At 72.1% G+C, this 56,261-nt stretch carries 52 protein-coding genes and 1 pseudogene (1 of these 53 running past the window's edge); 18 read left to right on the top strand and 35 right to left on the bottom strand.

Annotation, left to right across the window (positions count from 1 at the left end; all coding sequences use genetic code 11):
• Positions 1–162 precede the first annotated feature (162 nt).
• The 12 genes from ACWD6P_RS11455 to ACWD6P_RS11510 form a co-directional block, all read right to left on the bottom strand.
• On the bottom strand, positions 163–795 hold the full coding sequence (locus ACWD6P_RS11455) for an OmpA family protein (RefSeq protein ID WP_451443825.1): 633 nt from the start codon (positions 793–795) through the stop codon (positions 163–165).
• 13 nt (positions 796–808) lie between these two features.
• Positions 809–1,396 (bottom strand): hypothetical protein, encoded by a 588-nt coding sequence (locus tag ACWD6P_RS11460; RefSeq protein ID WP_451443826.1) that lies wholly within the window; start codon positions 1,394–1,396, stop codon positions 809–811.
• Between the two features lie 43 nt (positions 1,397–1,439).
• Entirely contained in the window at positions 1,440–2,099 is a 660-nt protein-coding gene (locus tag ACWD6P_RS11465) for a pilus assembly protein TadG-related protein (protein ID WP_451443827.1), read from the bottom strand.
• Positions 2,100–2,116: 17 nt separating this feature from the next.
• Positions 2,117–2,281, bottom strand: a complete 165-nt coding sequence (locus ACWD6P_RS11470; protein WP_018089307.1) for a membrane protein — start codon at positions 2,279–2,281, stop codon at positions 2,117–2,119.
• A gap of 434 nt (positions 2,282–2,715) precedes the next feature.
• On the bottom strand, positions 2,716–3,609 hold the full coding sequence (locus ACWD6P_RS11475) for a DUF5936 domain-containing protein (RefSeq protein ID WP_451443828.1): 894 nt from the start codon (positions 3,607–3,609) through the stop codon (positions 2,716–2,718).
• 17 nt (positions 3,610–3,626) lie between these two features.
• A complete protein-coding gene (locus ACWD6P_RS11480; protein ID WP_451443829.1) occupies positions 3,627–4,574 on the bottom strand; it encodes a type II secretion system F family protein in 948 nt (315 codons plus the stop codon).
• Positions 4,571–5,911, bottom strand: a complete 1,341-nt coding sequence (locus ACWD6P_RS11485; RefSeq protein WP_451443830.1) for a CpaF family protein — start codon at positions 5,909–5,911, stop codon at positions 4,571–4,573. Before ACWD6P_RS11485 ends, ACWD6P_RS11480 begins: the two co-directional genes overlap by 4 nt.
• Positions 5,908–6,399, bottom strand: a complete 492-nt coding sequence (locus ACWD6P_RS11490; protein ID WP_451443831.1) for a TadE family protein — start codon at positions 6,397–6,399, stop codon at positions 5,908–5,910. The genes ACWD6P_RS11485 and ACWD6P_RS11490 overlap by 4 nt, the downstream gene beginning before the upstream one ends.
• Positions 6,396–6,779 carry a TadE/TadG family type IV pilus assembly protein gene (locus ACWD6P_RS11495; RefSeq protein WP_451443832.1) on the bottom strand — a complete coding sequence of 128 codons (384 nt, stop codon included), beginning with the start codon at positions 6,777–6,779 and terminating at the stop codon, positions 6,396–6,398. The genes ACWD6P_RS11490 and ACWD6P_RS11495 overlap by 4 nt, the downstream gene beginning before the upstream one ends.
• 3 nt (positions 6,780–6,782) lie before the next feature.
• Positions 6,783–8,246, bottom strand: coding sequence for an AAA family ATPase (locus tag ACWD6P_RS11500; protein ID WP_451443833.1), 1,464 nt, complete (start codon positions 8,244–8,246; stop codon positions 6,783–6,785).
• A gap of 11 nt (positions 8,247–8,257) precedes the next feature.
• Positions 8,258–8,974, bottom strand: a complete 717-nt coding sequence (cpaB, locus tag ACWD6P_RS11505; RefSeq protein ID WP_451443834.1) for a Flp pilus assembly protein CpaB — start codon at positions 8,972–8,974, stop codon at positions 8,258–8,260.
• Between the two features lie 59 nt (positions 8,975–9,033).
• Positions 9,034–10,410: a hypothetical protein gene (locus ACWD6P_RS11510; protein ID WP_451443835.1), complete on the bottom strand. Its 1,377-nt coding sequence runs from the start codon at positions 10,408–10,410 to the stop codon at positions 9,034–9,036.
• A gap of 312 nt (positions 10,411–10,722) precedes the next feature.
• Here ACWD6P_RS11510 and ACWD6P_RS11515 point away from each other — a divergent pair, with 312 nt between their 5' ends.
• Complete coding sequence (locus ACWD6P_RS11515) at positions 10,723–11,751, top strand: chitinase (protein ID WP_451443836.1); 1,029 nt, start codon at positions 10,723–10,725, stop codon at positions 11,749–11,751.
• 92 nt (positions 11,752–11,843) lie between these two features.
• On the opposite strand, the gene ACWD6P_RS11520 is transcribed toward ACWD6P_RS11515, so the two are convergent.
• Positions 11,844–12,719 (bottom strand): trypsin-like peptidase domain-containing protein, encoded by an 876-nt coding sequence (locus tag ACWD6P_RS11520; RefSeq protein WP_451443837.1) that lies wholly within the window; start codon positions 12,717–12,719, stop codon positions 11,844–11,846.
• Between the two features lie 251 nt (positions 12,720–12,970).
• Here ACWD6P_RS11520 and ACWD6P_RS11525 point away from each other — a divergent pair, with 251 nt between their 5' ends.
• Positions 12,971–14,320 (top strand): M14 family metallopeptidase, encoded by a 1,350-nt coding sequence (locus ACWD6P_RS11525; protein WP_451443838.1) that lies wholly within the window; start codon positions 12,971–12,973, stop codon positions 14,318–14,320.
• 77 nt (positions 14,321–14,397) lie between these two features.
• Here the strand turns inward: ACWD6P_RS11525 and ACWD6P_RS11530 are convergent, their stop codons facing one another.
• From ACWD6P_RS11530 to ACWD6P_RS11550, 5 genes are all read right to left on the bottom strand, one after another.
• Positions 14,398–14,871, bottom strand: a complete 474-nt coding sequence (locus ACWD6P_RS11530) for a cupin domain-containing protein (protein ID WP_451443839.1) — start codon at positions 14,869–14,871, stop codon at positions 14,398–14,400.
• Positions 14,872–15,004: 133 nt separating this feature from the next.
• Positions 15,005–16,501, bottom strand: coding sequence for a GntP family permease (locus ACWD6P_RS11535; protein ID WP_451443840.1), 1,497 nt, complete (start codon positions 16,499–16,501; stop codon positions 15,005–15,007).
• Between the two features lie 137 nt (positions 16,502–16,638).
• Positions 16,639–17,049, bottom strand: a complete 411-nt coding sequence (locus ACWD6P_RS11540) for a RidA family protein (RefSeq protein WP_451443841.1) — start codon at positions 17,047–17,049, stop codon at positions 16,639–16,641.
• A complete protein-coding gene (locus tag ACWD6P_RS11545) occupies positions 17,046–17,807 on the bottom strand; it encodes an IclR family transcriptional regulator (RefSeq protein ID WP_451443842.1) in 762 nt (253 codons plus the stop codon). The genes ACWD6P_RS11540 and ACWD6P_RS11545 overlap by 4 nt, the downstream gene beginning before the upstream one ends.
• 22 nt (positions 17,808–17,829) lie before the next feature.
• The gene (locus ACWD6P_RS11550; RefSeq protein ID WP_451443843.1) at positions 17,830–18,921 is read right to left on the bottom strand and encodes a sugar kinase; all 1,092 of its coding nucleotides are present in this window, start codon (positions 18,919–18,921) and stop codon (positions 17,830–17,832) included.
• Positions 18,922–19,133: 212 nt separating this feature from the next.
• Between ACWD6P_RS11550 and ACWD6P_RS11555 the strand changes: the two genes are divergently transcribed.
• Complete coding sequence (locus ACWD6P_RS11555; protein WP_451443844.1) at positions 19,134–20,423, top strand: amino acid deaminase; 1,290 nt, start codon at positions 19,134–19,136, stop codon at positions 20,421–20,423.
• Between the two features lie 10 nt (positions 20,424–20,433).
• A complete protein-coding gene (locus tag ACWD6P_RS11560; RefSeq protein WP_451443845.1) occupies positions 20,434–22,065 on the top strand; it encodes an N-acyl-D-amino-acid deacylase family protein in 1,632 nt (543 codons plus the stop codon).
• A 3-nt stretch (positions 22,066–22,068) separates the two neighbouring features.
• Here ACWD6P_RS11560 and ACWD6P_RS11565 read toward each other — a convergent pair whose 3' ends face one another.
• Positions 22,069–24,192, bottom strand: a complete 2,124-nt coding sequence (locus ACWD6P_RS11565) for a P-loop NTPase fold protein (protein ID WP_451443846.1) — start codon at positions 24,190–24,192, stop codon at positions 22,069–22,071.
• 203 nt (positions 24,193–24,395) lie between these two features.
• On the opposite strand from ACWD6P_RS11565, the gene ACWD6P_RS11570 reads away from it, so the two are divergent.
• A complete protein-coding gene (locus ACWD6P_RS11570) occupies positions 24,396–25,607 on the top strand; it encodes a pyridoxal phosphate-dependent aminotransferase (RefSeq protein ID WP_451443847.1) in 1,212 nt (403 codons plus the stop codon).
• Positions 25,608–25,691: 84 nt separating this feature from the next.
• The gene (locus tag ACWD6P_RS11575; RefSeq protein ID WP_451443848.1) at positions 25,692–26,135 is read left to right on the top strand and encodes an SCO4983 family protein; all 444 of its coding nucleotides are present in this window, start codon (positions 25,692–25,694) and stop codon (positions 26,133–26,135) included.
• Positions 26,136–26,228: 93 nt separating this feature from the next.
• Here the strand turns inward: ACWD6P_RS11575 and ACWD6P_RS11580 are convergent, their stop codons facing one another.
• Positions 26,229–28,061, bottom strand: coding sequence for a phosphoenolpyruvate carboxykinase (GTP) (locus ACWD6P_RS11580; protein ID WP_451443849.1), 1,833 nt, complete (start codon positions 28,059–28,061; stop codon positions 26,229–26,231).
• 239 nt (positions 28,062–28,300) lie between these two features.
• Between ACWD6P_RS11580 and trhA the strand changes: the two genes are divergently transcribed.
• Together trhA and ACWD6P_RS11590 are read left to right on the top strand one after the other, a co-directional pair.
• Positions 28,301–29,017 carry a PAQR family membrane homeostasis protein TrhA gene (gene trhA, locus ACWD6P_RS11585; protein WP_451443850.1) on the top strand — a complete coding sequence of 239 codons (717 nt, stop codon included), beginning with the start codon at positions 28,301–28,303 and terminating at the stop codon, positions 29,015–29,017.
• A gap of 338 nt (positions 29,018–29,355) precedes the next feature.
• Complete coding sequence (locus ACWD6P_RS11590; protein WP_451443851.1) at positions 29,356–30,009, top strand: TetR/AcrR family transcriptional regulator; 654 nt, start codon at positions 29,356–29,358, stop codon at positions 30,007–30,009.
• Here the strand turns inward: ACWD6P_RS11590 and ACWD6P_RS11595 are convergent.
• From ACWD6P_RS11595 to ACWD6P_RS11615, 5 genes and pseudogenes are all read right to left on the bottom strand, one after another.
• A complete protein-coding gene (locus ACWD6P_RS11595) occupies positions 29,984–31,366 on the bottom strand; it encodes an amidase (protein ID WP_451443852.1) in 1,383 nt (460 codons plus the stop codon). The genes ACWD6P_RS11590 and ACWD6P_RS11595 overlap by 26 nt on opposite strands.
• Before the next feature lie 72 nt (positions 31,367–31,438).
• Positions 31,439–33,481, bottom strand: a complete 2,043-nt coding sequence (locus tag ACWD6P_RS11600; protein ID WP_451443853.1) for a thioredoxin domain-containing protein — start codon at positions 33,479–33,481, stop codon at positions 31,439–31,441.
• A 437-nt stretch (positions 33,482–33,918) separates the two neighbouring features.
• The gene (locus ACWD6P_RS11605) at positions 33,919–34,185 is read right to left on the bottom strand and encodes a hypothetical protein (protein ID WP_451443854.1); all 267 of its coding nucleotides are present in this window, start codon (positions 34,183–34,185) and stop codon (positions 33,919–33,921) included.
• A gap of 20 nt (positions 34,186–34,205) precedes the next feature.
• A complete protein-coding gene (locus ACWD6P_RS11610; RefSeq protein WP_451443947.1) occupies positions 34,206–34,808 on the bottom strand; it encodes a hypothetical protein in 603 nt (200 codons plus the stop codon).
• 135 nt (positions 34,809–34,943) lie between these two features.
• Positions 34,944–35,054: pseudogene (locus ACWD6P_RS11615) on the bottom strand (DUF255 domain-containing protein); the annotation flags it as partial.
• A gap of 166 nt (positions 35,055–35,220) precedes the next feature.
• Between ACWD6P_RS11615 and ACWD6P_RS11620 the strand changes: the two are divergent.
• A complete protein-coding gene (locus ACWD6P_RS11620) occupies positions 35,221–38,505 on the top strand; it encodes a tetratricopeptide repeat protein (RefSeq protein WP_451443855.1) in 3,285 nt (1,094 codons plus the stop codon).
• A 337-nt stretch (positions 38,506–38,842) separates the two neighbouring features.
• On the opposite strand, the gene ACWD6P_RS11625 is transcribed toward ACWD6P_RS11620, so the two are convergent.
• Positions 38,843–39,094, bottom strand: a complete 252-nt coding sequence (locus ACWD6P_RS11625; protein ID WP_451443856.1) for a hypothetical protein — start codon at positions 39,092–39,094, stop codon at positions 38,843–38,845.
• A 4-nt stretch (positions 39,095–39,098) separates the two neighbouring features.
• Positions 39,099–39,971, bottom strand: a complete 873-nt coding sequence (mca, locus tag ACWD6P_RS11630; protein WP_384432507.1) for a mycothiol conjugate amidase Mca — start codon at positions 39,969–39,971, stop codon at positions 39,099–39,101.
• A 131-nt stretch (positions 39,972–40,102) separates the two neighbouring features.
• On the opposite strand from mca, the gene ACWD6P_RS11635 reads away from it, so the two are divergent.
• Both ACWD6P_RS11635 and greA read left to right on the top strand, forming a co-directional pair.
• Complete coding sequence (locus tag ACWD6P_RS11635) at positions 40,103–40,513, top strand: DUF4307 domain-containing protein (protein WP_451443857.1); 411 nt, start codon at positions 40,103–40,105, stop codon at positions 40,511–40,513.
• Positions 40,514–40,804: 291 nt separating this feature from the next.
• On the top strand, positions 40,805–41,302 hold the full coding sequence (greA, locus tag ACWD6P_RS11640) for a transcription elongation factor GreA (RefSeq protein ID WP_451443858.1): 498 nt from the start codon (positions 40,805–40,807) through the stop codon (positions 41,300–41,302).
• A gap of 107 nt (positions 41,303–41,409) precedes the next feature.
• Here greA and ACWD6P_RS11645 read toward each other — a convergent pair whose 3' ends face one another.
• The 3 genes from ACWD6P_RS11645 to ilvA all read right to left on the bottom strand — a co-directional run bounded on the left by ACWD6P_RS11645 (position 41,410) and on the right by ilvA (position 44,916).
• Positions 41,410–42,288: an ABC transporter permease gene (locus ACWD6P_RS11645; protein ID WP_451443859.1), complete on the bottom strand. Its 879-nt coding sequence runs from the start codon at positions 42,286–42,288 to the stop codon at positions 41,410–41,412.
• Complete coding sequence (locus tag ACWD6P_RS11650; protein WP_451443860.1) at positions 42,285–43,310, bottom strand: ATP-binding cassette domain-containing protein; 1,026 nt, start codon at positions 43,308–43,310, stop codon at positions 42,285–42,287. Before ACWD6P_RS11650 ends, ACWD6P_RS11645 begins: the two co-directional genes overlap by 4 nt.
• 328 nt (positions 43,311–43,638) lie before the next feature.
• Positions 43,639–44,916: a threonine ammonia-lyase gene (gene ilvA / locus ACWD6P_RS11655; protein ID WP_451443861.1), complete on the bottom strand. Its 1,278-nt coding sequence runs from the start codon at positions 44,914–44,916 to the stop codon at positions 43,639–43,641.
• A 163-nt stretch (positions 44,917–45,079) separates the two neighbouring features.
• On the opposite strand from ilvA, the gene ACWD6P_RS11660 reads away from it, so the two are divergent.
• Positions 45,080–45,586 carry a MarR family winged helix-turn-helix transcriptional regulator gene (locus ACWD6P_RS11660; protein ID WP_451443862.1) on the top strand — a complete coding sequence of 169 codons (507 nt, stop codon included), beginning with the start codon at positions 45,080–45,082 and terminating at the stop codon, positions 45,584–45,586.
• Positions 45,587–45,963: 377 nt separating this feature from the next.
• On the opposite strand, the gene ACWD6P_RS11665 is transcribed toward ACWD6P_RS11660, so the two are convergent.
• A complete protein-coding gene (locus ACWD6P_RS11665) occupies positions 45,964–47,124 on the bottom strand; it encodes a cystathionine gamma-synthase (RefSeq protein WP_451443863.1) in 1,161 nt (386 codons plus the stop codon).
• Positions 47,125–47,276: 152 nt separating this feature from the next.
• Here ACWD6P_RS11665 and ACWD6P_RS11670 point away from each other — a divergent pair, with 152 nt between their 5' ends.
• The 4 genes from ACWD6P_RS11670 (at position 47,277) to ACWD6P_RS11685 (ending at position 51,731) form a co-directional block, all read left to right on the top strand.
• A complete protein-coding gene (locus tag ACWD6P_RS11670; protein WP_451443864.1) occupies positions 47,277–48,431 on the top strand; it encodes a hypothetical protein in 1,155 nt (384 codons plus the stop codon).
• A gap of 274 nt (positions 48,432–48,705) precedes the next feature.
• A complete protein-coding gene (msrA, locus tag ACWD6P_RS11675) occupies positions 48,706–49,371 on the top strand; it encodes a peptide-methionine (S)-S-oxide reductase MsrA (RefSeq protein WP_451443865.1) in 666 nt (221 codons plus the stop codon).
• 120 nt (positions 49,372–49,491) lie between these two features.
• A complete protein-coding gene (locus tag ACWD6P_RS11680) occupies positions 49,492–49,884 on the top strand; it encodes a hypothetical protein (protein WP_451443866.1) in 393 nt (130 codons plus the stop codon).
• Complete coding sequence (locus ACWD6P_RS11685) at positions 49,881–51,731, top strand: caspase, EACC1-associated type (RefSeq protein ID WP_451443867.1); 1,851 nt, start codon at positions 49,881–49,883, stop codon at positions 51,729–51,731. The genes ACWD6P_RS11680 and ACWD6P_RS11685 overlap by 4 nt, the downstream gene beginning before the upstream one ends.
• 127 nt (positions 51,732–51,858) lie before the next feature.
• Here ACWD6P_RS11685 and ACWD6P_RS11690 read toward each other — a convergent pair whose 3' ends face one another.
• Positions 51,859–52,437: a class I SAM-dependent methyltransferase gene (locus ACWD6P_RS11690; protein WP_451443868.1), complete on the bottom strand. Its 579-nt coding sequence runs from the start codon at positions 52,435–52,437 to the stop codon at positions 51,859–51,861.
• Positions 52,438–52,487: 50 nt separating this feature from the next.
• Here ACWD6P_RS11690 and ACWD6P_RS11695 point away from each other — a divergent pair, with 50 nt between their 5' ends.
• Positions 52,488–53,303: an AraC family transcriptional regulator gene (locus ACWD6P_RS11695; protein ID WP_451443869.1), complete on the top strand. Its 816-nt coding sequence runs from the start codon at positions 52,488–52,490 to the stop codon at positions 53,301–53,303.
• 274 nt (positions 53,304–53,577) lie between these two features.
• Here the strand turns inward: ACWD6P_RS11695 and ACWD6P_RS11700 are convergent, their stop codons facing one another.
• Positions 53,578–54,864 carry a DUF2786 domain-containing protein gene (locus ACWD6P_RS11700; RefSeq protein ID WP_451443870.1) on the bottom strand — a complete coding sequence of 429 codons (1,287 nt, stop codon included), beginning with the start codon at positions 54,862–54,864 and terminating at the stop codon, positions 53,578–53,580.
• A gap of 4 nt (positions 54,865–54,868) precedes the next feature.
• Complete coding sequence (locus ACWD6P_RS11705) at positions 54,869–55,303, bottom strand: winged helix-turn-helix transcriptional regulator (RefSeq protein WP_451443871.1); 435 nt, start codon at positions 55,301–55,303, stop codon at positions 54,869–54,871.
• Positions 55,304–55,434: 131 nt separating this feature from the next.
• Between ACWD6P_RS11705 and ACWD6P_RS11710 the strand changes: the two genes are divergently transcribed.
• Entirely contained in the window at positions 55,435–55,884 is a 450-nt protein-coding gene (locus ACWD6P_RS11710) for a YybH family protein (RefSeq protein ID WP_451443872.1), read from the top strand.
• 63 nt (positions 55,885–55,947) lie between these two features.
• Here the strand turns inward: ACWD6P_RS11710 and ACWD6P_RS11715 are convergent, their stop codons facing one another.
• On the bottom strand, positions 55,948–56,261 hold the 3' portion of the coding sequence (locus tag ACWD6P_RS11715) for a L,D-transpeptidase (RefSeq protein ID WP_451443873.1). The gene runs 949 nt beyond the window's last position; only the last 314 of its 1,263 coding nucleotides appear in the window; its start codon lies off the right edge, out of view; the stop codon is at positions 55,948–55,950.

A 56,261-nucleotide genomic window follows, 5' to 3' on the forward strand; every position in this document is an offset into this window, starting at 1 on the left:
GGGGGGTGCGGTTGGGGCTGGTTTTCCGTATGTAACTCCAAGCAGTCCGGACACCCTGCCCCGGAGGACCGCCACCGCACCCCGAACAGCCCCGCGCAGCGGCAACAGCCCGCCGCAGGCGAAACAAGCGCAACCCCCACGGCGGGCCAGCCGAAAACGGGCTCACGCCCCGCGAGGGAAACTCACCTCGACCCGCCGGTTCTTCTTCCGGCCCTCCTCCGTGCTGTTGTCGGCGATCGGGTACTGCTCGCCGTATCCGCGGATCTGGAAGCCGACGGACGAGCCGAGGTCCTTGGCCAGTTCCTGCTGGACGGCGTTGGCGCGCTTCCGGGACAGCACCAGGCCGTGGCCCGCCGAGCCGAGGTTGTCGGTGAAGCCGAAGACCCGCAGGCTGGTGGCCTTCTGCCGCTTGATCTCGGTGGCGATGGTGGCGATCCGCGACAGCGCGTCCGGCGTCAGCTCGGCGCTGTCCTTGCCGAAGAGGACCTCGGCCTGGAGCGCGAAGGTCACATTGTCGTTGGTGTCCTGGCGGCGCTCCGAGCCGTCGTCGGTCTCGACGATCGACTTGATGTTGAGGACCTTGGACGGGGCGAGCTCGGCGCCCTGCACCATCCGCAGATCGGGGTCGGAGGGGTCGATGCGGACCGGGGGGCTGGAGTCCTCGGTCATGCCCGGCGGGTCGGCATGGGCCGCCGGGGCGGTCAGCGCCGCGGTCAGCAGCAGGGCGACGGCGGCGGTGACGGCCGTACGGGCGCGGGGTGTGCGCCGGGCTCGGGGCATCGGGGTCACGGTCATCGGGGCGGCCCGCTCAGTCCGTGATCTGCACGCTGGCCGGCGGCATGGTCGGCAGCTGGAAGTCGACCTCGGTCACCTTGGCCGGCGGCGCCGGGAACTGCGCGAATATCGGACGGCTGGCTCCCGGCAGCAGACCGCTGAGACCGGTCGTGCACAGGCACTCGCCGTTGGTGTCGCGCAGTACCAAGTACCGCTTCTTGCCCGCCTTGTCGACGAGGGTGGCGCCGGAGAGGGAGGAACGGGAGCGCAGCTCGGTTTCGTTGGAGCGCCAGTCGATGGCGTTGAAGGCGCGGGTGCCGCGGTTGGTCACCGTGCCGTTGACGGTGACGAAGCCGCCGGAGTCCCGGACGACGGAGTGCAGGGTGATCACCACCCCGTCGGGGCCCTTCATCTCGCCGATCACCTTGTCGGAGTCGGCCGCGGGGGCGCCGGGGCCCTGGTCCTTGGGGGCGGTGCTGCGCGCCGGCGGCTTCTTGTCGTCCCTCGCCTGTGCACCGCCGTCACCACCGCCGCCACAGCCGGCCACGACGAGAGCCAGGCCGGCAGCGCTCGCCATGGCGACCGCTCCCCTGGCGGCTTTCGTGGTGCGCCGAATGCTCATGGATGCGATTCCTTCGATCGTCGTGTGGTCGGGCGGGCCCGGCTCAACGGGCCAGGCGTACGGAGAAGAGGTCAAAGGCTTCGGGGAGATCGTGGAGGTTGCCGGGGTCGAGCGTCCAGCCCTCGCCGTCGCAGGTGATCTTGATCGCGGCGGGCTCGGGGGAGTCTTTGCCGTCCTTGCCGCCCCTGCCGTCGTCGTCCCCGGCCGGGTCGAGGGTGCAGCGCGGGCCGACGACGGACTTCGCCCCGGCCGACGCGTGCTTGCTCTCGGTGCCGGGGATGACCGAACGGCCCACGGTGTCACGGGTCCTGACCGTGACGGCGAACGAGGTGGGCCAGGAGTCCGGGGTGCAGGAGGCGACCTCGGCGTCATTGCGCCCGGCGAACCAGGCCGCGCTCCGGCAGGCGGCCTCGGACGGGGCGCCGCGCCCGTTCAGCAGGTCCTCCCAGGCGGCCCGGTCGCTCTCGTAACTCCCGTCGCGGATGCCGTCGAGCACTCCCTTGGTCAGCAGATCGCGGTACTTCTGGCCGGCGGCGAGCGCGGCCGCGTCGGCGGCGGTCTGCGCGCCGTTGCGGGTGGCCGCCGCCTGCCCGACGGCGAAGAACGCGAGCGCGAGAAAGAGCAGGCCCCCGACCGCAACGATGTAGAGCGGAAAGGCCTGCCCGGCGTCGCGCCGGCTGCGGCGCGTGGTCGTGGCCGTCACGGCGGTGGCGGCGGGGCCTAGATACCGACGACGTCGGAGATCTTGTTGGCGATGGCGTTGGCGATCTGGCTGCCGAAGTCCGTGGTCGACAGGACCAGGACGATCGCCACGACCACCGCGATGATGCCGAGGTACTCGATCGAGGTCTGTCCCCGGTCGTTCCCCAAAATCCGCTTCGCCATCGAATTCCCCTCCATGGGCGGCCGTACCGCTCTGGTCCGGCAGATCTGCCCCCGTGATGCCGGCGCGCTCGTGCGCGCTGCCGACACGAGAAAAGTACGCCGGAACGGCGTTCCCGGAACAGGGATTCCGTACCCAATCCTCTGCGGGAGACACGGGCGGAAGACACAACGGCGCGATTCGGCCACTCAGTCGCACTCCGTCCACCCCCGCTCCCCCTCCGGGACCCCGTCCCGTTCCGATGCCCATGCGGACCGGCGGGCCGCTGCGCACCGCAGTGCGCACCCGCTCGCCGGCCCACCCACTGTGGCACAACTCGTTGCTCCTGCGAAGGCGTTGACGAGAAGCGAACGGTGAACCGTACGCATCCGGCCGGGCACGGGGCGCGCCCGCCGGGGCCGTACACCGCGCACTCGCCGCAGGGGGTACGGCACGGTCAGTCGCCCATCAGCGAGCCGAAGTCGGTGCCCGAGCCGAGGAAGAAACCGGCGATGAGCAGGATCATCGTGGCCGGGACCATAAACGTGGTGACGATCATGGTGGCCTTGGGGACCGCGCGGGCGGCCCGCCGCCGGGCGTTCTGGGCATCGGTGCGCCGCATGTCGTTCGCGATCTGGATCAGGGTCTCCACGATGGGGGAGCCCAGCTCCTCGCCCTGCTGCAGGGCGGTGACGAACTGGGCGACCTGCTCCGAGTCGTTGCGTTTGCGCAGTTCGTCGAAGGCGGCGCGGCGGCTGACGCCCATGTCCATCTGCCGGAGCGTAATGCGGAGTTCATCGGCCCAGGGGCCCTCGTACTTCTCCGCGACGCGGTCCAGTGCCTGGCGGAAGCTCAGTCCGGCGCTGACGACGACGGCGAGCACGTCCAGGAAGTCCGGAAGAATGCGTTCGATGGTGTCCTTGCGCTGGCGGATCGCGGCCCAGATGCCGACCTCGGTCCAGAAGAGGCCGAAGAGCACCATCAGGACACCCAGAACCGGCTGGCCGCGCAGGAACATCACCAGTGCGCCGAAGAACCCGAGTCCGCCGTAGACGGCGCGGCGGGCGGCGTAGCGGTCGACGGTCAGTCCGCCCGGGTTGCCGGCCAGGTCGATGCGGCGGCGGATACGGGCGGTGCGCTTGTCGCCCATCAGACGCAGGACGAACGGCGCGTAGCGCATGCCGGCGCGGTCCACGGCCGAGCCGACGGCCGTCGTACGTGTCGAGCCGACCTCCAGCGACAGCGCCAGGTCGGGTGGCAGCCGGGCCTCGCGGCGGTAGAGGGCGATACCGCAGGAGATGCCGACGACCGACAGCGCCAGGGCCGCGGCCAGCACGATTCCGATTCCCATAGCGGCTTCCGTTCCCGTTAGACGTCGATCTTGGACAGCCGGCGGATGAAGAAGAAGCCGAGCCCGTACAGGACGAAGGCCACCACGACGGCCAGCTGGCCGAGGAAGGACGAGGTCATCCGGTCGATGGCCCCGGGGGCGATCCGGTTCATCAGCAGCAGGGTGCCGATGCCGAGCAGCGGGACGACATAGGCGGTGACGACGACCTGGGAGAGCTGGGTGCGGACCTCGCGGCGGGTCTCCTTGCGCTCCTCCAGGGTCCTGGTGAGGTTGCGCAGCGAGCCGACGACGGTGCCGCCGGCGCGGTTGGCGAGCACCAGGGTGGTGACCAGGACGACGAGTTCACGGGAGGGGAGCCGCTCGGCCAGCTCACCGAGCGCCTCGTCGACGGAGTGGCCGACGGAGAGCTTGTCGGAGACCTTGGCCAGCTCCTCGCCGGCCGGCGCCTCCAGCTCCTCGGCCGCCATGCCCAGCGCCGTACGCAGCGCCAGCCCGGCCTGGGTGGCGTTGGCGAGGATCCGGGAGAGCTCGGGCAGCTGGTTGATGAACTTCTCGATGCGTTTCTGGCGCTGCCAGTTGAGGAACGCGAAGGCCGCCCAGACGGCGACCAGCGCGGCGATCGGGCCGAAGAAGGGGGCGAGGGTGGCCTGGGCGATCAGCGACAGGGCGAGGACCGTGACCACCATGGAGACGAAGAACTCGCCGGGCGTGACGTCCAGGCCGGTGGCCGCCAGCCGCAGTTCGAGGCGGCGGCCGAAGCGGGTGCCGCGCAGGGTGCGGTCCACGGAGGGGAAGCGGCGGCGCCGTCCGGCCACCGGCAGCCCGCGCTCGTCGTCGAGCCGGTCGACGACGGCCTGCCGCTGGGCGCGCCCGGCCGCGTAGGTGCGGACGCCGGCGATCGCGAGCACCCCGCACAGCAGGGTGGCCCCGACGGTGAGCTGGGTGAGGTGCGTCCCGTCGGTCATGAGGTGGCCTTCCGGGTGGCGAGTTGGTCGTCGGTGGCCGCGACGCCGAAGGCGGGCGGGGCGGGCTCGCTCGCCATGAAGAGGCGTTCGGCGACCCGGCGGGGCAGCGGGAAGTAGCGGAAGCGGCCGTGCACGATGCGGTCGGCGCCCATCGGTTCGGCCTCGAAGCGGCAGACCGTCGCGAGCCGGTAGTCCTCGTGGCCGCGTGAGTCGAGGATGGCGATCTCGCTGATCCGGCGGGAGCCGTCGGCGTGCCGGGTGAGCTGGACGAGGCAGTCGACGGCGCTGTTGATCTGGTCCCGCAGCGCCTCGAAGGGGATCTTGACGTCCGACATGGAGGCCAGTGTCTGCAGCCGCATCAGGGCGTCCTCGGCGCTGTTGGCGTGGACGGTGGCGAGCGAGCCGTCGTGGCCGGTGGACATGGCCTGGAGCATGTCGAGGGTCTCGCCGCCGCGCACCTCGCCGACGATGATGCGGTCGGGGCGCATGCGCAGGGAGTTGCGGACCAGGTCGCGGATGGTGATCCGGCCCTTGCCCTCCACGTTGGGCGGCCGGGACTCCAGCCGGATGACATGGGACTGCTGGAGCTGGAGTTCGGCGGCGTCCTCGACGGTGATGATCCGCTCCCCGTCGGGGATCAGTCCGGAGAGCGCGTTGAGGAGGGTGGTCTTGCCGGCGCCGGTCGCGCCGGAGACCACCACGTTGAACTTCGCGCGGACGAGCCCGGCCAGCAGCATCAGCATCTGCTCGTCGAGCGTGCCCATGGAGATGAGTTCGGCCAGGGTGTAGGCGCGCGGGAAGCGGCGGATGGTGAGGGTGGCCCCGTTCAGGGCGAGCGGCGGAATGATGACGTTGACCCGCTCGCCGGACGGCAGCCGGGCGTCGACCATCGGATTGGACTCGTCCACGCGGCGGTTGACGGTGGAGACGATCCGCTCGATGGTCTGCATCAGCTGCTCGTGCGAGGCGAAGCGCACGGGGACCAGCTCGACCCGCCCGTAGCGCTCGACGTACACCTGGTCCGGGCCGTTGACCATGATCTCGGTGATCGAGGCGTCTTCCAGGAGCGGCTCCAGGACGCCGAGGCCGAGCGCCTCGTCGACCACCCGGCGGATGAGCTGGGCGCGTTCGGCCGTGGACAGCACCGGGCCCTCGCGGCTGATGATGTGGCCCAGTACCCGCTCCAGCCGTGAGCGGCGCTCGGCCGCGGCCAGCGAGGACATCTCGGCGAGGTCGATCTCCTCCAGCAGCTTGGCGCGGTAGACGGCGACCAGATGGCTGTCCTGGCGCGCCTCGCCGGCCGGCTCGGGGGCGACGATCCGGGCTTTCAGGCTCACCGCGGTGATGCTCCTTCGTGCAGGCCCGCTGCGCTGGGTGTCTCGGGGCGGGGCATGGTGGCGCTGCGGCTGGCGGTGCCGAAGTCGACGCCGGGGATGAGGGAGGGGATGCGGACGGTCGCGGTCGCCCGGACCGCGTCTCCCGCGCCGCCCACGGAGATCGTCGCGTCGTCGGCGACCCAGCCGCTCATCGCGGCCCGGCCGGCGGTCTGCGGGTCGCTCTCCTGCTCGGCCCGGTCCATCGAGGCGGTGCGGGCGGCGGCGCGCGCTCCGGTGCCGGCCTGCTGGACGGTGTAGGCCGCCAGGCCCAGCTGGATCACGGCCAGCGCGACCAGCAGCAGGATCGGCAGAAAGCCGAGGAACTCGATGGACACCTGGCCCCGGTCGCGGCCGGGGCCGCGCAGTCGGGCGGGGGTGCGCAGCCGGGCGGGGACGCGCAGGAAGGCCGGGGTGCGCGGGCGGCGGGCGGGGGTGCGTACGGCGCTCATCCTCGGTCCTCCTTCGCGACGCCGGCGGTGCCGGTGACCGTCCACGGGAAGTCGCCCGCGCCGGGGAAGAGCACCGGGACCTTGAGCCGGACCGTGGCCTTCCACAGGCCGCCGCCGGTGCCGCAGGAAGTCGTGGCGCCGGACCGCCAGGCGGACGGCAGCTGATCCTCGGCGGCGGTGCGGCAGGCGCCGGCGCCGCCGCCCTGGGTGGCGGTGGCGGCCCGCGCACCCCGGTCGGCGGAGTGCGCGGCGAGCGAGTAGGTGTAGCCGACCAGCACGAACTGCCAGAGCAGTACGAGCACCAGCAGGATCAGCGGAAGCAGTCCCAGGAACTCCACGGAGACCTGCCCGCGGTCGTTGCCGCCCAGGGGGCGCCGCACCGCTCAGCCCTCCTCGTACGGACCGGCCGGATCGAACGGCCCGGGACCGCCGGCCGCCGTGGCCGGACCGCGCCGCGCGCCGAACCGGGTACCGGATCCCGCCCCCGCCCCGGACGAGGACCCCGGCGCCGGACCCGGACCGGTCCCGGATCCGGGAGCCGCCCCCGAGGTGAGGGCCTTGCGCTTGCGCCCCGTCAGCGACGGACGCGCCCGGTGGTTGCCCCGCCCCTGCCGCGCGGCCGGTGACTCGACCAGCCCGAGCTCGCCCGCCAGCGCCCACAGCGCCTGCCTGACCGTCGACCGGGCATCCAGGTCCTGCATCCGGCCCGCGTCGACACAGGGCTGCAACTCCTTGAAGGCGGCCGGGACATGGGTGCGGGCCACGTGGGTGCCGGTGGCCTTGGCGACCAACGGCGGCTGGATCTCGGTGCTGCGGGTGAGGCGGTTGACCACCGTCGTGGTGTCCTCCGCCTTACGGATCTGCAGCCGGTCCCACAGCCGCACCTGCCGCTTGGCGGCGCGTACGGCCACCACGTCCGGGGTGGTCACCAGCAGGGCCGCATCGGCGAGTTCGACGGCCGCGGCGTTCGCGGACTGCATCTGGGAGCCGCAGTCGACGAGCACCACCTCGTAGCGGGAGCGCAGTGCGCCGATGATCTGGCGGGCCGCACGGTCGTCGACCTCCTCGCCGCGCTCGCCCTCCTCCGGGGCCAGCAGCAGCCCCAGCCCCGTGTGGTGGTCGTGCACCGCGTCCTGGAGAACCCGTACGGAGATGTCCTGGATGCCGGCCAGGTCGACGACCGAGCGGCGGAACTGCACGTCCAGATAGGAGGCGACGTCACCGGACTGCAGGTCGAGGTCGACCAGCGCGACGCTGCGGCCCGCGGCCCGCGCGGCCAGCGCCAGCTGCACCGCGGTGACCGTGGTGCCGACCCCGCCCTTGGCGCCGGTCACGGTCACCAGCGTGCCGGCCGGCCCGGGCGCCGCCTCCGGGCCTCCCCCCAGGTGGACCCGTACGCCCGCCGACCACTGGGCGGCGGCCTGCACCCGGGCGGCCAGCTCGTCGTAGCCGAGCGGGAATCCGACGACGCCCCGGGCGCCGGCGTCCATCGCCGCGGAGAACAGTGCGGGCCCGGCGTCGGTGGTGATCAGTACGACGCCGACCGCGGGAAAGCGCAGCGCCACCTCGCGGATCAGCTCCAGCGCCGGCGTCGGGCCGATCCGCTCGTGGACCAGCACGACCTCGGGGAGCGCCCCGACGGACGGGGGCGGTGCGGCGCCGGGCGGGGCCTGGTCGGCGGGCGGGGCGCCGGCGCCCTGGGCGGCGGCACCGGCCAGGGCGTCGAGCAGCGCCGCGGAGTCGGTGACGACGGCTCCGGGTTCGGCGTCCGGCAGCTGGTGGAGCAGCGAGGACACGGCCCGTGCGGCGTCCGGGTCGCCGATCGCCGGGAGGATACGGATGGTCACCTGGGCCTCCGTCACTTGTCGCCGTCGAGGGTGTAGGTGCGCTGGCCGGGCGGGACGGCGGCGTCGTCCCCGGGGGCGAGCAGGGCGAGCCGTACGTGGGAGGCGAAGGACTCGGCGTACGCGACCCGCTGGGCGTCCTGGGTGCCCAGCGCGAAGGTGATCGGGACGGCCTCGCCGGCCTGCCGGCCGGGTGTGGTGTCGCCGGGGTCCTTGGCCTCCAGGGGCGTCAGCCTGCCGACGTCGATGACCTGGGCGCCGGAGACGATGACCTTGGAGACCGGCTTGTCCTCGGGGCGCTTGCCCTCGAAGGTGGCGTAGATGTTCACCCGGGCACCGGGGTTGATCTTGCCGGCCACGCCGGTGGCGGCGTCGATCATGATGGCGATCTCCTGCTGCCCGGCCTTCAGCGCGGGCCGCTCGACGATCATGTCGCTCTGGAGCAGCGAACCCTTCTTGAGCGGGGTCACCGCGATCTTGCCGCTGACCTTGTCCAGGTCGGTCACGGCGGTGGGCGGCAGCCATCGCTGCGGCATCTTCACCTTCTCGAACTGCCCGGGATCCAGCGCCTTGTAGGCCGCGACGTCCGTCCGCAGCCGGTACGCGGTCTTCTCCGGGCCGACCTTGGACTCGACGTTCTTGATCACCGAAAGTACGCCGACGAACGCGCCGACCGCGCAGAGGACCGACAGGAGCAGCAGGATCACTCCGCGGCGCTGGCGTGAGTTCATGGGGGAGGGACCTCGATCGGGACGGGGGACGGGGCGGGCGGTCGGGGGCGCGGCGGGGGTCAGTGCGCGCGGGCCACCGTCCGCGGGGCGCCGGGGACTTCCGGGCGGGCGGTCGGGTCCGGGGGGCCGGGCAGGTCGGGACGGCGGGCGGCGTCGGGGTGGCCGGGCAGGTCCCAGTGGCCCGGGGCGGCGGGGCCGTCGGACGCGTAGGGGTTCCCCGGCACGGGGCGGCCGGACCCGTACGGGTTTCCGGACCCGGGGTGGCCGGACCCGTAGGGGATCCCCGGAACTCCGCGGGCCGGGGCGCCCGTTGCCAGGTTCGGCCCGCGGACGTCCAGCTGCCCGGGTCCGGCGCCGTAGCCGGGAGCGCCGCCGCGTACCTCCGTGGTGCCGGGCACACCGGACGGCGCCACCGGCGACAGACCGCGCTCCTGCCAGGGCGAGGGCGGCGGCCCGCACTCCGGAGCCGGCCCCGGGGCGGGAGCCGGGCCGGGGGGCGGGGCCTGGTCGGAGGCCGCGGCCGGAGCCGGCGCGGTGCGCGCACCCGGTCCCGGCCCCGCTATGGCCGCGGGGTGCCGCCCGGACGAGCCGCCGCCCCGCGCGCAGCGGTCCCGCGCCAGCGGCGCCGCGCAGAACGCACAGCGGTCGCCGAGGACTTCCAGGCCGCACCAGCCGCACTCCTCGCGCCGTACCGACGCCACCAGCTGGTAGAGCACGGACGGGTCCGGGATGGCCGCGGCGAACTCGACCAGCTTCTGGGTGCCCCACCACCGGGCCGACTCCGCGGGCAGCCGCTCCTCGTAGGTCCCCTGTACCTGCCAGGCCGGCGCCAGCGATCTTGTCACCCAGTCCGTGGCGAGCTGGCCGCGGGCGAGTGCGAGCCGGGTGGCGAAGCCCGGTGCGGGCAGCCCGGCCTCGGCGGTGTGCCGGTCCAGGTGCAGCAGCTGCGGCTCGGGGTTGGCCAGCACCGCGAAGTGCGCGCCGGGCAGCAGCGACTTGAGGTGGGAGCGCAGATCGACCTCGATCCGGTCCAGGCCGGTGACGCTGCCCAGCAGGGCACCCGCGTGGATGTAGTGGGTCAGCAGCCGCGCCGAACTGGCCAGCACACCGGGGCTGAAGTCGCACAGCGACAGCTGCCGCAGCTGCTGGGCGAGCAGTGCCGTGCCCAGCGGCGGCAGGGACGTCGGCACGATGGCGATCCGGTCGCTCTCCAGGACGGCGCGCAGGGTGTGCAGCCGGCGGACGTGTTCCGGCGGGCACGCGGAGGAGTACAGCGCGATGAGATGCCCGTGGTGCTCCAGTACGGCGCCGAGCTCCGTCAGGGCCTCGTCCAGCGGCTGGAGATGGGGCGCCCGCAGGACGACGGCGGCCGGAGTCCGCCGGTCGGCCGCGGGCAGCGCGAGGTCAGGGCTGGTGACTGCAATCGCGGTCGGCACGTCGCTCCCCCACTTCCTCCGGCCTCCGGGGGTCCCGGGACCGCGGATCGGCACAGCTCTGCGCCATAGGCGCCATACGCTCAGCACTGTATCCAGAGAGATACGCCCGGGAGAACACGTTCTGGGCTACTCGTCATGACCGGCTTCCCGCCGGGAAATTGCGCATACCGCCCGAGCGACGACCAGGCGAACACCCTCCTGCGGCAGGACCCTTGACAGGATCAATGGTCTGGACCACCTTGTACGGCAAGCGCAGGGGCCCCTGAGCGCGCATCCGCACCCCCCTCAACTCCCCCCCACACGGAGGCAGTCGTGGTTCGCGCACGATCAGGAAGAGTCACCAGGCGGCTGCTGGCCCCGCTGGCCGCCGCGGCACTGGTCCCGGCCGGCGCCCTCGCGGCCGGCACCGCCGACGCGGCCGAGGGCCACCCCGTCCCGGCCTCCGCCGCCGCATCCGCCGCGGTCCCCCGGCACGCCCTCACCGGCTACTGGCAGAACTTCGACAACGGCGCCACGGTGCAGAAGCTGAAGGACGTCGACGACGCCTACGACATCATCGCGGTCGCCTTCGCCGACACGACCGGGGAGCCCGGCGCCGTCACCTTCCGCCTCGACCCGGCCGTCGGCTACGGCTCGGTCGACGACTTCAAGGCGGACATCAGGGCGAAGCAGGCGGCCGGCACGTCGGTGGTCATCTCCGTCGGCGGCGAGAAGGGCGCCGTCTCCGTCAACGACGAGGCCTCGGCCCGGAACTTCGCCGACTCGATCGACAAGCTCATGGACGAGTACGGCTTCGACGGCGTCGACATCGACCTGGAGAACGGCCTCAACTCGACCTATATGACCCAGGCGCTCAAGGCCGTGCACGCCGCGCACGGCGATGTCGTGGTGACCATGGCCCCGCAGACCATCGACATGCAGTCGCCGCAGAACGAGTACTTCAAGACGGCGCTCGCCATCAAGGACTTCCTGACCGTCGTCAACATGCAGTACTACAACAGCGGTTCGATGAACGGCTGCGACGGCAAGGTCTACGCCCAGGGCTCGGTCGACTTCCTGACCTCGCTCGCCTGCATCCAGCTGGAGGGCGGGCTCGACCCGTCCCAGGTCGGCATCGGCGTACCGGCGTCCCCGAAGGCGGCGGGCAGCGGGCATGTGTCCCCGAGCGTGGTGAACGCCGCGCTGGACTGCCTCACCCGGGGCAGCGGCTGCGGCTCCTTCAAGCCCGCCAGGACCTACCCGGGTCTGCGCGGGGCGATGACCTGGTCCACCAACTGGGACGCCGCGAACGGCGGTGAGTTCGCCGGTCAGGTGGGCGCCCACGTCCACGGGCTTCCGTAAGCGCCACCCCCCGAAGGCCAGGTCCCGCGCATCCCGTGCCCGGGACCTGGCTCCTTTTCCGGCTCCCCTTAGGTCATCTCACCCGGGGGAGCTCACCTACGGGTGGCCGCCGGCTTCGGCAGCGCGCACCCCTCCGCGCTCAGATCCAGCTTGTTGCCGACGCCGAAGCACTTGGGGATCCCGTACGTCTGCTGTGCGTAGTTGATGCCCTTGCGCACGGTGACCTTGCCGTTCTCGTCCACCTCGCACGGGTTGTTGACGGTGCACTCCTCACCGTCCTCGTTGCCCGTGTTGTTGATCGCCGTGACCTTGCCGGTGGCGGTGTCGATCACCGGCGAGCCGGAGGTCCCGCCGATGGTCTTGCACTCCGGCGTGTAGCGGACCGAGTCCTTCCAGGTCCAGTCGCCCTCCTTGAGGGTGGGCACGAACCCGTCGATGTTGCAGGAGTAGATCTTCTTCCAGTAGCCGGAGACCACACTGATCGCGGCGCCCTGGGACGGGTGCTCGGTGGCCAGCTCCAGCGGCTTGATCCCGTACTTCTGCTCGATCTCGGCGTAGGTCGAACCGGTCTCGTAGAGCGAGACGTCGGTGTCGGTCATCGTGGCGTACGCGACCTTGGTGGCCTTGATCGTGCCCAGGTCACCGGCCGACTTGTCGAGCAGGGTGAAGCTGCGGCCGGACGGCTGGTCGACGATGACCTCGCCCGCGCCGGGCATACCGCCTTCCAGGCAGTGGCCGTTGGACATCACCAGGGCCGGGTCGTTCTCCTGCGAGGTGGGCATCTTGACCACCGAGCCGGAGCAGTTGCTCAGCGCGACGGTGCCGGCGAAGTCCACCGCCCTGGGCTTGTGGTGCGCCGGGCGGTGCGGAGCCCGGTCGGGTGCCGCGTGGGCCGTTCCGACGGAGCCCACCAGGGCCGCGGCGCTCAGCACGGCCGCGGCCAGGGTGCCGACGAGAGGTCGATTCATGTGGGGGTCCTCTCAGCTTCTGTCACCGAACGCCCTTGAGGGCCTTCGGATTTGTCGTGCGCATTGTGAACGCCACGACCCCGCGAGGCAATCAAATTCCGTAAAACGGCGGTGAGTTGACGCAACGGGGCCCGTTCCGGCCCGGCCGCCAGGACTCCCCCACATCTGGCCAGCCCACACCTTGACCCAGCCATGCCAATACCCGAACACTGACGCCGTCGCTTGGACTCACACCCCCCACAGGAGAACGCATGCGACCACGAACCCGCGGCGGACGCACCACCGTCCTCGCCGCACTCCTCTCCCTGGCGCTCGCCGCCCCGATAGCCGCCGCCCAGGCGCAGGCGTCCCCGGCCGGCGAGCCCGCCGCCGGCGCCTCGCAGGCCGCCGAACTCCCCCACCAGTACGAGGTGACCGGCCCCGCCACGCGCGCCGCGCGTACCGCGCTCTCGGCGACCGGCGCCTCCATCGACGAGGTGCACGCGGGCACCGTCGTCATCACCGCCGACCGCTCACAGGCCGCCGCGGTGCGCCGACTCGGCCACCGGCTACGGCAGTTGCCCGACCCGCCGGGCACCGGCAAGGGCACGCCGTCGTCCCGCGCCAAGGACTTCCCCGAGGGCTACACCGGCTACCACACCTACGACGAGGCGACGAAGGAGATCGACGGCCTCGTCGCCAAGTACCCGGACATCCTCAGCAAGCAGGTCATCGGCAAGTCCCACGAAGGCCGCGACGTCCTCGCCCTCAAGCTCAGCAAGAACGTCACCAAGGACGAGAAGGAACCCGAGGTCCTCTTCACCCACCACCAGCACGCCCGGGAACACCTCACGGTCGAGATGGCCCTCTACCTCCTGGGCGAGTTCACCTCGAAGTACGGCAGCGACGACCGCGTCACCAAGATGCTGGACTCCCGCGAGATCTGGATCCTCCCGGACCTGAACCCGGACGGCGGGGAGTACGACATCTCCTCCGGGGACTTCGCCATGTGGCGCAAGAACCGCCAGCCCAACGCCGGATCCAACGAGGTCGGCACCGACCTCAACCGCAACTGGGACTTCAAGTGGGGCTGCTGCGGCGGCTCCTCCGACGACCCCGGCGACGAGACCTACCGCGGCGCGTCCGCGGCCTCGGCCCCCGAGGTGAAGCTCGTCTCGGACTTCGTCCGCAGCCGCAACGTGGGCGGCAAGCAGCAGATCACCGCCGCCGTCGACTTCCACACCTACAGCGAACTCGTGCTGTGGCCCTTCGGCTACACCGACGCCGACACCGGCGAGGGCATGACCCAGGACGACCACGACACCTTCGCCACCATCGGCAAGAGCATGGCCGACAGCAACGGCTACACCCCCGAGCAGTCCAGCGACCTGTACGTCACGGACGGCTCCATCGACGACTGGCTGTGGGGCGACCAGAAGATCTTCGCCTACACCTTCGAGATGTTCCCGTCGTCGGCCGGTGACGGCGGCTTCTACCCGCGGGACTCGGTCATCCCGAAGGAGACCTCGCGCAACCGGGAAGCGGTCCTGCACCTGCTGGAGCTCTCCGACTGCCCCTATCGCGCGATCGGCAAGGAGAACCAGTACTGCAAGGCGGGCTGAGCGGCACAGCCGACGAAGCGGTGCCCGGTCCGTCGCGGACGGGCCGGGCACCACTTCGTCCGCCCCCCGGACAGGCCCTAGGCCAGATGCAGGGGCCTCATGTCGATGTCGTACCGCCGGCCGATCTCCACCAGGCGCTCGACGTCCGGGGCCGTGGCCGACGGCGGTGGCAGCTCGCGTCGCTGGGCCGGTTCGCCGGCCTCGGCGAAGAACTTGTCGATTCCGCCCGGCGTGTAGGTGATCACCATACGGACCGTGCTCGTGGGCTCGAATCGTTCCAGCGTCCCCGCGGGGATGTGGAAGAACGATCCGGGGCCGCCTTCGAACGTCTCGTTGCCGATGTGGTAGCGCAGCGTCCCCTCGACGACGTAGACACTCTCGGTTCCGGGGTGGGTGTGCGGCGGTGGGCCCCCTCCCTCCGGAATGGTCATCTCCATGACCGTCATCTCGCCATTGGTTTCCTCACCGGACGCCTTGACCTCGTAGAGGCCGTTCAGCAGCCAGAATGCGTCGCCGTCGCCCTTCTGGCGTACCACGGAGTTCTTCGCCATGTGCTCGCTCCCTGCCTTCGTCGCTTGCCGCACGTGTTCCCGCGGGTGACCCGGCGAAAGGCCGCCGTCCGGGTAGATAGATCCGCGGCCGCACCTCGGCCGGCCGCGCCACCGGCCTGCCCGGTCGGCACGCCTAGACGACCAGGCTCACCAGCGCCGCCACCGCGAAGCCCGCGACCGAGAGCACCGACTCCAGCACGGTCCAGGACCTGAGGGTGTCGCGTTCGGTGATCCCGAAGTACTTGCTGACGATCCAGAAGCCCCCGTCGTTCACGTGCGAGGCGAAGATCGAGCCGGCCGAGATCGCCATGATGACCAGGGCCAGGTGGGCCTGGGACAGGCCCTGCCCCTCGACCAGGGGGAGGACGATGCCGGCCGTGGTGACGATGGCGACCGTGGCCGAGCCCTGGGCGACGCGCAGGACGAGGGAGAGCAGATAGGCCAGCACGATGACGGGGAGGCCGACGTGCTGGAAGGTCTCGGAGAGGGCGGTGGCCACGCCGCTGCCCTTGAGGACGGCACCGAAGACGCCGCCGGCGCCGACCACCAGCAGGATGTTGCCGACCGGCTTCAGCGACGCGGTGGAGACGGTCTCCAGGGACGTGCGGGACCAGCCGCGGCGGATGCCCAGCAGGTAGTACGCCATCAGCAGGGCGAGGGTCAGGGCGACGAAGGGGTGTCCGAAGAACTCGATGACCGAGCGGCCCGTGGAGGGCGGCAGGGCGATCGAGGAGAAGGTCGCCAGCAGGATGAGGAGGAGGGGGGTGCCGATGATGGCGAGGACCACGCCCAGGCTTGCGGGCTTCTCCCGGGCGCCGGGGCCGGCCGCGGCCTGTTCGGCGGCGACCGCGGCCCTGGCCTCCTCGGCGGCTTCGACCAGGTCCTGCGGTACGCCGACGAAGAGGCGCTTGCCGATCCAGGCCGCGTAGCCCCAGGCGGCGAGCACGGCCGGGATGCCGCAGACCACGCCCATGAGGATGATCCAGCCCAGGTCGACCTCGAAGAGGCCGGCCGCGGCGACCGGTCCGGGGTGCGGCGGCAGGAAGGCGTGGGTCATGGACAGTCCGGCGAGCAGCGGCATGCAGTAGAGCAGGATGGATCTGCCGCTGCGCTTCGCGGCCGCGTAGACGATCGGTGCGAGGACGAAGATCCCGACGTCGAAGAAGACGGGGATGCCGAAGACCAGGCCGGTCACCCCCATGGCCAGGGGGGCGCGCCGCTCGCCGAAGAGGCGGAGCAGCCGGCCGCTCAACACCTCGGCGCCGCCGGAGACTTCGAGGATCGCGCCGAGCATGGTGCCCAGGCCGATGATGATGGCGACGTGTCCGAGGATGCCGCCCATGCCGGTCTCGACGAGCGAGACGGCGGCGGACTTCTGGACCGTGCCGAAGAGTTCGGTGACGGAGAGTCCGGCGGCCAGGCCGACGGCGAGGGAGACGCCGAGCAGGGCGACGAAGGGCTGGAGGCGGACCCTGATGATGAGGACGAGGAGGAGGGCGATGCCGAGGGCGGCGACCGTCAGCAGGCCCGCGGTGCCGGGTATCAGGGCGAGCAGGCCGCCGGTGTGGGGCGGTGCGGGTGGCGTGGCGGCGGGCGCGGCCGCGGTGAGCGGCGACGGGAGGGGTGCCATGCGCGAGGACCTCGTAATTCCATGGGTCTTTCAGGGCAGGTGGGATCGCGGCACGGCACCGGGCGCGGGAGGCCGGGTGCCGTGCCGTGATGACGTACGGCTTGCGGGGGTTTCAGCGGCGGTGGTGTGAGCGGGCGTCAGCCCAGCACCGCGAGGGCGTCGATCTCGATGAGGAGGCCCTGGGGAAGCCCGACGTAGACGGTCGTGCGGGCGGCGGGGGCCTGGGTGAGGCCCTGCTCCTCGAAGTAGGCGTTGTAGATCTCGTTCATCTCGGCGAAGTGGTTCACGTCGGTGAGGTAGACGCGGATCATCATCGCGTCGTCCCAGCTCGCGCCGCCCTCCTCCAGGATGGCCCGGACGTTTTCGAGGGTCTGGAGGGTCTGTTCGCGCAGGGTGGGGCCGGCCGGGGTCGGTGCCTGGCCCGCGACGGCGGGGAGGAAGCCGACCTGGCCGGCGACCTGGAGGATGTTGCCCTTCTTGACGCCGTGGGAGAACTTGGCGGGCGGGGTGGTGTGCGTCTTCGGGGTGAGCGCGGTCTTGTCCGTCATGCGGTGTCCTTTGCTGGGGTGGTGCCGGAGTACTCCCGGCTGATCGCCTCGGCGGTGCGGCGTACCAGCGGGAGGAGCCTGAGGAGTTCATCGGCGCTGACGACGACGCTGGGCGCGGAGACCGACATCGCGGCGACCGTGCGGCCGTCCGCGCCGCGGATGGGGGCGCCGACGCAGTTGATGGACTCCTCGTGGCCACCGAGGTCGGTGGCCCAGCCCTGTTCGCGGACCTTGGCCAGTTCGGCGAGGAACGCCGTGGCGTCGGGGGTCGAACGGGCCGTGTAGCGGGGGTAGTCGAGCTTCTCGGCGAGGGCGCGGCGCTCGGGTTCGGGGAGGTCGGCGAGGAGGAGTTTGGCGACCGCGGCGACGGTGATCGCGACGGGCTTGCCGATCCGGGAGTACATCCGGACCGGGTAGCGGCTCTCGACCTTGTCGATGTAGAGGACCTCGTTCTCCTCGTGGACCGCGAGGTGGACGGTGTGTCCGCACTTCTCGTTGAGTTCGACCAGGTGGGGGTGGGCGATATCGCGCACGTCGAGGTTCTCGACGGCCTGCTGGGCGAGCGCGAAGAGCCGGGCGCCGAGGCGGTAGCGCTGGTCGGGCTGGCGGTGGACGAGTCCGTGCTCGTGGAGGGTGCGCAGCAGCCGCAGTGCGGTGGACTTGTGGACGCCCAGGCGGTCGGCGACCTGCCCCAGGTCGGCGGGTCCCTCGGCGAGCAGCGGCAGGATGCTCAGCGCGCGGTCGACGGTCTGACTCATGCGGGTGCCTCGCTTCGCTCGTTCACTGCGTTCCTACCTCCTCGGCGGCCGCCCGCTCGTCGGCCGTGGTGGCTTTCGTCCAGCCGGGGCCGAGGTGCAGTGTCCCCCAGGCGGCGGCGCCGAGGGCGGCGAGCCGGTCGGCCTGGGGGCGGGAGGGGGGTGTGGTCAGGTCTCCCGGGACGGTGAGGACCGCGGCGGCCCACAGGTGTCCGTACCGGATCCGGGCGGGGACGGGCAGGCCGCGCAGGGCGGCGGAGAGGAACCCGGCGGCGAAGGCGTCGCCCGCGCCGACGGCGGAGACGACGTCGACGCGCGGGGCGGGTTCGCTGTACCGGCCGCCGTGGCTGTCGTAGGCGACCGCGCCGGCGGCCCCGCGCTTGACGACCAGGGTGCCGGGCTCGGGCAGTGCCGCGCGGACGGCGTCCGGGCCGCCGGTGACGCCCCAGGCGTCCGCGGCCTCGTCCTCGCCGACGAAGACCAGGTCGGCGCCGCGGGCGAGGTCGAGCAGGACACCGGCGTCGGCGCTGTCCCGCCACAGTCCGGGCCGGTGGTTGACGTCGAAGGAGAGCAGCGGGCGCCGGCCGGCCGGGCACGGCGCGGTCAGCTCGCGCAGCAGGCCGAGGCAGTCGGCGGAGAGCGCGGCGGTGATGCCCGACAGGTGCAGCACCCGGCCGGCGCGGATCGCGGCCAGGTCCATGGTGGTGACGGACATGGCGGAGGCGGCGGAGCCGGCCCGGTAGTAGGCGACCTCGTGGGCGTCGGTGGCGCGGTCGCCCGCCGTGCGGAAGTAGATGCCGGTGGGGCGCCGCGGGTCGCGCTGGACGGCGGAGACTTCGACGCCGCAGTCGGCGATGGCGGCGAGGAGGTGGTCGCCGAAGCCGTCGGCGCCGACCCGGGAGATCCAGCGGGCGGTGTGGCCGGCGCGGGCGAGGGTACAGGCGACGTTGGATTCGGCGCCGCCGATGGCGCGGTCGAAGGACGGTACGTCGGCGAGCCGCCCGGGACGGCTGGGCAGGAAGGTGACCATGGACTCGCCGAGGCAGACGACATCGGGCTCCGGGACGGGGGCACCGTCCGGGGCGGGGGCGTCGCCGGCGTTCGAGGACCTGGTCACGATCGGTTGCGCTCCTTCGCTGGACGGCTCGTCCGGGCCGTGTGCCGCGCGGTGTGCGGGGTGGTTTCCCGTTGCCCGGCTCGCCGTGTTCCCGCCGGTTTCCCGCTGCGTTTCCCATGATTGACCGGGCGATGGCTCGGATGTTAGACAGCTGTAAGCGATATGCGCAATGAGTGTTGCAGAGACTGCAACAAGATCTTCGAGGAGGCCTCATGGCCGGTGAGCGGCTCGCGCAGGGACTCAAGGCACTCGCGGACGAGCGGGTCGATCACCGCTTCAAGGCCCTCCCCCCGGACGCCGACGGACTGACCGTCGGCGAGCTGGCCGCCGAGCGCCGCAGCCTGTTCACCGGCGGGTTCACCACCCCCGTCCTGGCCCTGGCCGCCGAGTCGGTCGAGCACAACCTGGCCCTGATGGAGACCTACTCCTCCCGGCACAAGCTCGCCTTCGCCCCGCACGGCAAGACCTGTATGGCGCCGCAGCTCTTCGCCCGCCAGCTGGAGCACGGCGCCTGGGGCATCACCGCGGCCGTCCCCCACCAGGCCCGCGTCTACCGCAGCTTCGGCATCCAGCGGATCTTCCTGGCCAACGAGGTCGTGGACACCGCCGCACTGCGCTGGCTCGCCGCCGAGCTCGCCGACGACCCCGGCTTCCGCTTCGTCTGCTACGTCGACTCGCTGCGCGGCATCGAGCTGATGGACGTGGCGCTGCGCGAGGCCGGCGCGACCCGCCCGGTGGACGTGGTGGTCGAGCTCGGCGCCGGTGAGGGCGCGCGCACCGGCGTCCGCACGGAGGCCGAGTGCCTGGAGCTCGCCGACGCCATCGCGGGCGTGGACACCCTCCGCCTGGTGGGTGTCGCCGGGTACGAGGGCGAGGTGCCCGACGCCGACGTCGAGCGGGTGACCGCCTGGATGCGCCGGCTGGTGGCGCTGGCCGTGGAGTTCGACAAGGCGGGCCGGTTCGCCGACCTCGACCAGATCGTCGTCAGCGCCGGCGGCAGCGCCTGGTTCGACGCGGTGGCCGAGGTGTTCGGCGAGATCCCCGAGCTGTCCGCGCCGGTCCTGAAGCTGCTGCGCTCGGGCGCGTACGTCTCGCACGACGACGGCCACTACGGCCGCCTCACCCCCTTCCGGCGCATCCCCGAGGAGGGCGCCCTGCAGCCCGCCTTCCGGCTGTGGGCACAGGTCGTCTCCCGCCCCACGCCCCGGCAGGCGTTCCTCAACGCGGGCAAGCGCGATGCGGCCTACGACCTGGATCTGCCGCAGGCCCGGGTCGTACGGTCCGGCCGCGACGGCACCGAGCGCCCGGCGGCCGGGATCACCGTCACCAGGCTCTCCGACCAGCACGCCTGGGTCGACACCGAGCGCAGCGGCGATCTGGAGGTCGGCGACTGGGTCGGGCTGGGGCTGTCGCACCCCTGCACGTCCTTCGACAAGTGGCAGCTCATCCCGGTGGTCGAGCGGGACGGGACGGTCACGGAGTTCATCCGGACGTTCTTCTAGGAGGCCGGCCGTGGAGGACCTCGTCATCCGTGACGCGGACGTCGTGGACGGCACCGGCGCGCCCTCCTACCGCGCCGATGTGGTCGTCGACGGCGGCCGGATCGCCGCGATCGTCAAGGAGGCCGCGGCGGCCGGCTGCCAACGCCCGCTGGCCCGCAGGGAGTTGGACGCGGAGGGCCTCGTCCTGTCCCCCGGCTTCATCGACATGCACGCGCACAGCGACCTCGCCCTGCTGCGCGACCCCGACCACAGCGCCAAGGCCGCCCAGGGCGTGACCCTCGAAGTCCTCGGCCAGGACGGGCTGTCGTACGCGCCGGTCGACGACCGTACGCTCGCCGAGGTACGGCGCGCGATCAGCGGCTGGAACGGCCACGGGGAGGACATCGACTTCGACTGGCGGTCGGTCGGCGAGTACCTGGACCGGCTGGACCACGGCTTCGGCGGACAGGGCATCGCGGTGAACGCCGCGTACCTGATCCCGCAGGGCACGGTCCGGATGCTGGTGGTCGGCTGGGCGGACCGCGAGGCGGCGCCCGACGAGCTGGCCCGGATGAAACAGCTGGTCGCGGACGGTATGCGGGAAGGCGCGATGGGCATGTCCTCCGGCCTCACCTACACGCCCGGCATGTACGCCTCCGACTCCGAACTGGCGGAGCTGTGCCGGGTGGTGGCCGAGTACGGCGGCTACTACTGCCCCCACCACCGCTCGTACGGCGCCGGCGCGCTCGCGGCGTACGAGGAGATGGTGGCGCTGACGCGGGAGGCGGGCTGCGCGCTCCATCTCGCCCACGCCACGATGAACTTCGGCGTCAACGAGGGGCGTGCGCCGGAGCTGCTGTCGCTGCTGGACAGGGCGCTCGACGACGGCTGCGACATCTCGCTGGACAGCTATCCGTACACCCCCGGCTGCACGACGCTGGTCGCGATGCTGCCCAGCTGGGCGAGCGAGGGCGGGCCCGAGGCGGTCCTGGCCCGGCTGCGGGACGACGAGACGGCCGAGCGCATCCGCCACGTCATGGAGGCGGAGGGGGCGGACGGCTGCCATGGCGTGCCCATCGACTGGGACACCATCGAGATCTCCGGTGTCTCCCGCCCGGACCTGGCCGGCCACGTCGGCCACACCGTCGCCCGCAGTGCCGCGGCGCGCGGCGAGGAGCCGTGGGTGACGGCCCGCAGGCTGCTGGTCGACGACCGGCTGGGCTCGACGATCCTGCAGCACGTCGGCCATGAGGACAACGTCCGCCAGATCATGCGCCACCAGGTGCACACCGGCGGCAGCGACGGCATCCTCCAGGGCGACAAGCCGCATCCGCGCGCGTACGGCACCTTCCCGCACTACCTCGGCAGATACGTGCGCGAGCTGGGCGTGCTGTCGCTGGAGGAGTGCGTGGCCCATCTGACGGGCCGTCCGGCCGCCCGGCTGCGCCTGCCCGACCGGGGTCTGGTGCGCGAGGGCCACCGCGCCGACCTGGTCCTCTTCGACCCCGGTACGGTCGCGGCGGGGTCGACCTTCGACGCTCCCCGCACGCTTCCGGCGGGTATCCCGCACGTCCTGATCGACGGCCGGTTCGTGATCGAGGACGGGCGGCGGACGGATGTGCTGGCGGGGCGGGCCCTGCGGCGGACGCCGGGCCGCGGCTGACGGTCACAGCGAGGGGAACCACCCGGTCTGCGCCGTAGTCGTGCGCCGGGGCGGCTCCCCGGCACGCGGCGGGGTCCGCTCGTCGGCCCGGCTCTGCAGGGCGGACAGCACCAGTTCCCGCAGCTCCTGCTCGTTGTTGGTGAGCGAGGCGCCCAGCGCGGCGGCCCGCTCCTCGCGTTCGGCGGACCGCCGGATGGTGAAGAAGACGACCGGGCCGTCGTAGTTGCCGTCCTCCTTGAGCCGCTGCACCATCGCGAAGCCGGCCGAGTGGTCCGAGCCCCGGCTGATGTCGGAGACCAGCAGGTCGGGGACGCGCGTGCGCAGGGCCCGCACGGCGTCGGCGCTCTTGGGCACATGGTTCACCTGCGCCCCGAGGCTCTCCAGCACCTCGCGCACCACGGCCTTGCGCTCCGGCTGGTCGTCGACCCACAGGACCTCGAAGGCCGGGGCCACCGGGTAGGGGCCCTGCTGCGGGTAGGGGCCCTGCTGCGAGTAACCGGGCTGGACCTGCGGATACCCGGCCTGCGGATACGGGGTCTGCGCCTGCTGGGGGACGGGCATCTGCTGCTGCGGCGCCGCCCCGTAGCCGCCGAACGGCTCGTCCCCCGGCCACGCCAGCGGTGGACCGAACCCCGTGGCGTAGCCGTCGGCGCGGGCCCCCAGCCCCTGCCAGAGCGGGGCCCACTCCTGGGACATCCGGGTCGGCTCCCCGGCGGAGCCCGGCGGGCCCTCGCGCAGCCGGAGCAGCAGCCGCTCCGCGTCCGGGAGGGCGGTCAGCTCGTCGACGAGTGACGTGAACGCAAGGTTGGCCACCAGGTCCGGGAAGTCGCTGGGGAGTTGGCGTTCCAGCACGTCCAGTTCCGCGTTCCCGCCGCTGAGCGTGGCAGGCGGCACAAGGCCGTACGACGTGAAGAAGCGCTGCACCCGCTCCAGCGCCCCAGTGGGCACCACTCCGGGGGCGGCCGACAGCAAGGTGTTGCGCACCTCGCGGTAGGTGCGGAATTCGGCCACCACATCACCGTCCACCGTTCCGGACGGGCCGGTCATCATCCGGTAGAAGTCGGGATAGAAGTACTGCAGCAGCAGCGTTCTGATCACCGCGCCCGGCCCGAAGTCGCGCCAGACGGGGTTCAGCGTGGCCTCCAGGACGAAGCCGTTGACCAGGCGCTTGATGCGGCGCGGGTTGCGGTCCGAGCGCTGCGCCAGCAGGTCCACCAGGGCGTCGTCGAGCAGCGGCTCGATGCCCGCGGTCCGGGCGCACCAGCGGATGTAGTCCTTGACGCCGTGGTTGTCGGCGGCCGGAATCCGGTAGCTGGTCTGGAAGATCTTCTCCATGAACGCCGAGCCGGCCGGCGACAGATCGCGCAGCAGCCCGTTGGGTCCCAGCGCCGACCGGTCGCAGCCGATCACGAACGCCAGGCCCGGTACGTCCAGATAGACCTTGACCGCCTCGCAGACCGCCAGCACCGTCTCCTCCGAGCAGCGGTCGAGGTCGTCGATGAAGACCACCAGGAGCCGGCGTGGCCGGAATTCGGCCGTCTCGGACCACTCCTGCACCAGATCGCCGATCGCGCCGCGCATCTCGTTGCGGGCCTGGGAGTTGACGGAGAGGTTCCGCCACAGCTCGTCGACCAGACCGGCCACCCCGAGCGGCCCGGCGGCCACCGCCGTCAGCGCCCGTACGGCCCGCAGCAGCGCGCGCCGCTCGGTGACCCGCTGCAGCCCGCGGCGCAGCACCCGGCGGTCGAAGCGCATCAGGACGGACTTGATCAGCCCCTCCAGCGCGTCGGCGCCGGTCGAGGTCCAGGCGTTGTACCAGACGGTGTGCACCTCGGGGGCGTGCGCCAGCTCCGCGTCGACCAGCCGCATCAGGCTGCTCTTGCCCATGCCCCAGCCGGCGTCGACGGCGAGCGTGAAGGGGGTGGAGCCGCGGGAGGCGACCAGCAGCCCGGCGAGCTGCCGGGCGGCCCGGCCGGCGCCGAGCAGGTCCGCGCCGGGCTCGGCGACCGGTTCGTCGTTGAGCAGGGCGAAGGGGCCGTGCGGCGGCGCCGCGGACGCGGCCGGTGACGGTGCGGGGAGCGGTAAGCCGGGCGCGGCGGGTGGCGGCAGGGGCGCCGAGGTGGACATGTGCCCGGAGCGTACCGGCGTACGCGCCTGCGCGCCGGTCTACCGTGAAATCAGCACGGCGCACGGAACGACCGCGCGCGGATTCCGTACCGCGGCATCCGGGCGCGGGTGATCACCACCCGTGAGGAACCCCACACCGTCCGCTGACCGGCGTGGGGAAAAACACCGGGCGGGTACCGAAACGCGCCCGTAAGGTGGCGGACATGCAGGTGATCCAGTCAACGAAGCTCGCCAACGTCTGCTACGAGATCCGTGGCCCGGTGCTAGAGGAGGCCATGCGGCTGGAGGCGGCGGGTCACCGCATCCTCAAGCTCAACACCGGCAACCCGGCGGCGTTCGGCTTCGACTGCCCGCCCGAGATCCTGGAGGACATCCTCCGTACGGTCGGGACGGCGCACGGCTACGGTGACGCCAAGGGCCTGCTCTCCGCCCGCCGCGCGGTGATGCAGCACTACCAGACCAAGGGCATCGACCTCTCCGTCGACGACATCTACCTCGGCAACGGCGTCTCCGAGCTGATCCAGATGTCGATGCAGGCCCTGCTGGACGACGGCGACGAGGTGCTCGTCCCCGCTCCGGACTACCCCCTGTGGACGGCGTCGGTCTCGCTGTCCGGCGGTACGGCCGTGCACTACCGCTGCGACGAGCAGGCGGACTGGATGCCGGACCTCGCCGACATCGAGCGCAAGGTCACGGACCGCACCAAGGCGATCGTCGTCATCAACCCCAACAACCCCACGGGTGCCGTCTACGACGACGAGCTGCTGCACGGCATCGCGGAGATCGCCCGCCGGCACAACCTGATCGTCTGCGCCGACGAGATCTACGACAAGATCCTCTACGACGGTGTCACCCACACCCCGTTCGCCTCGCTCGCCCCCGACCTGCTGACGCTGACCTTCAACGGACTGTCCAAGGCGTACCGGGTGGCGGGCTACCGCAGCGGCTGGATGGCGGTCTGCGGCCCCAAGGCGCATGCCTCCTCGTACATCGAGGGGCTGACGATCCTCGCCAATATGCGGCTGTGCGCCAATATGCCGGCCCAGCACGCGGTGGCCACCGCCCTCGGCGGCCGGCAGTCGATCAACGACCTGGTGCTGCCCGGCGGCCGGCTCCTGGAGCAGCGCGACACGGCGTACGAACTGCTGACGCAGATCCCCGGCGTCAGCTGCGTCAAGCCGAAGGGTGCGCTGTACGCCTTCCCGCGGCTCGACCCCAAGGTCTACAAGGTCAAGGACGACCGGCAGATGGTCCTCGACCTGCTGCGCGCCGAGAAGATCATGATCGTGCACGGCACCGGCTTCAACTGGCCGGAGCCCGACCACTTCCGGCTGGTCACCCTGCCCAGCAAGGACGATCTGGCGGACGCGGTCACCCGGATCGGCTCCTTCCTCGACGGTTACGGACAGTACTGAGCCACCGCGATTGCTATACGGAACTCAACTTTAGACAGCGTCTAAGCTAGGATGGCCTCCTGGACGTATTCAGGAGGCTGTCCCATGTACGAACCGATCCGCACCAAGTCGGTCCACACCATGGCCGCCACCCCGCAGATCCCGCACCGCTCCCGCGAGGAGGAGCTGGACATCCGGCTCGCCGGACAGCTGACCGCGCTGCTCACCGTCACCGACGAGCTGCACGCGCTGGCGACGCGGGCCGAGACCGGCAGGGCCCGGGAGCTGGACGGCGCCGCCCTGGCCGCCGCCGCGGACCGCATCGCCGAGCAGGTCGCGCGGCTGACCGGCGGCCACTATCCGCTGCGTGCCGAGCCCACCGACGGTGGCGACGCGCCCCGTGTCGAGGCCCTGCAGCAGCGCGCCCACACCCTCGCCGGGAACGCCCTGGCGGTCGCCACGTCCCGGGACGACGCCGCGGCGATGACCCTGGCGGCGGAGCGGATGGCGGCGCATGCGGAGCCGCTGCGGGATCTCGCCTCGGCGTGAGCGCACGCCGAGGCGCGGGCATCACCCCACCGGACCAACGCCGGTCTCCAGGACCAGCCGCGCGTCCTGGAGACCGGCGTCATGTCCGGGCGGCTACTTGCCGAGCCGCTCGACCAGCGCGCGGTACTCGTCCCACAGCTCCTTGGGCGTGTGGTCACCGAAGGTGTTGAGGTGGTCGGGGATCAGCGCCGCCTCCTCGCGCCACACGTCCTTGTCGACGGTGAGCAGGAAGTCGAGGTCGGCGTCGGCGAGGTCGAGGCCCTCGGTGTCCAGCGCGTCCTTGGCGGGCAGCACGCCGATGGCGGTCTCGACGCCCTCGGCCTTGCCCTCCAGCCGCTCGACGATCCACTTGAGCACCCGGCTGTTCTCGCCGAAGCCCGGCCAGACGAACCGGCCCGCCTCGTCCTTGCGGAACCAGTTGACGTAGTAGATCTTCGGCAGCTTGGACTGGTCCTTGTCGGCACCGACCTTGATCCAGTGGGCCATGTAGTCGCCCATGTTGTAGCCGCAGAACGGCAGCATGGCGAACGGGTCGCGGCGCAGCTCACCGACCTTGCCCTCGGCCGCGGCGGTCTTCTCCGACGCCACGTTCGCGCCGAGGAAGACACCGTGCTGCCAGGTCAGCGACTCGGTCACCAGCGGTACGGCGCTGGCCCGGCGGCCGCCGAAGAGGATCGCCGAGATCGGCACGCCCTTGGGGTCCTCCCACTCGGGCGCGATGATCGGGCACTGGCCGGCCGGGACGGTGAAGCGGGCGTTGGGGTGGGCCGCCGGGGTCCCGGACGCGGGCGTCCAGTCGTTGCCCTTCCAGTCGGTCAGGTGGGCGGGCTCGTCCTCGGTCATGCCCTCCCACCACACGTCGCCGTCGTCGGTGAGCGCGACGTTGGTGAAGACGGAGTTGCCCCACATCGTCTTCATGGCGTTGGCGTTGGTGTGCTCACCGGTGCCGGGCGCCACACCGAAGAAGCCGGCCTCGGGGTTGATGGCGTAGAGGCGGCCGTCCTCGCCGAAGCGCATCCAGGCGATGTCGTCGCCGATGGTCTCGACCGTCCAGCCGGAGATCGTGGGCTCCAGCATGGCCAGGTTGGTCTTGCCGCAGGCGCTGGGGAAGGCGGCGGCCACGTACTTCGACTCGCCCTGCGGCGGGGTCAGTTTGAGGATCAGCATGTGCTCGGCGAGCCAGCCCTCGTCACGGGCCATGACGGAGGCGATGCGCAGCGCGTAGCACTTCTTGCCGAGCAGGGCGTTGCCGCCGTAGCCGGAGCCGTAGGACCAGATCTCGCGGTCCTCGGGGAAGTGCGAGATGTACTTGGTGGAGTTGCACGGCCACGGAACGTCCGCCTCGCCCTCGGCCAGCGGGGCGCCGAGGGTGTGGACGGCCTTGACGAAGAAGCCGTCCTCGCCGAGCTCGTCGAGGACCGGCTGTCCCATGCGCGTCATGGTGCGCATCGAGACCGCGACATAGGCGGAGTCGGTGATCTCCACGCCGATGGCGGAGAGCGGCGAGCCCAGCGGGCCCATACAGAACGGGACGACGTACATCGTCCGGCCCTTCATCGACCCGCGGAAGATGCCGCCCTTGCCCTGCTCACCGACGAAGATCTCCCGCATCTCCGCGGGGGCCTTCCAGTGGTTGGTCGGGCCGGCGTCCTCCTCCTTCTCGGAGCAGATGAAGGTGCGGTCCTCGACACGGGCCACGTCCGACGGGTCGGAGGCGGCGTAGTACGAGTTGGGACGCTTGATCGGGTCGAGCTTCTTGAACGTGCCCTTGTCGACGAGCTCCTCGCACAGACGCTCGTACTCCGCCTCCGAGCCGTCACACCAGACGACCCGGTCGGGCTGGGTGATCGCTGCGATCTCGTCGACCCAGGAGATGAGGCCCTGGTGACGGGTCGGAATGGTGGGAGCCGCGTTGTCGCGCGCCACGATCGCTCCTAGATGAGGGTGTGGACGGATACCTGCCCGTTGTGAGGGCGAAATCCGCAACTTTTGGTTGTCTGCCCCTTGGGGGCCGCGACCCGGATGCTTCGTGACCGCTCATCCGGTGCCGACCGCACTCATTTGATCATCCGACCCCGATGGGGATCTGTCCAGAGGGCCCCTTCGTGACCGTCACCACTCCGGCACAGATCCGTAACTTACGGTCGCGTAGGTAGCATTGCGCCATGTCTTCCGCGCCCGACGCCGCCGAGAGCACGCCCCCCTCCGCGCCGCACGCGATCGCGGCGGTCACCGCCGCGGCCGCACCGCTCAAACCGAAACTGCGGGGCTGGCTGCACGCCGGGATGTTCCCCGCCGTCCTGCTGTCCGGGGTCATCCTGACCGCGCTCGCCGACAGCACCCGCGGCCGCCTGGCCTGTGCCATCTACACGCTGACCGCCTGCCTGCTCTTCGGCGTCAGCGCCCTGTACCACCGCGGCAATTGGGGCCCGCGGGCCGACGGCGTACTGCGCCGCCTCGACCACGCCAACATCTTCCTGATCATCGCCGGCACCTATACGCCGCTGACGATGCTGCTGATGCCCGGATCCCGCGGCCAGGCGCTGCTCTGGGCGATCTGGGCGGCCGCGCTGGCCGGCATCGTCTTCCGGGTCTTCTGGGTCGGCGCACCGCGCTGGCTCTACACCCCCTGCTACATCGCCATGGGCTGGGCCGCCGTCTTCTTCCTCCCCGACTTCCTGCGCACCGGCGGTATCGCCGTCCTCGTCCTCGTCATCGTCGGCGGCCTCCTCTACAGCGCCGGCGGCGTCATCTACGGCATCAAGCGCCCCAACCCCTCACCGCGCTGGTTCGGCTTCCACGAGGTCTTCCACTCCTTCACCCTCGCCGCCTTCGTCGTCCACTACGTCGGCATCTCGCTGGTGGCCTACACGCACGCCTAGGCACGCCAGGTCCAGCTCCAGATCCAGGTCCAGATCCAGGTCCAGACGGGCTCCGCTCCATTCGGCATCCACTCCTTTCGGCACCCACCCCTTTCGACTCGCGATCCAGCCGGCTGGCGATCCAGTCGGCTGGCGACCCAGCCAGCTTGCGATCCAGTCGGCTTGCGGCCCCGCACGGTCACCGTCACTGAACGTGGCCACCGACACCCCCAGCGTGACAGACGCCACTGACAACCGTCCGCCGCGCCCACCCCGACCCGCCCCGGCCCTCCGCGCACGGACGCGGGCAGCGGCTCCCGCACGGCCGATGCCGGTCAATGTGCCGGACAATGCTGCGCATGGTCTCCGCACACGCCACCGACGCCGCCACGCCGCCCGGGAGCCCCAAGCCCGGACTGCGGGAGCGCAAGAAGCTCCAGACCCGGCAGGCGATCCGGCGGGCCGCCTACCGCCTCTTCGAGGAGCAGGGGTACGAGGCGACCTCCACCGAGCAGATCGCCGAGGCCGCGGACGTCTCGCCGAGCACGGTCTTCCGCTACTTCCCCGCCAAGGAGGACATCGTGCTGACGGACGAGTACGTCACCGAGCTGGCGGACGGGATCCGCGGCCGCCCCGCCGATGAGCCGGTGATCGAGTCGATGCGGCAGGTCACCACACAGGCGCTGGGCAGGATCGCCGCACCGGAACGCGCCGAACTCGCCCAGCGCGTCCGCCTGATCCGCGAGGTGCCCGCCGTCCGGGGCCGTACGGCGGAGAACACCGCGCGGGCCGCCGCGACGATCAGCGCGGTGCTGGCCGAACGCACCGGTCGCGGCGCCGACGACCTGGAGCCGCGGGTCATCAGCGCGGCGGTCCTGGCCGCGCTCCAGGAGGCGATGCTGAGCTGGGGCGAGGAGAGCCCGACCGCCGACCCCGATGCGCTCATCGGGCTGATCGACCGGACGCTGGACCTGCTGGCCCGGGGGCTCACACTGTCCGGCCGGACCGGATAGCGGCGGACCGGATAGGGGCGGACCGGCCGGGGGCCGCTCCCGCCGCCCGGTCGAGCGCCCGCTCGATGCCCGCCGCGGCCTTCAGCAGGTCCTCGTCCGCGCCGTGGCCGCCGACGACCTGGAGACCGAGCGGCAGCCCGTTGGCGGCATGGCCGGCGGGCAGGCTGACCGACGGCAGTCCGGCGTTGCTCCAGGGCAGGCACATGATCGACGTTCCGGTGGTGGTCAGGTCGGCGGGGGCGGGGCCGGTGGCAGAGGGGGCGATCCACAGCTCGACGCCGGCGGCGCCGCCGTCCGCCGCGAGCCGCTCGCTGAATTCCCGGCGCCGGGCACGGGCCGCTTCGTAGTCGGCGTCCCCGATCGCCTGCCCCTGCCGGACGGCCGCCGCGGTCTCCTGCCGGTAGCGCCCGCCGAAGGCCGCGAACCACTCGGCATGGGCCCGGGCGACCTCGTAGCGGTTCATCGTGAAGAGCTGCCGCACGACCTGCTCGAAGTCGGCCATCACCGGGACCTCACGGACCGTGTACCCGGCGGTCTCCAGCAGTTCCCGCTGCTCCCTGAACGCGCGCAGCGCCTCCTGGCCCGCCCGGTCCAGATAGGGGCCGACCGGTATGCCCAGCACCGGGCGCCGCCGGTCCGCGGCCGGCTCCGCCGCCCGCCAGCCGTCGAGCAGCACCGACGCCGCGAGGCTCACACCCGCCACATCCGTGGCGTAGCACCCGAGGGTGTCGAAGCTGACGGCGTTGGGGATCACTCCGGCGACCGGGATCCGTCCGTAGGTGGGCTTGAATCCGGTCACGCCGCAGTACGCGGCGGGCCGGATCATCGAGCCGACGGTCTGCGTTCCGATGGCCAGCGGCACCATGCCCGCGGCGACCGCGGCCGCGGAGCCGCTGCTGGAACCCCCGGGCGTATGGGACAGGTTGTGCGGATTCCGGGTGGGGCCCGGCGCGGTGACCGCGAACTCCGCGGTCACGGTCTTGCCCGCGATCAGCGCACCGGCCGCACACAGCCGATCGACGACGGCGGCCTGCGGGCCGGCCAGCGCCCCGGGCGGCAGCGCAGAGCCCGCCCGGGTCGGCAGACCTTTGACCCGCACGATGTCCTTGACGCCCACGGGCACACCATGGAGCGGCAGACGGGCCGCGGCGGAGGCCCGGCCGGCCGCCGCCCGCTCCCGCGCCGCCGCCAGCAGCCGCGTGCGCCGGCCGGGCTCCGGCACGAAGGCCCGCACCTGACCGTCGACGGCGTCGATGCGGTCACACGTACGCTGCGCCGCGGCGACCGGGTCGTCCGTGCCGGCCCGTAACGCCGCGGCTTCCTGGGCAAGGGGGCGCCGCCCGAGCAAGTTCATCACCCTCGCAAGCTACAACCACCCACTGACAGCGGCCGGTTGGCCGGGCAGCGCGGAGGACTTCCCCACCCCGCTTCAGCCCCGGAGCCGCTCCGTCAGTTCCTGCGCGTCCGTCGTGGGCCGCTCGCAGGTGAAGCGGCGGCAGACGTACGCGGCCGGTTCGCCCTCGACCAGGGGGCGGTCCTTGAGGAGCGGGACCTCGTCGGCGTCGTCGGACCCCGGGGCGCCCAGCGCGACGACCGCTCCCGGGGCGGTGCCGAGCAGCGCGGCGCGGTGCAGTGCCGCGGTGGCCGGATCGCCCTGGGGGCCGACGACCGCGATCTCGCGCGGCCCGTCCAGCGCGGCCTCGGCGACGGCGAGCCCCCAGCCGAGGAAGCGCGGGGCCCGGCCGCCGAGCGCGGTGACGATGCCCAGGGCCCGTTCCGCGGCGCTGCGGTGCAGGTCGCTGCCGGTCAAGGCCGCGTACGACAGCAGGGCGCCGGCCGCCGCGGTCCAGCCGGAGGGCGTCGCGTTGTCGGTCGGGTCCTGGGGGCGGCGGATCAGCGCCTCGGCATCGGCGGCGGTGTCGTAGAGCGCGCCGTCCTCGGTGGTGAACTGGAGCAGCACGGTGTCCAGGAAGAAGCCCGCGAACTCCACCCAGACGCCCTCCCCGGTGACCGAGGCGAGGGTGAGGAAGCCCTCGGCGACACTGGCGTAGTCGTCCAGGACGCCGGAGTTGGCGCCGGGCGCGCCGTCGCGGGAGGTGCGGTGCAGCCGGGCATGCCAGTCCATGTGGACGCGGACCAGCAGGTCGGCGGCGTCGGTGGCGGCCTGGACCAGGTCGGGGCGGTCGAAGTAGGCACCCGTCTCGGCGAGCGCGGCGATGGCCAGCCCGTTCCAGGAGGCGACGATCTTGTCGTCCCGTGCGGGGCGGGGCCGCTCGGCACGCGCGGCCAGCAGCCGCTCCTTGACGGAGACCACCCGCTCGGCGTCCACCAGGACGTCCGTGTCGGGGAGTTGGAGTACCGAGGCGCCCTGCTCGAAGGTGCCCTCCTCCGTCACACCGAAGTACGCGGCCGCGAACTCCGCGTCCTTCTCCCCCAGTACGGCGCGCAGCTGCTCCGGCGTCCATACGTAGTACGCGCCCTCGACGTGCTTGCCCGTTCCGTCGTCGCTGTCCGCGTCCAGGGCCGAGGCGAAGCCGCCCTGGTCGGTGCGGAGTTCGCGGACCATGAAGTCGGCGGTCTCGACGGCGATCCGGCGGGCCAGGTCCGAGCCGGTGGAGCGCCACAGGTGGGCGTAGGTCCGGCACAGCAGGGCGTTGTCGTAGAGCATCTTCTCGAAGTGCGGCACGGTCCAGGTGGCGTCCACCGCATAGCGCGCGAAGCCGCCGCCGAGCTGGTCGTAGATGCCGCCGCGGGCCATCGCCGCGCAGGTCGCCTGCACCATCTCCAGGGCCCCGGCGGAGCCGGTGCGGGCGTGGTGGCGGAGCAGGAACTCCAACGCCATGGACGGCGGGAACTTGGGCGCACCGGCGAACCCGCCGTGCACCGCGTCGAATTCACGGGTCAGGCCCATCAGGGCGGTGTGCAGTTCCTCGGGACGCGGCGGCCGCCGGTCGGCGGGCAGCGAGTCGGTCAGCGAGCGCCCGGCCAGGTCGGCGACGATCCGTCCGGCGACCTCGCCGACCTCGTCCCGGCGGTCGGCCCAGGCGCTGCGCACCCCTTCCAGGACCTGCCCGAACGACGGCATGCCGTGGCGGGGCTCGGGCGGGAAGTAGGTACCGAAGTAGAAGGGCTCGGCGTCGGGGGTGAGGAAGACGGTCATCGGCCAGCCGCCCTGCCCGGTGGCGGCCTGCACGGCCTCCATGTACACCGCGTCGACGTCCGGGCGCTCCTCGCGGTCGACCTTGACCGACACGAAGTGCTCGTTGAGCAGCGCGGCGGTGGCCGGGTCCTCGAAGCTCTCGTGGGCCATGACGTGACACCAGTGGCACGCAGAGTAGCCGACCGACAACAGAACGGGCACATCGCGCCGCCGTGCTTCCTCGAAAGCCTCCGGCGTCCAGGGCCACCAGTCGACCGGATTCTCCGCGTGCTGAAGCAAATAAGGCGAGGTCACACCAGCCAACCGGTTCATACAACCCAGCCTCTCACAGCGCCCAACCCTGATGGCGAAGCCCGCGCAGCCCTGCCCCGCTCGGCCGATCTGCACTTATGCGCCATCACGTGTAGAAGGTCAGCCAGGGCTCCGGTGTGTGGGCGCGTTCGGCGTTGGTCATCTCGCCCCGGAGACTGTCGCGGTCGCCTCGGCGGAACGGGTAGTCCGTGGCGGGGAAGCCCCGGATGTGGAGGTAGCCGGGCTCGTCCCAGCGCTCGGAAGGTGGAGCTGCCGCCCGTCAAAGTGGGCGAGAGTGGCGGCGTGATCCGGACGCCCGATGGTTGGCCAACGGTCTTCTGCGGTGGCGGTTCCGCGCCCCTGCCCGCAGGCCACACACTTCACCCCGCCGCCGTTGTCCTGGGCAGTGCGGGTGCACCGCGGCACCGCCCAGGGCGCAGAGGGTCAGACGGCGCCCATCACGGCCCCAGGATCTTGGCGACCACCGCTACGGCGACAATCATCGCCATCGCCAGGATGGCCGGCCACAAGCGTTCCTTGCGCCACGCCAAGATCGACAAAGCCGCAGAAAGAGTAAAAGTGAGGGTGAGCGCGGAGAGTCCCGGGTTCCGCCAGCCTTCGTCCCGCACGAACGCAACAATGAAGAATACCGCCACCCCGGAGAGGGCAACAGCTATGCGACTAAGTTTCGACCGCTTGCCCATGTTTGATCGCTCAACGCTCACCGACGCGCGTCCTTTCCGGATCACACCACTGCATTGTCGTAGCTCTTCCCAGGAAAGGGAAACTTTTTGACCTTCGCCTCCATGCCGGCCGATTCTCGACCACACTCCGCATAGCCCGCCTTGGAGATCATCATAGCAACATCAATCGCCTTGACGATTTTCTCGTATTTCTCAACCGCCTTGAGAGCGTTTTTCGCCACCAGAGCCCATGCCGCCGCGGTTCCGATCAAGCCGACCCCCGTCTCTGCGGCGGCCAGCCCTGCCATGAATTCAATGAATGCCTCGATCGCCAAATCGGAGATAAACATCAGACCGGCCTTCACCGACTCCGCCATCCCGTAGGCGAGGTTCGCCACCGCTGCATAGTTCGCCTTCAGAGAATCAAATGAATCCGCAGCCGAGTCCAGAAGATTGGCGATTTCTTCGAAATAGACACACGCCGCGTCTGCCGCGTTACCCGCGCCCCACCGTACATCACCGCCAATGCCCCGTCCCGCCGCATACTCGAGGGGCGCAAACGCGCCAAAATTCGGCCGACGCCGATAACTTAGCCATATCTCTAGAGCTGATAATGACGGCGATATCGAGATAGTGGCGATTTGACACCGCCTGAGCCAGGCCACGCAGAAATCCGACTCAGCCGCCCTGGTGTGGGGGCCCGTCCGTCCTGCACCTGCCCCAGCCGCTGCACCGCCGCGCCTCGCCCGAAAACGTGTGATGCGGGCCGTGCAGCGCTCCGCGTCGCACTTGCGGAGGGTGCGCCGCCCGGCCTCCTCGAATGCGTCGGCGGACCACGGCCACCAGTCGACGGGGTTGTCGGCGTGCTGGAGCAGATACGGGGAAGTCTCATGAGCCAGGCGGTTCGGCATGGTTCCATCCGGGAGCGGAGGGCGGAGATCGTCCGGCCGGCGGCGGGTTATCCACAGGCCTGCCGGATTTCATGCGGACGCGGAACACTGTGCGTACGGCGAAGATCACCGCCCGGGACCGGGGGAACCGCCGGACAACTGCTGGGACTGCTGAAGGGGGATGGGCATGTCAGGCTCACCGGCCGCGCTGCGCGAGGGCCACCGGGCGGACGCGGAAGCGCTGTTGACCAGGACCGTCGAGGAAGAGGTGCGGCGCTCGGACGGGCGGCTGGACGCCGGGGCGATGCTCGGCAGAGCGCGGGCGGCGCTGGAGGATCTGGCCGGCAGCGCCGCCGAGGAGTACACCGCCTATGTCCGGGCGCTGGACGAGGCGGCCGCCGGCCGGCCGTCTCTGGCGCAGCGGCTGTCCCCCAAGGAGCTGGGCACCCCCGCGGTGGCGACGGCGGTGGCGGCGCTGGCGGCGTTCGGCACGGACCTCGCCTATGGCACGGGCGCGGGCGCGGCGCTGGGCGCCGGGGCCGCCGTGGTGGTGGCGGGCGCGGCGGCGACGGTGGTGAAGCTGACCGCGGGCCACTGGCCGGCCGCGCACCGCGAGGCCGGGATGCGCGGTCAGCCCGGCGGCCCCGAGCAGCTGCGGCTGCAGTGGCTGACGGCGCTGGAGGTACGGGGCATCCGGCCGTTCCTGGACCAGCAGCGGATGCTGACGGCGGCGGCCCGCAGCGGCAGCCAGACGGCCAAGCCGGCCGCCGCGGCGAAGGCCGCCCGGGGGCCGCAGCTGCGCGGCGCGGACCGCAGCGCCGCGGCCCGGCAGCGGTCCGTACTGGAGCATTCCTTCGCCCAACTCCCCAGCGTGGAAGGCCCGTTCGCCGGGCGGCGGGCCGAGCTGACCCAGATCGCGCAGTGGGTGCACGCGGCCCGGGCGAGCACGGAGACCAAGCCGGCGGTGGTGGTGCTGCACGGCGAGCCGGGCTCGGGCCGTACGGCGCTGGCGGTGCGGGCCGCGCACCAGCTGCGTGATCAGTTCCGTGGCGCCTGTGTGGTGGATCTGCGCGGGGACACCCCCGGTGAGGTGCCGCTGCCCACCCGGGACGCGCTGCTGCATCTGCTCAACCGCCTGGGGGCGCCCCGCGAGCAGCTCCTGTTCCGCGAACGCCCGTCCCAGGAACAGCACGTCAAGCGGCTCACCGAGCTGTACCACCAGCATCTGACCGGCCTTCCGGTGACGGTGCTGCTGGATGACGCCTCGGACCCCGAGCAGGTGCGCACGCTGGTGCCGGAGCGCTCCGACAGCCTGGTGCTGGTGACCTCCCGGACGCCGCTGGAGCTGCCCGGGGACCTGGCGGCGTGGGTGCATCAGCTGCCCGTGGGGCCGCTGGACGCGGCGGGCACCGACGAGCTGCTGCGCGCCACCTCCGCGGCCGGCGAGGAGGCGTCGGGCGAGCCGGGGCCGTACGACTCCCGGGCGATCGAGGAGATCTCCGCGCTGTGTGCGGGCCTGCCGCTGGCCCTGCGGGTGGCAGGCTCCGCCCTCGGGTCGCGCACCGCCGCCGCACTGGCCTCGGACCTGGCGGCGCACGGCTCGGCGGCGCCGGTGGAGCGTGCGCTGGCGCTGCGCTACGCCGACCAGCCCGAGGCGGCCCGGCGGCTGCTGCGCCGGCTGGCGCTGGTGGGCCGGGCGAGCCTGGGGGCGGCGGCCGCGGCGGCGCTGCTGGGCGTCGACAACGCGGAGGCGGAGCGCCAGCTGACGACGCTGGTGCGGGCCGGGCTGCTCGAGCATGTGCGCGGCGAGCGCTACCGCATGCACGCCGTGGTGCACAGCTTCGCCCACGACCGGCTGGTGGACGAGGAGGACGCGGGCGAGCGCGGCGCGGCCCAGGAGCGGCTGATCCGCGGCTATGCGGAGCTGGCCGACTCGGTGATCCGGCTGGTCGACGGCCGTACGTCCACCCGCGCCGACCGCTTCGGCTCGCACGGCTTCACCTCGCTGGACGCCGCCCTGCAGTGGCTGGACGACGAGACCAGCTTCATCACGGCCGCGCTGCGCCACGCCGACCAGGGCGTGGACCAGGCCGCGGTCTCGCATCTGCTGGGTGCGCTGGCCGACTACTGCCTGCTGCGCGGCGACCTCTACCGCCTGGGCGAGCTGAACGAGCTGACCCGGGCGGTCGGCCAGGGCCTGCTGGCGCGCTCGGTGCAGTGGCGTACGGGTGTGGCGGCCCGGCAGCTCGGCGAGCTCGACAAGGCGCGGACGACCCTGTCGTCCGTGGTCGACCTCTACTTCGAGGCGCAGCATCCGGTGGGCGCCGCCCGCGCGCTGCGCGACCTGGGCATCACACTCCAGCAGCAGGGCAATCTCACCGAGGCCGCGGCCAAGCTCCGCGAGGCGCTGGAGCTGCAGTCCGGCCCGGACATGCTCGGCGACCGGGCCTGGACGCTGCATGCGCTGGCGGCGGTGGAGCGGGACCGGGCGCAGATCGCCGACGCCATCGCCATGCTCCGCGAGTCCCTGGAGCTGCATGAGCAGAGCGAGAGCCTGCACGGCCAGGCGTGGGCGCACTTCCAGCTCGGCCAGGTGTATCTGCGGATGGGCGAGGTGCCGCAGGCGGAGGGCGCGCTGCAGTCCGCGCTGGAGCTCTACGGCCGCACCCACGACGAGCGCGGCGCCGCCTGGGCGATGACGCAGCTGGCCCGGGCCCGGCTGGTGGACGGTGAGCCGGGGCCCGCGGTGGACGGGCTGCGGCAGGCGCTGCCGCTGCACCACCAGCACGAGGACGCCCGCGGTGAGGCCTGGACGATGTACTACCTGGGCCAGGCGCTGGAGGAGCGCGGCGAACACGACGCGGCGCTGCGGCAGCTGGAGCGCTCGCGGACGATGTTCAGCCGGATGCAGGACGGCTACGGCCTGGCCTGCGCGCGCCACCACTCGGGTCGGGTCACCCGCGATCTGCGGGCGGAGCAGACCGGTTCGCTGCGCAACAGCGGCTTCGCCCGCCAGCTGCTGCAGGACGCCCGTAAGGACTTCCAGCGGATCGGGGTACCGCACGGCGAGGCGTGGTCCTGCCTGGAGCTGGTGATCATCGACGCCGGCAACGGCCGGGCCGCGCAGGCGCTGGAGCTGGCCGACGAGGCGGCGCGGATATTCGCCGGCTACGGCGACCGGCGCGGCGAGGACTGGGCGCGGTTCCTGCGCTGCACGCTGCTGCCGTTCGCCTCACCGGGCGGCTCCGTGGTGGGCACGGCCGTCGCCCAGGAGGAGCTGGCCCAGCTGGTCCGGGACCGGCACCCGCTGCGCGACTCGAAGCTGGAGGACTGCGCGGAGGCGTTCACGCTGCTGCTGGACCGCGGGGTGGAGCCGGAGACGGGCTGGCGGGCCTGGCAGCTCGGCATGGTGCCCAACCGCCATGCCCGCGAGGTCATGGGCGTACCGACGGCGCCGGTCGCCGCGGAGTGACACCCGGGGCGTCCGGGGCACGGCGTCCGGGGCACCCGGGGCGTCCGGGGCACCCGGCCCCGGCCCGCCGGCGGCTCCCCGACGGCGGCTCCCCGGCCCCGGCCCGCAGGCCGCTCCCCGGCACCGGCCCGCAGGCCGCTCCCCAGCCCCGGCCCGCAAGCCGCTCCTCGGCCTCGGCCTCGGCCCCGGCCCGCTGACCGCTCGGGCCAGCGAGCCGCCGGGCAGGCCGGCCGGCCGTTGCCATGCGGCCGGCCGCGGGCCGTCACCCGGTCCATGCGGACCGCCGGGCCGGTGTGCACCGGCCCGGCCGGCCCTCGCCGTCAGCCGGCCCTCGCCGTCAGCCGGTCTTCGGCTCGGCCACCGCGGAGGCAGCCGGGGCGTCGGCGCCCGGCGCGCCCTCCTCCGGCGCCTCCTCGAAGTCCACCTTCTTCATCTGCTTGTTCATGGACTTCATCAGCAGCCACACGGCGCCGCCGATGACCGCGAAGACGATGAAGCCGAGGACGCCGGGGGTCACCTTGTTCTTGTCGAAGCTGTCGGCAAGGGTGACGAAGTGCGTCAGGGCGAGGGTGCTGGTCGCGCTCATCATGGGCTCAATTGTTGCGGATGCCCGCGAAGAGGTCGTCCTCGGGGAGGGAAGTGTCCACGAGCGACTTGGCGAGCTCGTACTCCTCCGTCGGCCAGACCTCGCGCTGGATGTCCATCGGCACCCGGAACCAGCCGCCGTCGGGGTCGATCTGGGTGGCGTGGGCGATCAGCGCCTTGTCGCGGATCTCGAAGAACTCGTCGCAGGGGACGTACGTGGTCAGCGTGCGCTCACGCTGCTCGAACTGCTTCCAGCGCTCCAGCCACTCGCCGTAGGGCGAGTCCATGCCGCGCGCCAGCAGCGCCTCGTGCAGGGCGATCGTGCGCGGCTTGTTGAAGCCCTGGTTGTAGTAGAGCTTCTGGGGCTGCCAGGGCTCACCGGCCTCCGGGTACTTCTCCGGGTCGCCGGCCGCCTCGAAGGCCACCATCGTGATCTTGTGGGTCATGATGTGGTCCGGGTGCGGGTAGCCGCCGTTCTCGTCGTAGGTCGTGATGACCTGCGGCTTGAACTCCCGGATCAGCTTGACCAGCCGCCCGGCCGCCTCCTCGACGTCCTGCAGCGCGAAGCAGCCCTCGGGCAGCGGCGGCAGCGGGTCGCCCTCGGGCAGCCCGGAGTCGACGAAGCCCAGCCACTCCTGCTTGACGCCCAGGATCTCCCGGGCCTCGTCCATCTCCCGCTTGCGCACCTCGTGGATGTGCTCCTCGATGTACGGGTCCCCCTGGAGCTTGGGGTTGAGGATGGAACCCCGCTCGCCTCCTGTGCAGGTGGCGACCAGCACGTCCACCCCCTCGGACACGTACTTGGCCATGGTGGCCGCACCCTTGCTCGACTCGTCGTCGGGGTGGGCGTGGACCGCCATCAAACGCAGCTGCTCAGTCAAGACTCGATCCTCAGTTAAGGGCCGGAGAATATGCCTCCTATAGTGACCGAAGCGAGGGGGCGCTGTATTCCCTGGGGCGGGGACCCCCCGGGGGTTTCCGGTCCCCGGTCCCCGTACCAGGAGGATGGATCATGGCGGCGGTGCGCGAAGGGCTCCCCGACGGACGCTACGGCCGCCCCGCGGACCAGCGCGCGGACCGCAAGCTCAAGATCATCGGTGCGGTGTTCGGCGTCGCGCTGCTGGGCGTGGTCGGCTGGTCGGGCGTCTCGTACATCACGGGGCAGGACCTCAGCGGCCGCGTGATCACCTGGGACGCGGTCTCCGACCATGCCGTCAAGATCCATCTAGAGGTCGTCAAGGAAGCGGACGCCAAGGGCGTGTGCACGCTGCGTTCGCAGTCCGAGGACGGCGCCGAGGTCGGCCGCAAGGACGTCGCCGTCGAGCAGCGCACCGAGCAGGTGGACACCGAGGTCACGCTGCGTACGACGAAGCGGGCGACCACCGCGGTCCTGGTGGGCTGTACGGCGGCCGGCCACGGCTGAAGCGCGCGCGGCGCCGGTCCGGTCCGCGAAGCGCGCGCCGGAGGCCACGGCGGCCGGTGACCGCGCCGCCACGCTCCGGCGCCCCGGTGCCACCACGCCCGGCCTCCACCGCTCACGGACGTGTCGTGACCGCCTCTGATCAGGGATGATGCGGGGCTGTGCGAGGACTGTGATTTTCCTCTTCCCCGTTTTGTGCCGGAATTGTTAGGCTCGTGGTTTCGCCCACCCGTGAAGGCGCAAACCTTCCTGGTAGGGCGTTTGATTTATCCCCAGTACCGACGAGGAGCACCTGTGACCCAGACCAGCGAGAACGTCACCTGGCTGACCCAGGAGGCGTATGACCAGCTCAAGGCCGAGCTGGAGCACCTGTCTGGTCCCGCACGCGCCGAGATCACCGAGAAGATCGCGGCGGCCCGCGAGGAAGGTGACCTGAAGGAGAACGCCGGGTACCACGCGGCCAAGGAAGAGCAGGGCAAGCAGGAGGCCCGCGTCCGCCAGCTGAAGCAGCTGCTGGAGACCGCGAAGGTCGGCGAGGCCCCGGCCGCCAACGGCGTCGTCGCTCCCGGCATGGTCGTCACCATCGCGTTCGACGGGGACCCCGACGACACGCTGTCGTTCCTGCTGGCCTCGCGGGAGTATGCGAGCTCGGACATCGAGACCTACTCCCCGCAGTCGCCGCTGGGGGCGGGCGTGAACGGCAAGAAGATCGGCGCCGACGCGGAGTACGAGCTCCCCAACGGCAAGAAGGCGAGCGTCAAGGTCCTCGACGCCAAGCCGTACACCGGCTGAGTCCCGCGGCCTCGCCGACGACAGGGGAAGCGGCCCGGAGCATCGTGCTCCGGGCCGCTTCGCCGTATCCGCGCCGCGTGCTGCGCGGCAAAGGGCCGAGGGCCGTCTCAGGCCGCAGCCGACCGGTACTTGCGGACCGCCAGCGTCCGGAAGACCGCGATGATCAGGACGGACCAGAGCACCGAGGCGAGCACCGGGTGCTCCATCGGCCAGGCGCCGGTCACCGACTTGGGCACCCCCGCGATGGTGTTGCCGAACAGCTCGCGGGAGGCGGCCACCGTCGCGCTGAAGGGGTTCCACTCCGCGATGTGCTGCAGGAACGCCGGCATGCCGTTGACCGGTACGAACGCATTGGACAGGAAGGTCAGCGGGAAGAGCCAGATCAGCCCGCCGGACGTGGCCGCCTCGGGCGTGCGCACCGTGAGGCCGATCAGCGCGCCGATCCAGGAGAAGGCGTAGCCGAGCAGGAGCAGCAGCGCGAAGCCGGCCAGCACCGCGGCGGGGTTCTCGTGGGTGCGCCAGCCGATCAGCAGCGCGACGACCGCCAGCACCACCAGCGTCAGCGCGGTCTGGACGAGGTCGGCGAGGGTCCGGCCGGTGAGCACCGCGCCGCGGGACATCGGCAGCGACCGGAACCGGTCGATCAGCCCCTTGTGCATGTCGTCGGCGATGCCCGCGCCGGCGCCCGCCGTGGCGAAGGTGACGGTCTGCGCGAAGATCCCGGCCATCAGGAACTCGCGATAGGCCTGGGTGTCGCCCACGGGGGCCCCGGGGATGATGATGGAGCCGCCGAAGACATAGGTGAACAGCACCACGAACATGATCGGCTGGATCAGCCCGAAGATCACGACTTCGGGGATGCGCACCATCCGGATCAGATTGCGCTTGGCGACCACCAGTGAGTCGCGTACGGAGCGGCTGACGCCGCCGCGGGGCTGCGGGGTGCGGACGCGGCCGTCACCGGCCGCTTCGGTCACCGTGGTCACTTCACGCCCTCCTTCTGGCGGCCCGGGCCGCCGGCGCCGTCCGCACCGGCCGCGGCGCCGTTCCCGCCGTCCTCGTCCGCCGTCTCGGCCGCGTGCCCGGTCAGCGAGATGAAGACGTCGTCGAGGGTCGGGCGGCGCAGGCCGATGTCATCTATCTCCACGCCCCGGCTGTCGAGTTCGCGGATGACCTCGGCGAGCAGCTTGGCGCCGCCGGCCACCGGGGTCGTGATCTTGCGGGTGTGCGGTTCCACCGTGCTCTCGCCCCTGCCGAAGCCGCGCAGGACCTCGTCGGCGAGGGTGAGGTGCTCGGGGTCGTGCACGACGACCTCCACGCGCTCACCGCCGGTACGCGCCTTGAGCTGGTCGGAGGTGCCGCGGGCGATGACCTTGCCGTGGTCGACGACGCAGATGTCGTGCGCGAGGCGGTCGGCCTCCTCCAGGTACTGGGTGGTGAGCAGCAGCGTCGTGCCGCCCGCGACCAGTTCCTGGATGACGTCCCACAGCGCCTGGCGGTTGCGCGGGTCCAGGCCCGTGGTCGGCTCGTCCATGAACATCACGGGCGGGCTGACGACCAGCGCCGCCGCGAGGTCGAGCCGGCGGCGCATACCGCCGGAGTAGGTCTTGGCGGTACGGTCGGCGGCGTCGCCGAGGTTGAAGCGTTCCAGCAGCTCGGCGGCCCGGCGCTTGGCGTCGCGGCCGCTCATCTGGTAGAGCTGGCCGACCATCATCAGGTTCTCGCGGCCGGTCAAGTACTCGTCGACGGCGGCGAATTGGCCGGACAGGCCGATCGACCGGCGTACCTTGTCGGGGTGTGCGAGGACGTCGATCCCGGCAACCTCCGCCTTGCCGCGGTCGGGCCGGATCAGGGTCGTCAGGACCCGTACGGCGGTCGTCTTGCCGGCACCGTTCGGGCCGAGCATTCCGAGGACGGTTCCTTCGGGAACGTCGAGGTCGACGCCGTCCAGTGCCCTCACGTCGCCGAAGGTCTTCACCAGACCTTCGGCGTAAATGGCGCCTGGCATAGGGATACTCCCATGGCTCGGGTCAGTTCCAGGTCGAATGGTACGTTTTGCGGTCTGTAAAGGCCCATTGGGGCATTTGTCCGCAACGGAGCGCCGTGGCTCACCGGCACCCCGCGGCCGTGATGCTACTCCGAAACGCGATACATCGCGATACAATTTTCCCAGCCCGAGCCCGCACGAGCGGCCCCGCGTACGACCGCCGCCCGGCAGCACCGCCCGGCCACTCCGCGGCTGCACTCTGCGGCAACACCGTGCAGTCACTCCGCGGCAGCACTCTGCGGTCATTCCGCGGCGGCACCCTGCGGTCACCCCGCGACCGCCCCCTGCGTCACTCCGCGACCGCGTAACCCGCCTCGTTCAGCGCCGCGCGCACCTCGGCGCAGTGCGCCGGGCCCTTGGTCTCCAGATGCAGCTCCACCTCGACCTCGGTCAGCCCGAGCCGCGGATCCGTGCGCACATGACCGATGTCCAGGATGTTCGCGTCGACCACCGTCAGCACCCCGAGCAGCGTCTCCAGCGCCCCCGGCCGGTCCGTCAGCCGCAGCCGCAGCGAGAGGTAGCGGCCCCCGGCCGCCATGCCGAAGCGCAGGATGCGCTGCAGCAGCAGCGGATCGACGTTCCCGCCGGACAGCACCGCCACCACCGGCCCCTCGAAGGACTCCGGGTCGGCGAGCAGCGCCGCCACCGGACTCGCCCCGGCCGGCTCCACCACCAGCTTCGCCCGCTCCAGGCACAGCAGCAGCGCGCTGGAGAGCTCGTCCTCGGAGACCGTACGGACCTCGTCCACCAGCTCCCGCACGATCCCGAAGGTCACCTCGCCCGGCCGCCCGACCTTGATGCCGTCCGCCATCGTCGACAGCCCCTCGACCGCCACCGGACGCCCGGCCGCCAGCGACGGCGGATAGCAGGCCGCGCCGGCCGCCTGCACCCCGATGACCTTCACATCCGGCCGCAGCGCCTTGACCGCGAGCGCGATGCCCGCCGCCAGCCCGCCGCCGCCGACCCCGACGACGATGCTGCGCACCTCCGGGCACTGTTCGAGGATCTCCAGGCCGACCGTGCCCTGCCCGGCGATGATGTCGCGGTGGTCGAAGGGGTGGATGAAGACCGCCCCGGTCTCGCGCGCGTACTCCTGCGCGGCGGCCAGCGTCTCGTCGACCACCTGGCCGTGCATCCGCACCTCGGCGCCGTACTCACGGGTCGCGGCGACCTTCGGCAGCGGCGCGCCGACCGGCATGAACACCGTCGAGCGCACCCCGAGCAGGGACGCCGCGAGCGCCACGCCCTGCGCGTGGTTGCCGGCGCTCGCCGCCACCACACCGGCCGCCCGCTCCTGAGCGCTGAGCCCGGCGATCCGTACGTAGGCGCCGCGGATCTTGAAGGAGCCGGTGCGCTGGAGGTTCTCGCACTTGAGGTGGACGGGCGCGCCGACCAGTCCGGACAGATAGCGGCTGCCCTCCATCGCGGTGGCCCGTGCGACACCGGAGAGGATCTTGTGCGCCTCGCGTACGTCATCGACCGTGATCGGGTCACCGGCGAGCGGACCGGCGGCGGGGAACGCGGATGCGGAGGTCTCGTGCGGTGTACGCGGCGGATGAGCTGCCATGCCGCCAGTCTGGCATTTTGCCTCTCGCCCGGCCCGTCCGTCCAAGGGGCGGGCAGGGGTTACAGGGCGTTATCGGATTGGGCAGCGCAGGTACGCTCCGCGCCGGGTCCGCGTACGCTGTCCTCCCACCCATACGCATATCCATCGAAGCGAGCTCCCGGCCATGCCCACCTCTTCGGACATGACGACCCACTCCGATCCCGCTCCCGCTCTCCTCGACGCGCTGCAGCACCAAGTAGCCGTCTTCGCCCGCCGCGCAGAGCAGAGCCGGCTCGGCGGCGTCGGACAGGCGCGCAACTCCATGGACCGCGCCGCGTATCTGCTGCTCAACCGCCTGGACCAGGAAGGCCCGATGGGCGTCAAGGCCCTGGCCGCCGGTATGGGCATCGACTCCTCGACGGTCACCCGGCAGGTCGCCCCGCTGGTCGACTCCGGGCTGGTCAGCCGGGCCACCCACCCCGAGGACGGCCGGGCCGTGGTGCTCCAGCTCTCCGACCGCGGGCACGCCCGGCTCGACGAGGTGCGCGCCTCGCGCCGCGCCCTGATGGCGCTGGTGACGGAGGGGTGGTCCGAGGAGGAACGCGAGGCGTTCACCACGCTTCTGACGCGCTTCAACGCCTCGCTCTCCGGCATCACCGCCATCACCGCGTCCATGACGCCCAGTTCCTGACGGTTCGCTTCCCACGTTGTCGGCTGCGGCGCCGTGGGGGTTGCTCGTGGTGCGCCTGCGGCGGGCTGTTGCCGCTGCGCGGGGCTTGTCGGCTGCGGGTGCGGCCCTACGGACTCCGTCCTACGGTCCGCCCCCTTCCGTGGGTGGGTGGAAGGAGACCGGTGGGGGTGTACGTAAGCCCGTACGTGCGCGCAATGGACGAGTGACGCCAGCCCCCACCGGCCCTCTTCACCACCCACTCACGGGAGGTGCCGCTCCGCAGGACGAAGTCCGGAGGAGCGGCACCGCACCCAACACACCACGCCCGCCGCAGGCGCAACGGCGAACAACCCCCACGGCGGGAAGCCAAACACGTCGGCCGCAGCCAAGCGCAGCGGTTAGCCCAGCGCCTGGGTCAGGTCGGCCAGCAGGTCGTCGGCGGACTCGATGCCGACCGAGAGGCGTACGAGGTCGCCGGGGACCTCCAGCGCGGAACCGACCACCGAGGCGTGCGTCATCCGGCCCGGGTGCTCGATGAGCGACTCGACGCCGCCCAGCGACTCCCCGAGGGTGAACAGCTCGGCCCGGTTGCAGACCTCCACCGCCGCCTGCTCGCCACCCGCGACCTGGAACGACACCATGCCGCCGAAGGAACGCATCTGCTTGGCGGCGACCTCGTGGCCGGGGTGGTCGGACAGCCCCGGGTAGTAGACGCGGGTCACCTTCTTGTGCGCGGACAGCAGCTCGGCGACGCGCGCCGCGTTGGCGCTGTGCCGGTCCATGCGGACGGCCAGCGTCTTGATGCCGCGCATCACCAGCCAGGCGTCGAAGGGGCCGGCGATCGCGCCCATCGCGTTCTGGTGGTAGGCGAGTTCCTCGCCGAGGGTGTCGTCGTTGACGACCAGGGCGCCGCCGACGACGTCCGAGTGGCCGCCCATGTACTTGGTCGTGGAGTAGACCACCACGTCGGCGCCGAGCGCGAGCGGCTGCTGGAGGTAGGGGCTGGCGAAGGTGTTGTCGACGACGAGCCGGGCGCCGGCGTCCCGCGCGACGCCGGCCAGCGCCCCGATGTCGCTGATGCCGAGCAGCGGGTTGCTGGGCGTCTCCACCCAGATCACCTTCGTACGGGGCCGCAGCGCCGCGCGGACGGCCTGCGGGTCGGAGGTGTCGGCCACCGACCACTCCACGCCCCAGCGCTCGACGACCTTGGCGAAGAGGCGGAACGTGCCGCCGTAGGCGTCATTGGGGATGACGACGTGGTCGCCGGGGGTCAGCAGGGTCCGCAGGAGGCAGTCCTCGGCGGCGAGGCCGGAGGCGAAGGCGAGGCCGCGGCGGCCGCCGTCCAGGGCCGCGAGGTTCTCCTCCAGGGCGGTCCGGGTCGGGTTGGCGCTGCGGCTGTACTCGTAGCCGCCGCGCAGCCCGCCCACACCGTCCTGCTTGTAGGTGGAAACCTGGTAGATGGGCGGCACCACGGCGCCGGTGGCCTGGTCAGGCTCCTGGCCCGCGTGGATGGCGAGGGTCTCGAAATGCTGGTGGCGCTGGTCGCGCTGATCGCTCATGCCTGCCGAGGGTAGTCGGCCCCGGCCTTCCCGGAACTTTCTGGTTCGCTGGATAGTGGATACATACAAAGGGCACCGCGCACCGGTTCCCCCGCGCGCACCTCAGCACCACCCCGGCCCCGCCGCACCGCTACAGGTACAGGACACCTCACATGGACGCTCTGCTGGTTCTCCTCGCCGCGCTCGCGCTCGGCGGCCTCGTCTTCCTGCCCTGGATGCGACGCCGGCGGGCCGTGCAGCACACCCAGCGGGGCCTGGTGGTGGCCGCCGACCCGATGGCGGGCTACGGCTTCGTACCGCTGGAGCAGCTGGACGTACGGCTGCCGGGCCCCGACGAGGAGCTGGACGCCGCGCTGGCCGAGATGCGCCGGACGCACGACTGGCGCCCGGCGGCCGAGCTGCTGAAGTCCACCGGCGACGACTGGGAGCGCCGCTGGCAGCGGGTGCAGACGCTGGCCGGCGCGGCCGCGTTCGAGCTGGCCGGCGCGGCCGCGTTCGAGCTGGCCGAGGGCGGGACGGACGGGGACGGCGGGGGCCGGACCGGCGGCATCTGGCTGCGGACGTGGCGCTCGGAGGCGCCCAAGGACCCCGGCGGCGCCCAGACGCACGCCCAGTTCCTGGTCGTCCAGGCGCTGCGCGACCCGGGCTCGCAGGACTTCCGGATGATCCTGGAGGAGGCCCGCACGGTCTGCCGCGAGGCGGCGCTGCTGGCCCCCGGCAGCCCGATCCCGTACATCACCGAGCTGGCCGTCGCCCGCGGCCTGGGGGAGCGCCCCGCCGACTACGAGGCGCTGTGGTCCAAGGTCGCCCAGCGCGCCCCGCAGCACATGGGCGCACATCTGGCCGCGCTCCCGTACTGGTCGCAGAAGTGGCACGGCTCGCGTACGGAGGCCGAGGCGTTCGCCGAGCGCGCGGCGGCCGCGGCCCCCGCGGGGACGCTGCTCCCGGCGCTGCCCCTCTTCGCGGTCTACGAGCACCTCCCCGAGGCCAACATGGTCCGCAGCCTCTACCAGAGCGCGGTCGTCGAGCGGGCCATCGAGGGCGCCCACTTCGCGCTCCGCGAGGCCCCCGCCGACCACCCCATGGCTCCCCACGTCCGCCATCTGCTGGTGTGGTTCCTGGTACGCGCCGAGCGCTACGCCGAGGCCATGGAGCAGCTCCGCCTGGTCGACGGTCATGTGGGCGCCGTCCCCTGGTCGTACGGCCGCAGCCCCGCCGCCGAGTACGCCGCCTACCGCGCCCAGGCCATCGCCGGCTGGGAACAGCTCGGCGGCACGTCGGCGGGCTTCCCACCGGCCGGGAGCTAGGGCGGCCGTCCCGCCGAACGGGAACCAAGGGCCCAAGGGGCCCAAGGCGCCTTTCCCACCAACCGGGGACCAGGGGCACCCTCCCCACCAACTGGGACCAGGGCCCCCAAAACCAACCCACCGCGGGGCCCGGCCGCCGGAATGCCGCCGCCCTCCCCGATGTTGGGCCCATTGCACACCCAGCTCTGCTCGCTAGTTCCCCTCCCCAGTTCCCCTCACCCAGCTCCCCTCCCCGCCCACCCACCCGCTCTCCCTCCCCAGGAGCCTGATCCCGATGCTGTTCTCCCGCTTCAAGACCCACCTCCCCACCCCCGACGAAGCACTCGAGGGCCGCCCCGAGCGGGCCTTCGCCGTCCCCGACCGGCACACCGTCCTCGGCAAGGCCCTGCTCGGCCCGTATCCGGACGGCCTGGAGACCGCGGACTTCGGCCTGGGCTGTTTCTGGGGCGCCGAGCGGAAGTTCTGGCAGACCGAGGGCGTGTGGACCACCCTCGTCGGCTATCAGGGCGGGCACACCCCCAACCCCACCTACGAAGAGGTCTGCAGCGGCCACACCGGCCACACCGAGGCCGTCCGCGTCGTCTTCGACCCGGCCGTCGTCCCGTACACCGCCCTGCTGAAGCTCTTCTGGGAGTCCCACAACCCGACCCAGGGCTTCCGCCAGGGCAACGACGTGGGCACCCAGTACCGCTCCGCGATCTACACCCACTCCCCCGCCCAGCAGCAGGCCGCCGAGGCCTCCCGCGACGCCTACCGCGCCGTCCTGCACAACTCCGGCTACCCCGACATCACCACCGAAATCCTCCCCGCCGACACCCGCCCCTTCTATCCGGCGGAGGCCTACCACCAGCAGTACCTCGACAAGAACCCTGCGGGGTACTGCGGGATCGGCGGGACTGGCGTGAGCTGCCCAGTGGGTGTGGCACCGACCGGCGAATGAGCCTCGGTCTCATCTGGGGTGGGCCCACAGGCATGCGCAGAGGTGCAGGCGGTGCCAGACTGGATTTGAGGCGGTGGGCTCTGGACCGTTCTGAACAGCAGCCAGGCGGGGCGAGGTGCCGTGACCAGGCAATTGCGGATCACTGTCCAGCATGCAGACGATGAGATCGAGCTCCTGCACCGCGATATCGAGGGCCTGCGGGAGGACTTGCTGCTGCTCGACGTGGACCAGGTGGAACATCCCGACGCCGGCCCAACTCCGGAGGGTGCTCGGAGCGGCGCTACGGAGCTGTTGGACGTTCTGTTGGTGACACTGCCTCCTGTGCTGCCGCTCCTTGAGGGGGTGGTCGCCGTCGTCAAAGAGTGGTTGGGGCGCAGCGGAGAGTCAACGTGCGTCCTGGAGATCGACGGCAACCGTCTTGAGCTCACGGGCGTCCGCAGCAAGGAGCAGCGACGGCTGGCCGAGGCATGGCTCGCCCGCTGCGGGCGGGCACCTGGGGAAGCGGGGCCATGACCGATCGGGACAGGTACGCGCTCGTCGTGGTGACGGGAACTTACCTCGACGTAGGACTCGGTGCGCTTCGGGCCCCGACGGACGACGCGGAGAGCCTCGCCGAGGTGCTCGGCGACACCTCCATCGGTGACTTCGACGTGGAGGTGCTGACCGATCCAACGGTCCAACAGCTCCGCATCGCGGTGGAAGACTTCTTCGCGGACAGGCGGCCACAGGACACCTTGCTGCTGCATTTCTCGTGCCACGGGGTGAAGAACGCTGCGGGCAAGCTGTTCCTCGCCACCACCGACACGAGCCGGGCCCGGCTGGCCTCGACCGCGATCCCGGCTGAGTACGTGAGCAGTCTGATGCTGGCGAGCCGTGCACAGCGGGCGGTCCTGCTCCTGGACTGTTGCTATGCCGGGGCCTTTGAGCGCGGGTTGTTCGCACGGGCCGGTACGGACGCGCACGTACAGGACAGCTTTCAGGATCTGGAGCGCACCGGAGGGCGGCGAGGACGGGCGGTCTTCACAGCGTCCAGCGCCGTCGAATTCGCCTTCGAGGGCGACCGCCCTGTGGCGGGCGGGGCAGCGTCTCAAGGCAATCCGTCGCTGTTCACCGGCGCCCTGGTGGAGGGGCTCCGTACCGGCGACGCCGACCGCGACGGTGATGGGGAGGTCGGGGTCTCCGAGCTGGCTGACTATGTAGGCGAGCGGTTGCAGGAGCTCACCCCTCACCAGACTCCGCAGCTATGGGTTTTTGGTGCGCATGGCGACCTTCCCATCGCGCGTACCAGGCGGGCCAGGCCCGCAGCGTTGCCGCGTGAGCTCGCAGATGCTGTGCACTCGGAGAGTCGCGAGAGGAGGCTGTGGGCTGTCGGCGATCTGGGCAGTCTGTTGCGTGGCGAGGATGTGGGACTCGCGTTGTCGGCCTGTGCAGCACTGTCCGAGTTGGAGCGCGACGACAGTCGCCGGGTGGCAGATGGCGCTGCCCGAGCGCTTGGGGCGGCCCAGCCCGAGGTCGGCCCTCCATCACTCGATCTCGGAAGGGCCGTGGTGGGAGTCCCGGGCCCACCGGCCCTGCTTCGGGTGGAAGGTCCGCCGATCGTCCTCGCCACCATGGAGGCAAGAGCGGACCCATGGCTGAAGATCCGATACGTGGAAGGCGGGATCGAGCTGGCGGCGGAGGTTTCCGAGCGGGGGGAGTTCGCTGGCACCGTGCGGCTGCAGAGCGCGACTGGTGAGTTGGCGATCCCGGTTCAGGCGGAGGCGGTGACACAGCGGCGCCCGAGGCGGCAGCCTGAGCCGACTCCGAGAGTGCCGAAGGAACCGGCCGCGAGCAGGCCGCCACCGGCGACCGAAGCGGCCGCTGATCAGCCCACTGGGGGTCAAGTCCCCGTCACGAGGCGGCTGCTAGGAACCGTCTCCCATTGGTCCTTCCTGGCTGCAGCGGCGGCGATGGTCCTTGCCCTGATCCTGCCGATGACGAAGTACGGTTCAACTTTCGAGATAGTTGTGATAGTGCAATACAGAAAATGGGCTCCGCTGCAGGGCGCATGGGCATGGGCGAGCGCAGTCACATGCGTAGCCGCGGCAGTCTGTGCCGCGCGTGGTTCCTCGGTTCTGCAACTGCCGTCGGTGCGCTGGTGGTACACCATCGTGGCGCTGGTGAACCTGGGGGTGACGATACTGTGGTGGCGCACTGGGATCGCTTACGGAATCCGAATCGGACTGGTGGCCCTCACTGCAGCTTGCGTCTTCCAGCTTTGGGGCTCCCTATACATGTGGCTCTGCCTCCGGCGCCGGAGACCGTCTGCCGACTCGGATACCGGAAGGAAGCAGGCACCGAAGGCCGGATACGGTAGTTGACACAACTTCGGATCCGGGCCAAGTCCGCCGGTGAGCGCTGACTGGCCCCGCGGTAGCCCTCACCACTGACCCTCGTGCCTGCCCCAGGTCGGCACGCCCCACAGGCCCCGTAGGCCCCGCCCCTCCCTCACCCGCGTACCGCGCGGAAGCGGAAGTGGTCCTTGCGGAGTGTGACGCTGATGCCGGGGTCGGTGAAGCCCGCTGCGCGGAGGCGGGCCGGGAGGGTTTCGGGGGGTACGGGGACGTAGGTGTCGCGCAGGTGGATGAGGCGGAAGCCGGGGCTGGCGCGGCCGTCGCAGCCTGCGAAGACGCCGCCGGGGCGGAGTACCCGGAAGGCCTCCGCGAAGAGGCGGTCCTGCTGTCGCGGCGAGGGCACGTGGTGCAGCATCGTGAAGCAGACGACCGTGTCGAAGGCGGCGTCCGGCAGGGGCATCGCGGTGCCGTCGCCGTGCAGGACCGCGATCCGGTCGCCGTACTCCGCGCGCAGTCGCCGCGCCGCGTCCTCGTCGACCTCCAGGACGCTCAGCCGGCCAGCGGTCCGGCGCGCCAGCGCCCGCGTCGTGGCGCCGTAACCGGGCCCGATCTCCAAGGTGTCGGCGCCCAGTTGGACGCCGTCGAGGGCCCAGGGCAGCAGGTCTTTCTCCACCGCGCGGGCCCATGGGCGGGAGCTGCACAGCCACTGGTGATAGCGGTTCATGGAAGGCATGGGCCGAGCGTAGGGAGCGGGGTACGGTGACCACCACGCGATAGGGGGACATGTTGTATCGCAGCACGGACAGCGACGGCGGTGGGCGGCCGGACCGGAACGGGGGAACGGCCGCGCGGGTGGCGCCGGCGGGGCCGCCCGCCGGGGCGGCCGTCGTCGTGGGGAGTTTCGCGATGGACGGCGGGCAGTGGTTCGGAAGCCACCGCCATGAGCACCACCAACTCGCCTGGGCGGGACGGGGAGTTCTGGCCGTACGGGCCGCCGGCACCACATGGGTGCTGCCGCCGTCGATGGCGCTGTGGATACCAGCCGGCACCGAGCACGCCACCGGGGCCGCCGGTCCGGCGCTCTTCCGGAGCCTGTACTACCTGCCCGAGCGCTGCCCGGTCGACTGGTCCGCGCCCACCGTCGTCGGTGTCTCCGCGCTGCTGCGCGAGCTGATCTCGTATCTGGCGGACGACACCCTGGCCGCGGCCGCCCGCGAACGGGCCGAGGCCGTCGTCCTCGACCAGCTGCGTCCGGTGTCGGTGGCGACGGTGCAGGCCCCGATGCCCCGCGATCCGCGGGCCCGCCGGGTCGCCCAGGCGCTGCGCGCCGATCCCGCGGACGGGCGGACGCTGGCGGAGTGGGGCGCCCGGGTGGGCGCGAGCGGCCGGACGCTGGCCCGTGCGTTCGTGGCCGACACCGGCATGCCGTACGGGCAGTGGCGCACCCGGGTCCGGCTGCAGGCCGCGATGCCGCTGCTGGCCGGCGGTGCGACCGTCGCGGCCGTGGCGGCGCGGGTGGGCTACGCCTCCCCGAGCGCGTTTGTCGCGGCCTTCCGGCGTGCGGTGGGCGTGCCGCCGGGGGTGTACTTCGCGCCGTAGGGCGCGGCGAGGCGGTGGGCGTGCCGCCGGGCGTGTACTTCGCGCCGTAGGGCGGGGCGGCGGCGCGGACGCCGGGCCGGGCGGCCGGGGTCAGGCCTCGCCCAGGCGGGCACGGTCGCGGCGGCGGTTCTGCCAGAACCGCCCTGGGGGGTCAGCCCTCGCCCAGGCGGGCACGGTCCGCGGCGGCTCGGACGCCGGACCAGGCGGCCGGGGTCAGCCCACGCCCAGGCGGGCACGGTCGCGGCGGCGGTTCTGCCAGAACCGCCCTGGGGGGTCAGCCCTCGCCCAGGCGGGCACGGTCCGCGGCGGCTCTGCCCTGGTGCCAGCCGGCCGCGTCGTGGACGCCGCGCAGGCGCACCGGGGCGGTGTCCGGGAAGAGGGTGCCGGTGGTCTCCTCGACGGCGAGTTCGCGGGCGGCGAGGACCGGGAGGAGGTCGGGGGCCGACGCGGCGGACTCGGAGGCGGCGGCGGCCGTGGCGGCGGCGGTGGCCGCCGTCAGCCGGTCGCGGATGCGGTCGGCGTACCCGACGAGGAAGGTCTGGCGGAAGTCACGGGTGCGCCGGGCGCGACCGCGGGCGTGATGGTCGTCGCCGGCGCGGTGCATGGCCGCGGTGGCCTGCAGGAGGAGGGAGGTGTAGAGCAGCTCGGCGGCCTCCAGGTCGGGCGGGAAGCCCACGAGGGTGGAGAAGCCGAGGTCACCGGCCCATACGGCCTGGCAGCGGTTGGCGGCCGCGACCGCGTCGAGGAGCAGCGCCTTGGCCTGTTCGTACGGTCCCTCGATGCCGATGCGGACCGCCGAGGGGCCGCCGGCCGGACCGCCCGGCGAGCCGTCCGCGGAGTCCAGGAGCGCCTCGTCGATGCTGTGCCGGGCCATCAGCTCCTGTGCCTTGGCGGACAGCGCCTCGGCCTCCTCGGCGTAGTCGGTCGCCTCGGCCTTGGCGAGCAGCCCGCGGATCCGCCCGAGGGCGCGCGAGGCGGCGGCGCCGTCGGCGGTGTGCGGGCCGGTCCGCGTCCCGGGGCGCGGCGGCTGCGGCAGCGGGGTGATACGGGGCAGGCGGGCGAGGATGCGCAGCGCCGCCAGCACGTCGTACGCGGTCTCGAAGCGGGAGGTGCGGCGGCGCCCGGCCAGCGCGTCGAGATAGCCGCGGTCGGAGTCCCACCAGACCTCGGCGCCGAGGCTTTGCAGCTGCTCGGACCAGCGCGTACCGCGCCCGGCCCGCGTCCCCGACGGCCGGGCGTCCTCCGCCGCCACGGCGTCGACGACCACCGCCACCGGCGTCGCGTCACGCGCCGTACGCCGGACGATGCGCTCCAGGTCGGCGGGGTGCCAGCCGCCCGCCCAGCACTGCCGCACGGCCGCCACGGCGGCGGCGACCACCGCCTCGCTCACCGCCTCCCAGCCGGCCTCGGCCGCGGCCAGCCGCGAGGCGCCCGCCTCCAGGGCGTCCTCGGCCGCGGCCCCGTCGGGTGCGTAGCGGACGCTGCCGAGGACCTCCGCGACCAGCTCGTCGGCCGCCGGCGGCCGCGGCCCGCCGCGCCCTCTTCCTCCGCGCTCGTTCACCCGGTCACTCTACGGCCGGCCGCTGCGCGCCCTCCCGCCCGGCACCGCGCTCCCCCGCCGCCGCATCGCGCGGGCCGTCGGCGGCGGCGCCCCAGTCCCACAGGGACTGCAGTACGGGCCCCAACTCCCGTCCGCGGGCGGTGAGCCGGTAGCGGACGGTGGGCGGCCAGCCGGGGATGCGGTCACGGTGGGCCACGCCGTCGGCGACCAGCTGGGCGAGCCGGTCGGTGAGCACCTTGTCGGAGAGCGCGGGCAGGGCGGCGGCCAGTTCGCTGTAGCTGTGCGGGCCGCGGAGCAGCTCCCGGATGACGAGGGTGGTCCAGCGGCCGCGGAGCGCGCCGAGCGCGATCTCCACGGGGCAGGCGGGGGACGGCTCGCGCACCGCCGCCCGGGCGTCGTCGGGCAGGCCGGGCGCGTGCCGAACCGTTCGGTGAGTCACGAGGGGGCCTCCTAGGGTTCGCGGCACCGGTCAACGCACCGGCACCGGACCGGATCGGACCGGATCGGACCGGATCGGATCGGACTGGATCGGACCGGATCCACTGAACCAGCACACAGGAGACGACGAACATGGCATCCCCCAGGCCCTTTGCCGCCCCCGCCCCCGCCCCCGGCCTCCCCGGACTGCCGCGCTCGGCCCAGGACGTCCCGGCCGTCTTCGCGCGGCGGTTCAACTCGGGCGACGCCGAGGCGGTGCAGGAGATGTACGCGCCCGACGCGGTCTTCGTGCCGCGGAGCGGGGCACCGGCGACGACACCGGAGGCGATCCGGCGGGCCAACGCCGGCTTCCTCGGCCTCGGGCTGCCGATCACGGTACGGCCGCGGCACGTCCACGTCGCCGGCGACACGGCGCTGCTGATCGTCGACTGGGAGCTCGACGCGGACGGCGGCGGCCCGGGGCCGGTCCGCGGCACGGCGACCGATGTCGCCCGGCGGGGCCCGGACGGCCGCTGGCGCTATGTGATCGACAGCCCGTTCGGCGGCGACGCACCGGATACGACGACGCCCGGCGCGCCGTGAGGTACGGCGGGCCGGGCGTCGGTCAGGGCATCGGTCAGGGCGCAGCGCGCGAGGTCACCGAGGTCACTGCAGGGCGCTGCCCGCGACCCACTGCGACCAGTCCATGTTCCAGCCGTTGAGGCCGTTGTCCGGCTTGATGGTGCGGTCCGGGGAGTTGATCACCTCGACGACGTCGCCGGTCTGCGAGTGGTCGAAGAACCAGGCGCCGTCCGTCTTGGGGTCGTCGGCGCCCTTGACGTCCTTCATCCCGATGCAGCCGTGGCTGGTGTTGGCGGTGCCGAAGATGCCCTTGCCCCAGTAGTTGCCGTGGATGAAGGTGCCGGAGGCCGACAGGCGCATGGCGTGCGGCACGTCGGGGATGTCGTACTCGCCCTTGC

The organism is Streptomyces sp. NPDC002446 (genome assembly GCF_053595675.1).

Excerpts from the sequence above, each read along its gene's own strand:
- ACWD6P_RS11455 (WP_451443825.1), bottom strand. The coding sequence starts at position 795 with ATGACCGTGACCCCGATGCCCCGAGCCCGGCGCACACCCCGCGCCCGT.
- ACWD6P_RS11460 (WP_451443826.1), bottom strand. The coding sequence starts at position 1,396 with ATGAGCATTCGGCGCACCACGAAAGCCGCCAGGGGAGCGGTCGCCATG.
- ACWD6P_RS11470 (WP_018089307.1), bottom strand. The coding sequence starts at position 2,281 with ATGGCGAAGCGGATTTTGGGGAACGACCGGGGACAGACCTCGATCGAG.
- ACWD6P_RS11475 (WP_451443828.1), bottom strand. The coding sequence starts at position 3,609 with ATGGGAATCGGAATCGTGCTGGCCGCGGCCCTGGCGCTGTCGGTCGTC.
- ACWD6P_RS11480 (WP_451443829.1), bottom strand. The coding sequence starts at position 4,574 with ATGACCGACGGGACGCACCTCACCCAGCTCACCGTCGGGGCCACCCTG.
- ACWD6P_RS11490 (WP_451443831.1), bottom strand. The coding sequence starts at position 6,399 with ATGAGCGCCGTACGCACCCCCGCCCGCCGCCCGCGCACCCCGGCCTTC.
- cpaB (WP_451443834.1), bottom strand. The coding sequence starts at position 8,974 with ATGAACTCACGCCAGCGCCGCGGAGTGATCCTGCTGCTCCTGTCGGTC.
- ACWD6P_RS11520 (WP_451443837.1), bottom strand. The coding sequence starts at position 12,719 with ATGAATCGACCTCTCGTCGGCACCCTGGCCGCGGCCGTGCTGAGCGCC.
- ACWD6P_RS11525 (WP_451443838.1), top strand. The coding sequence starts at position 12,971 with ATGCGACCACGAACCCGCGGCGGACGCACCACCGTCCTCGCCGCACTC.
- ACWD6P_RS11530 (WP_451443839.1), bottom strand. The coding sequence starts at position 14,871 with ATGGCGAAGAACTCCGTGGTACGCCAGAAGGGCGACGGCGACGCATTC.
- ACWD6P_RS11535 (WP_451443840.1), bottom strand. The coding sequence starts at position 16,501 with ATGGCACCCCTCCCGTCGCCGCTCACCGCGGCCGCGCCCGCCGCCACG.
- ACWD6P_RS11540 (WP_451443841.1), bottom strand. The coding sequence starts at position 17,049 with ATGACGGACAAGACCGCGCTCACCCCGAAGACGCACACCACCCCGCCC.
- ACWD6P_RS11545 (WP_451443842.1), bottom strand. The coding sequence starts at position 17,807 with ATGAGTCAGACCGTCGACCGCGCGCTGAGCATCCTGCCGCTGCTCGCC.
- ACWD6P_RS11555 (WP_451443844.1), top strand. The coding sequence starts at position 19,134 with ATGGCCGGTGAGCGGCTCGCGCAGGGACTCAAGGCACTCGCGGACGAG.
- ACWD6P_RS11565 (WP_451443846.1), bottom strand. The coding sequence starts at position 24,192 with ATGTCCACCTCGGCGCCCCTGCCGCCACCCGCCGCGCCCGGCTTACCG.
- ACWD6P_RS11570 (WP_451443847.1), top strand. The coding sequence starts at position 24,396 with ATGCAGGTGATCCAGTCAACGAAGCTCGCCAACGTCTGCTACGAGATC.
- ACWD6P_RS11575 (WP_451443848.1), top strand. The coding sequence starts at position 25,692 with ATGTACGAACCGATCCGCACCAAGTCGGTCCACACCATGGCCGCCACC.
- trhA (WP_451443850.1), top strand. The coding sequence starts at position 28,301 with ATGTCTTCCGCGCCCGACGCCGCCGAGAGCACGCCCCCCTCCGCGCCG.
- ACWD6P_RS11590 (WP_451443851.1), top strand. The coding sequence starts at position 29,356 with ATGGTCTCCGCACACGCCACCGACGCCGCCACGCCGCCCGGGAGCCCC.
- ACWD6P_RS11600 (WP_451443853.1), bottom strand. The coding sequence starts at position 33,481 with ATGAACCGGTTGGCTGGTGTGACCTCGCCTTATTTGCTTCAGCACGCG.
- ACWD6P_RS11620 (WP_451443855.1), top strand. The coding sequence starts at position 35,221 with ATGTCAGGCTCACCGGCCGCGCTGCGCGAGGGCCACCGGGCGGACGCG.
- ACWD6P_RS11625 (WP_451443856.1), bottom strand. The coding sequence starts at position 39,094 with ATGATGAGCGCGACCAGCACCCTCGCCCTGACGCACTTCGTCACCCTT.
- ACWD6P_RS11635 (WP_451443857.1), top strand. The coding sequence starts at position 40,103 with ATGGCGGCGGTGCGCGAAGGGCTCCCCGACGGACGCTACGGCCGCCCC.
- ACWD6P_RS11650 (WP_451443860.1), bottom strand. The coding sequence starts at position 43,310 with ATGCCAGGCGCCATTTACGCCGAAGGTCTGGTGAAGACCTTCGGCGAC.
- ilvA (WP_451443861.1), bottom strand. The coding sequence starts at position 44,916 with ATGGCAGCTCATCCGCCGCGTACACCGCACGAGACCTCCGCATCCGCG.
- ACWD6P_RS11660 (WP_451443862.1), top strand. The coding sequence starts at position 45,080 with ATGCCCACCTCTTCGGACATGACGACCCACTCCGATCCCGCTCCCGCT.
- ACWD6P_RS11665 (WP_451443863.1), bottom strand. The coding sequence starts at position 47,124 with ATGAGCGATCAGCGCGACCAGCGCCACCAGCATTTCGAGACCCTCGCC.
- ACWD6P_RS11670 (WP_451443864.1), top strand. The coding sequence starts at position 47,277 with ATGGACGCTCTGCTGGTTCTCCTCGCCGCGCTCGCGCTCGGCGGCCTC.
- msrA (WP_451443865.1), top strand. The coding sequence starts at position 48,706 with ATGCTGTTCTCCCGCTTCAAGACCCACCTCCCCACCCCCGACGAAGCA.
- ACWD6P_RS11685 (WP_451443867.1), top strand. The coding sequence starts at position 49,881 with ATGACCGATCGGGACAGGTACGCGCTCGTCGTGGTGACGGGAACTTAC.
- ACWD6P_RS11690 (WP_451443868.1), bottom strand. The coding sequence starts at position 52,437 with ATGCCTTCCATGAACCGCTATCACCAGTGGCTGTGCAGCTCCCGCCCA.
- ACWD6P_RS11695 (WP_451443869.1), top strand. The coding sequence starts at position 52,488 with ATGTTGTATCGCAGCACGGACAGCGACGGCGGTGGGCGGCCGGACCGG.
- ACWD6P_RS11710 (WP_451443872.1), top strand. The coding sequence starts at position 55,435 with ATGGCATCCCCCAGGCCCTTTGCCGCCCCCGCCCCCGCCCCCGGCCTC.